This is a genomic window from Pseudomonas sp. URMO17WK12:I9, from assembly GCF_900230165.1.
Taxonomy (GTDB): domain Bacteria; phylum Pseudomonadota; class Gammaproteobacteria; order Pseudomonadales; family Pseudomonadaceae; genus Aquipseudomonas; species Aquipseudomonas fulva.
Window position 1 is genome coordinate 1 of record NZ_OCMQ01000016.1, and the last position, 57,671, is coordinate 57,671.

Annotated in this window: 52 protein-coding genes and 2 pseudogenes (1 of these 54 running past the window's edge); 19 read left to right on the forward strand and 35 right to left on the reverse strand. The window is 56.2% G+C overall.

What is annotated here, in order from left to right:
- On the forward strand, positions 1–282 hold a 282-nt coding region (locus tag CRP40_RS20760; protein ID WP_141400920.1), incomplete at its 5' end, for an integrase core domain-containing protein.
- A gap of 135 nt (positions 283–417) precedes the next feature.
- On the opposite strand, the gene CRP40_RS20765 is transcribed toward CRP40_RS20760, so the two are convergent.
- Positions 418–1,416, reverse strand: coding sequence for a DNA-binding protein (locus CRP40_RS20765; RefSeq protein ID WP_033695119.1), 999 nt, complete (start codon positions 1,414–1,416; stop codon positions 418–420).
- A 206-nt stretch (positions 1,417–1,622) separates the two neighbouring features.
- On the opposite strand from CRP40_RS20765, the gene CRP40_RS20770 reads away from it, so the two are divergent.
- Positions 1,623–2,564, forward strand: a complete 942-nt coding sequence (locus CRP40_RS20770) for a tyrosine-type recombinase/integrase (RefSeq protein ID WP_027915684.1) — start codon at positions 1,623–1,625, stop codon at positions 2,562–2,564.
- A gap of 235 nt (positions 2,565–2,799) precedes the next feature.
- Here the strand turns inward: CRP40_RS20770 and CRP40_RS20775 are convergent, their stop codons facing one another.
- The 4 genes from CRP40_RS20775 to CRP40_RS20785 all read right to left on the reverse strand — a co-directional run bounded on the left by CRP40_RS20775 (position 2,800) and on the right by CRP40_RS20785 (position 7,689).
- Positions 2,800–3,168 carry a histone-like nucleoid-structuring protein, MvaT/MvaU family gene (locus CRP40_RS20775; protein ID WP_027915683.1) on the reverse strand — a complete coding sequence of 123 codons (369 nt, stop codon included), beginning with the start codon at positions 3,166–3,168 and terminating at the stop codon, positions 2,800–2,802.
- Positions 3,169–4,613: 1,445 nt separating this feature from the next.
- Positions 4,614–5,540, reverse strand: coding sequence for a GntR family transcriptional regulator (locus CRP40_RS20780; RefSeq protein WP_027915682.1), 927 nt, complete (start codon positions 5,538–5,540; stop codon positions 4,614–4,616).
- 406 nt (positions 5,541–5,946) lie between these two features.
- On the reverse strand, positions 5,947–6,114 hold the full coding sequence (locus CRP40_RS22070; RefSeq protein ID WP_155738208.1) for a hypothetical protein: 168 nt from the start codon (positions 6,112–6,114) through the stop codon (positions 5,947–5,949).
- A 255-nt stretch (positions 6,115–6,369) separates the two neighbouring features.
- Positions 6,370–7,689: a CitMHS family transporter gene (locus tag CRP40_RS20785; RefSeq protein ID WP_027915681.1), complete on the reverse strand. Its 1,320-nt coding sequence runs from the start codon at positions 7,687–7,689 to the stop codon at positions 6,370–6,372.
- Positions 7,690–7,983: 294 nt separating this feature from the next.
- Here CRP40_RS20785 and acnA point away from each other — a divergent pair, with 294 nt between their 5' ends.
- The 6 genes from acnA to CRP40_RS20815 all read left to right on the forward strand — a co-directional run bounded on the left by acnA (position 7,984) and on the right by CRP40_RS20815 (position 16,228).
- Complete coding sequence (acnA, locus tag CRP40_RS20790; protein ID WP_027915680.1) at positions 7,984–10,611, forward strand: aconitate hydratase AcnA; 2,628 nt, start codon at positions 7,984–7,986, stop codon at positions 10,609–10,611.
- Positions 10,611–11,759, forward strand: a complete 1,149-nt coding sequence (prpF, locus tag CRP40_RS20795) for a 2-methylaconitate cis-trans isomerase PrpF (RefSeq protein WP_025755077.1) — start codon at positions 10,611–10,613, stop codon at positions 11,757–11,759. Before acnA ends, prpF begins: the two co-directional genes overlap by 1 nt.
- 71 nt (positions 11,760–11,830) lie before the next feature.
- Entirely contained in the window at positions 11,831–13,051 is a 1,221-nt protein-coding gene (locus CRP40_RS20800) for a lactonase family protein (protein WP_231100241.1), read from the forward strand.
- A gap of 136 nt (positions 13,052–13,187) precedes the next feature.
- Entirely contained in the window at positions 13,188–14,378 is a 1,191-nt protein-coding gene (locus CRP40_RS20805; protein ID WP_231100331.1) for an OprD family porin, read from the forward strand.
- Between the two features lie 13 nt (positions 14,379–14,391).
- Positions 14,392–15,117 carry an ABC transporter substrate-binding protein gene (locus tag CRP40_RS20810; protein ID WP_027915677.1) on the forward strand — a complete coding sequence of 242 codons (726 nt, stop codon included), beginning with the start codon at positions 14,392–14,394 and terminating at the stop codon, positions 15,115–15,117.
- 88 nt (positions 15,118–15,205) lie between these two features.
- Entirely contained in the window at positions 15,206–16,228 is a 1,023-nt protein-coding gene (locus tag CRP40_RS20815; protein ID WP_231100240.1) for an alpha/beta hydrolase, read from the forward strand.
- A gap of 220 nt (positions 16,229–16,448) precedes the next feature.
- Here CRP40_RS20815 and CRP40_RS20820 read toward each other — a convergent pair whose 3' ends face one another.
- Positions 16,449–17,657, reverse strand: coding sequence for an MFS transporter (locus tag CRP40_RS20820; RefSeq protein ID WP_027915675.1), 1,209 nt, complete (start codon positions 17,655–17,657; stop codon positions 16,449–16,451).
- An 88-nt stretch (positions 17,658–17,745) separates the two neighbouring features.
- Here CRP40_RS20820 and CRP40_RS20825 point away from each other — a divergent pair, with 88 nt between their 5' ends.
- The gene (locus tag CRP40_RS20825) at positions 17,746–18,540 is read left to right on the forward strand and encodes a helix-turn-helix transcriptional regulator (RefSeq protein WP_027915674.1); all 795 of its coding nucleotides are present in this window, start codon (positions 17,746–17,748) and stop codon (positions 18,538–18,540) included.
- A gap of 105 nt (positions 18,541–18,645) precedes the next feature.
- Here CRP40_RS20825 and CRP40_RS20830 read toward each other — a convergent pair whose 3' ends face one another.
- Positions 18,646–19,041 carry a helix-turn-helix domain-containing protein gene (locus tag CRP40_RS20830; protein ID WP_231100239.1) on the reverse strand — a complete coding sequence of 132 codons (396 nt, stop codon included), beginning with the start codon at positions 19,039–19,041 and terminating at the stop codon, positions 18,646–18,648.
- Between the two features lie 104 nt (positions 19,042–19,145).
- Between CRP40_RS20830 and CRP40_RS20835 the strand changes: the two genes are divergently transcribed.
- Positions 19,146–20,213 (forward strand): catalase family peroxidase, encoded by a 1,068-nt coding sequence (locus CRP40_RS20835; protein WP_231100238.1) that lies wholly within the window; start codon positions 19,146–19,148, stop codon positions 20,211–20,213.
- The gene (locus CRP40_RS20840; RefSeq protein ID WP_025754653.1) at positions 20,213–20,812 is read left to right on the forward strand and encodes a cytochrome b; all 600 of its coding nucleotides are present in this window, start codon (positions 20,213–20,215) and stop codon (positions 20,810–20,812) included. The genes CRP40_RS20835 and CRP40_RS20840 overlap by 1 nt, the downstream gene beginning before the upstream one ends.
- A 108-nt stretch (positions 20,813–20,920) precedes the next feature.
- Here the strand turns inward: CRP40_RS20840 and CRP40_RS20845 are convergent, their stop codons facing one another.
- From CRP40_RS20845 to CRP40_RS20920, 16 genes are all read right to left on the reverse strand, one after another.
- Positions 20,921–21,877 carry a LysR family transcriptional regulator gene (locus CRP40_RS20845; protein ID WP_027915672.1) on the reverse strand — a complete coding sequence of 319 codons (957 nt, stop codon included), beginning with the start codon at positions 21,875–21,877 and terminating at the stop codon, positions 20,921–20,923.
- Positions 21,878–21,938: 61 nt separating this feature from the next.
- Entirely contained in the window at positions 21,939–22,925 is a 987-nt protein-coding gene (locus CRP40_RS20850) for an amidohydrolase family protein (protein ID WP_027915671.1), read from the reverse strand.
- Positions 22,922–23,494 (reverse strand): 3-hydroxyanthranilate 3,4-dioxygenase, encoded by a 573-nt coding sequence (locus CRP40_RS20855; protein WP_027915670.1) that lies wholly within the window; start codon positions 23,492–23,494, stop codon positions 22,922–22,924. The genes CRP40_RS20850 and CRP40_RS20855 overlap by 4 nt, the downstream gene beginning before the upstream one ends.
- Before the next feature lie 20 nt (positions 23,495–23,514).
- The gene (locus CRP40_RS20860; protein ID WP_025754657.1) at positions 23,515–23,940 is read right to left on the reverse strand and encodes a RidA family protein; all 426 of its coding nucleotides are present in this window, start codon (positions 23,938–23,940) and stop codon (positions 23,515–23,517) included.
- On the reverse strand, positions 23,933–24,727 hold the full coding sequence (locus CRP40_RS20865; protein ID WP_027915669.1) for a fumarylacetoacetate hydrolase family protein: 795 nt from the start codon (positions 24,725–24,727) through the stop codon (positions 23,933–23,935). The genes CRP40_RS20860 and CRP40_RS20865 overlap by 8 nt, the downstream gene beginning before the upstream one ends.
- Positions 24,724–25,752, reverse strand: a complete 1,029-nt coding sequence (gene mhpE / locus CRP40_RS20870; protein ID WP_027915668.1) for a 4-hydroxy-2-oxovalerate aldolase — start codon at positions 25,750–25,752, stop codon at positions 24,724–24,726. The genes CRP40_RS20865 and mhpE overlap by 4 nt, the downstream gene beginning before the upstream one ends.
- Positions 25,749–26,681, reverse strand: a complete 933-nt coding sequence (locus CRP40_RS20875; protein WP_027915667.1) for an acetaldehyde dehydrogenase (acetylating) — start codon at positions 26,679–26,681, stop codon at positions 25,749–25,751. Before CRP40_RS20875 ends, mhpE begins: the two co-directional genes overlap by 4 nt.
- Before the next feature lie 11 nt (positions 26,682–26,692).
- Positions 26,693–27,502, reverse strand: a complete 810-nt coding sequence (locus tag CRP40_RS20880) for a fumarylacetoacetate hydrolase family protein (protein ID WP_027915666.1) — start codon at positions 27,500–27,502, stop codon at positions 26,693–26,695.
- 15 nt (positions 27,503–27,517) lie between these two features.
- Positions 27,518–28,978 (reverse strand): 2-hydroxymuconic semialdehyde dehydrogenase, encoded by a 1,461-nt coding sequence (locus CRP40_RS20885; protein ID WP_027915665.1) that lies wholly within the window; start codon positions 28,976–28,978, stop codon positions 27,518–27,520.
- Between the two features lie 348 nt (positions 28,979–29,326).
- Entirely contained in the window at positions 29,327–30,046 is a 720-nt protein-coding gene (locus CRP40_RS20890) for an SDR family NAD(P)-dependent oxidoreductase (protein WP_196759860.1), read from the reverse strand.
- Entirely contained in the window at positions 30,043–31,278 is a 1,236-nt protein-coding gene (locus CRP40_RS20895) for a dienelactone hydrolase family protein (RefSeq protein ID WP_025754664.1), read from the reverse strand. The genes CRP40_RS20890 and CRP40_RS20895 overlap by 4 nt, the downstream gene beginning before the upstream one ends.
- A gap of 91 nt (positions 31,279–31,369) precedes the next feature.
- A complete protein-coding gene (locus tag CRP40_RS20900; RefSeq protein ID WP_050587353.1) occupies positions 31,370–32,713 on the reverse strand; it encodes an OprD family outer membrane porin in 1,344 nt (447 codons plus the stop codon).
- A gap of 131 nt (positions 32,714–32,844) precedes the next feature.
- Positions 32,845–33,159 carry a zinc ribbon domain-containing protein gene (locus CRP40_RS20905; protein WP_027915662.1) on the reverse strand — a complete coding sequence of 105 codons (315 nt, stop codon included), beginning with the start codon at positions 33,157–33,159 and terminating at the stop codon, positions 32,845–32,847.
- Positions 33,147–34,328, reverse strand: a complete 1,182-nt coding sequence (locus CRP40_RS20910) for a thiolase family protein (RefSeq protein ID WP_027915661.1) — start codon at positions 34,326–34,328, stop codon at positions 33,147–33,149. Before CRP40_RS20910 ends, CRP40_RS20905 begins: the two co-directional genes overlap by 13 nt.
- A complete protein-coding gene (locus tag CRP40_RS20915; RefSeq protein WP_025754668.1) occupies positions 34,325–35,689 on the reverse strand; it encodes an MFS transporter in 1,365 nt (454 codons plus the stop codon). The genes CRP40_RS20910 and CRP40_RS20915 overlap by 4 nt, the downstream gene beginning before the upstream one ends.
- A gap of 90 nt (positions 35,690–35,779) precedes the next feature.
- The gene (locus tag CRP40_RS20920) at positions 35,780–37,393 is read right to left on the reverse strand and encodes an ATP-dependent acyl-CoA ligase (protein WP_033695118.1); all 1,614 of its coding nucleotides are present in this window, start codon (positions 37,391–37,393) and stop codon (positions 35,780–35,782) included.
- Between the two features lie 114 nt (positions 37,394–37,507).
- On the opposite strand from CRP40_RS20920, the gene CRP40_RS20925 reads away from it, so the two are divergent.
- Entirely contained in the window at positions 37,508–38,413 is a 906-nt protein-coding gene (locus CRP40_RS20925) for a LysR family transcriptional regulator (protein WP_027915659.1), read from the forward strand.
- Between the two features lie 469 nt (positions 38,414–38,882).
- On the opposite strand, the gene CRP40_RS20935 is transcribed toward CRP40_RS20925, so the two are convergent.
- Entirely contained in the window at positions 38,883–39,791 is a 909-nt protein-coding gene (locus CRP40_RS20935; RefSeq protein ID WP_027915658.1) for a LysR family transcriptional regulator, read from the reverse strand.
- A 140-nt stretch (positions 39,792–39,931) separates the two neighbouring features.
- Here CRP40_RS20935 and CRP40_RS20940 point away from each other — a divergent pair, with 140 nt between their 5' ends.
- Both CRP40_RS20940 and CRP40_RS20945 read left to right on the forward strand, forming a co-directional pair.
- Positions 39,932–41,332 (forward strand): amidohydrolase family protein, encoded by a 1,401-nt coding sequence (locus tag CRP40_RS20940; protein WP_027915657.1) that lies wholly within the window; start codon positions 39,932–39,934, stop codon positions 41,330–41,332.
- A gap of 11 nt (positions 41,333–41,343) precedes the next feature.
- The gene (locus CRP40_RS20945) at positions 41,344–41,817 is read left to right on the forward strand and encodes a DMT family transporter (RefSeq protein WP_027915656.1); all 474 of its coding nucleotides are present in this window, start codon (positions 41,344–41,346) and stop codon (positions 41,815–41,817) included.
- A gap of 366 nt (positions 41,818–42,183) precedes the next feature.
- Here CRP40_RS20945 and CRP40_RS22260 read toward each other — a convergent pair.
- Positions 42,184–42,499, reverse strand: a pseudogene (locus CRP40_RS22260) (IS5/IS1182 family transposase); the annotation flags it as partial.
- Between the two features lie 38 nt (positions 42,500–42,537).
- Between CRP40_RS22260 and CRP40_RS22075 the strand changes: the two are divergent.
- Entirely contained in the window at positions 42,538–42,687 is a 150-nt protein-coding gene (locus CRP40_RS22075; protein ID WP_155738207.1) for a hypothetical protein, read from the forward strand.
- Positions 42,688–42,839: 152 nt separating this feature from the next.
- On the opposite strand, the gene CRP40_RS22265 is transcribed toward CRP40_RS22075, so the two are convergent.
- The 6 genes from CRP40_RS22265 to CRP40_RS20985 form a co-directional block, all read right to left on the reverse strand.
- Positions 42,840–43,124, reverse strand: a complete 285-nt coding sequence (locus tag CRP40_RS22265) for a hypothetical protein (RefSeq protein ID WP_081255240.1) — start codon at positions 43,122–43,124, stop codon at positions 42,840–42,842.
- 285 nt (positions 43,125–43,409) lie between these two features.
- Positions 43,410–43,910 (reverse strand): ferritin-like domain-containing protein, encoded by a 501-nt coding sequence (locus CRP40_RS20960; RefSeq protein WP_027609205.1) that lies wholly within the window; start codon positions 43,908–43,910, stop codon positions 43,410–43,412.
- Between the two features lie 30 nt (positions 43,911–43,940).
- Positions 43,941–44,171, reverse strand: a complete 231-nt coding sequence (locus tag CRP40_RS20965; protein WP_033695117.1) for a hypothetical protein — start codon at positions 44,169–44,171, stop codon at positions 43,941–43,943.
- Positions 44,172–44,187: 16 nt separating this feature from the next.
- Complete coding sequence (locus CRP40_RS20970) at positions 44,188–45,138, reverse strand: manganese catalase family protein (protein ID WP_231100237.1); 951 nt, start codon at positions 45,136–45,138, stop codon at positions 44,188–44,190.
- 217 nt (positions 45,139–45,355) lie between these two features.
- Positions 45,356–45,811 (reverse strand): DNA methylase, encoded by a 456-nt coding sequence (locus CRP40_RS20980; RefSeq protein ID WP_027915655.1) that lies wholly within the window; start codon positions 45,809–45,811, stop codon positions 45,356–45,358.
- On the reverse strand, positions 45,808–46,032 hold the full coding sequence (locus CRP40_RS20985) for a DUF2188 domain-containing protein (protein ID WP_027915654.1): 225 nt from the start codon (positions 46,030–46,032) through the stop codon (positions 45,808–45,810). The genes CRP40_RS20980 and CRP40_RS20985 overlap by 4 nt, the downstream gene beginning before the upstream one ends.
- Positions 46,033–46,608: 576 nt before the next feature.
- Here CRP40_RS20985 and CRP40_RS20990 point away from each other — a divergent pair.
- The 4 genes and pseudogenes from CRP40_RS20990 (at position 46,609) to CRP40_RS21005 (ending at position 52,849) form a co-directional block, all read left to right on the forward strand.
- Positions 46,609–47,687 (forward strand): annotated as a pseudogene (locus CRP40_RS20990) (tyrosine-type recombinase/integrase).
- A 441-nt stretch (positions 47,688–48,128) separates the two neighbouring features.
- Positions 48,129–49,931 (forward strand): DDE-type integrase/transposase/recombinase, encoded by a 1,803-nt coding sequence (locus CRP40_RS20995; protein ID WP_081255239.1) that lies wholly within the window; start codon positions 48,129–48,131, stop codon positions 49,929–49,931.
- 5 nt (positions 49,932–49,936) lie between these two features.
- Positions 49,937–50,815, forward strand: a complete 879-nt coding sequence (locus CRP40_RS21000; protein WP_081255238.1) for a TniB family NTP-binding protein — start codon at positions 49,937–49,939, stop codon at positions 50,813–50,815.
- A gap of 1,092 nt (positions 50,816–51,907) precedes the next feature.
- Positions 51,908–52,849, forward strand: coding sequence for a site-specific integrase (locus CRP40_RS21005; protein WP_027915652.1), 942 nt, complete (start codon positions 51,908–51,910; stop codon positions 52,847–52,849).
- A gap of 741 nt (positions 52,850–53,590) precedes the next feature.
- Here CRP40_RS21005 and CRP40_RS21010 read toward each other — a convergent pair.
- The 4 genes from CRP40_RS21010 to CRP40_RS21025 all read right to left on the reverse strand — a co-directional run.
- Positions 53,591–54,208 carry a hypothetical protein gene (locus CRP40_RS21010; RefSeq protein WP_050587350.1) on the reverse strand — a complete coding sequence of 206 codons (618 nt, stop codon included), beginning with the start codon at positions 54,206–54,208 and terminating at the stop codon, positions 53,591–53,593.
- Between the two features lie 158 nt (positions 54,209–54,366).
- Positions 54,367–55,350 (reverse strand): HEPN domain-containing protein, encoded by a 984-nt coding sequence (locus CRP40_RS21015; RefSeq protein ID WP_027915651.1) that lies wholly within the window; start codon positions 55,348–55,350, stop codon positions 54,367–54,369.
- Positions 55,343–55,882, reverse strand: coding sequence for a hypothetical protein (locus CRP40_RS21020; RefSeq protein WP_027915650.1), 540 nt, complete (start codon positions 55,880–55,882; stop codon positions 55,343–55,345). The genes CRP40_RS21015 and CRP40_RS21020 overlap by 8 nt, the downstream gene beginning before the upstream one ends.
- 82 nt (positions 55,883–55,964) lie before the next feature.
- Positions 55,965–57,671 carry the 3' portion of a CHAT domain-containing protein gene (locus tag CRP40_RS21025; RefSeq protein WP_027915649.1) on the reverse strand. 1,176 nt of this gene lie beyond the right edge of the window, so only the last 1,707 of its 2,883 coding nucleotides appear in the window; its start codon lies off the right edge, out of view; its stop codon occupies positions 55,965–55,967.

Consider the following 57,671-nt stretch of genomic DNA (forward strand, 5'->3'; position numbering starts at 1 on the left):
GGCAGCCGTCAGTTCCGCCAGAGACTGTGGCGCTACCGCATACGCCAGAGCATGAGCCGCCGAGGCAACTGTTGGGATAATGCACCGATGGAGCGAGTCTTCCGCAGCTTGAAATCAGAGTGGATACCGACCACGGGCTACCTGACCGGGCAGCAAGCTCAACGAGACATTGGCCAATACCTAATGGGCCATTACAACTGGATCCGGCCTCATCAGTTCAACGATGGACTAGCTCCAGCGAAAGCAGAAGAAAAACTCAAAACCGTGTCCGGGATGAGTTGACCACTACACCCGGCCCAACGCATCTAGCCAAGTAAATCGCTATTGATCAGCCCTGGGTAAAGGCGCAAAGAAACTCGTATGCTTAAAGGTTGGGAGGAGTACATTAGTACTCCTTGCTAAGTCTCGGCTCGAGGCTTACCGACTTTCAGACCGATCCTTGGTTTCAATCGCAGCGCGAAGTGCTTCTAGCTCGTTTTCAGACTGCTCGAGTAGTGCCTTCAACTCTTCTGCCCTTTGCTGCGCTGCTGTTCCAGCCAGATGGGCATCGGTAGCATCTTTACTCTTGGTTTCGAGCTGGTGAGCCAGTAGCTCTTTGGCCCCTTCCGCGCGAGCAGTTGCAGCATTGGCGATGCCCAGGTCGCCTCTCAGATGCTCGATAGCGTCACGATGCTGGCTGGCCTCCTTGGCGTGCTGACGGTTTTCGGCTATCAATCGCTCGTTATCGCGAATCAGTCGAGTGGCTTCTTCCTGCTTAACCATGAGCGTCTGCTGGAGGAGTGTCACCTCTTGCTGCATCTGGTAGATCTGAGTTTCGTGACGGTTTAGATCCTGGTCGCGCTGCTCCTTTACCGCTACTCGGTAGTGCTCGAGTGCTTCTCTGGCATGCGTATGCTTCTCCTCCAGAGATTCGATCTGGGCGTCCTTCTCTTGCACGCGAATCTCAAGGTCGCTGCAGCTCTGGCTGAGCCGGGCGTTTCGAGTGATCTCGGTTTGTAGGCTGGATTGAACGATCTTGAGTTCTTCGTCCTGAGCCTGCAGGGCTGACTGCAGCTTGGCGATCTCCAATTGCGATTGCTCAAGCTTGCTTTGAAGTGTACCGCTCTCAGCTGCCATCGCTTTGCGTTCAAGCTCAAATGCGGCCCGCTCATGCGCCAAGGCTTCGTTTCCCTCCTCAAGCAGGCGTTCAAGCATCTTACCCACCAGCTCCGTAAGTTCATCACTTAGGCGCGAAGGCGAAGCCGAGGGTCGAGGGTCGTGTGATTCAATCTCCTTCAAAAACCGCTGAATCGTTGTCTTTGATCCGGTATTTCCAAGTTCGATGCGTATCGCGTCGATGCTAGGGTTCTGCCCTCTCGACAGCAGCGCCTCGCGAGCCTTGCGCACCAGTACCAGGTTAATGCCGCCTCTAGCCACGTCTGCCCCTACGATTTCGTACTGTTTTACGTTTCATGTAATTACGTGCCACTTTAACACTTTTATATAGCAATTATTCCTTAATTTTTGGCAAGACATAATCGAGGTTTATGGCTTGTCATGCCGTTGAGCGGCAGTAAAATGGTTAGAAATGCCGTACAAATGGTAAAAGCGAGCAACCGATGGCTCGAAGCGGGGAAAATTGCGTGGTTGAAGTGGTCAGCAAGGCAGAGAGGTACCTAGAGGCGAGCGTTCGAGAGAACACCTCGAAGAGCTATGCGGCTGCCCTCGCCCACTACGAGGTGACCTGGGGCGGCTATCTGCCCACTACCAGTGAGTCAGTGGTACGGTATATCGCTGAGTACGCTGACCAACTGGCGCTCAGTACCCTCAAGCAGCGCTTGGCTGCCCTAGCCAACTGGCATCAAAGCAACGGATTCCCTGACCCCACTAAAGCACCCAAGGTCAGGCAATTGTTAAAAGGTATTCGGGCATTACACCCTGTGCAGCAAAAGCAAGCGGCACCCCTAGCATTGCTGCATCTCGAAAAGGCAGTGGCGCATCTCCAGGAGGAGGTTGTTCAGGCAAGAGCTGCCGGCAACATGTCTAGCCTACTCAAAGCGACTCGCGATATCGCCCTGCTGACGATCGGCTTTTGGAGAGGGTTTCGCGGAGACGAACTCGCCAGGCTCACCATCGAGAACACACATGCCGAGCGCTACGTTGGGATAAGGTTTTACTTGGGAACTAGCAAGGGGGATCGACAAAATATCGGGAGGGAGTACAAAACCCCTTCATTGACCAAGCTATGTCCTGTGGAGGCATACCTCAATTGGCTGGAAGCTTCTGGCCTCACCCGCGGCGGCGTATTCCGGGGCATTGATCGTTGGGGCAACATCAGCGATCGACCTCTCGCTGCCCACAGTCTCATCCCCCTTCTTCGGGGCACCCTAGAGCGCTGCGGCCTACCCTCTCAAACGTTTACCGCTCACTCCATCCGGCGGGGCTTTGCCACATGGGCGGCGAGTTCAGGCTGGGACATCAAGACCTTGATGGAATACGTAGGCTGGAGTGACATGAAGTCGGCGCTGCGCTATGTGGAGCCCGCCCAGCAATTCGGCGGACTCGTGCGGAAGCTTGAGGGGTGATTTCTGGCGCGCTCTGATTGCCAACAGAGGTAGGATTGCGTTGACCGCTGCTGGCTGGAGTTTCTGGATAGGCATGATCGAGACAGATGGCCATCTCAGCTCACTTACATCTCATGACGTCCCGGTCCAATCGGGTGTAGCCATTGAAAACGTAGAAATTTGATTCAATGCCAGCGGTTGGGATGTATAAAAAAACCGCCCTTGAAGGCGGTTTGTCTGCGTTCGGAAGATGATTCTAGCGAGCCAGCCAGCTTTCCACTTCCTCGGATCCGTACTCGGCTTTCCATTCCTTAAGCAGCTTGTGATTGCCGCCCTTGGTTTCGATGATCTCGCCATTGTGCGGGTTCTTGTACTGCTTCACCTCACGGGCGCGGCGCGGGGACTTTTCTGCAGCTGAAGGAGCGACTGAACGACGGTTCGCCTGCGGATCCAGAATGTTGATAATGTCGCGAAGGCTGTAACCGTATTTGCTCAGCAAATCGCGCAGCTTGGTCTCAAATTCGATTTCTTTCTGCAGCTCAGAAGAGCTTTTCATTTCTTCCAGCTCGGCCAGCTGGGCGGCCAATTTTTGCTCAAGCTGACGGAATTCTGCCAGGCGGGACATATGAGATCCTCAAATTTAATGAAAATAGTCGGACATCCTAAAGCATTTCGTTAACGATGTCTTTTAGTTTGACGCTGATTCTAAATCATCGTTGACTTTAACTTACCATGGATTGTTTTCTCTAGAGTGCATAAATCTTGACACATCCATGATGTTGTACTGACCGCAGGCTACTCTGCTTGCAGAATTCACGTGCCTTTTCGACACGCTCAATCGTCCCGCGCATCACATTCAACCGACGGTTAACTTCCTATACCCAGACTGATAGGACGACAGCCCGGCCTAGCTTCGCACGCTCCTCAACCACACGAGCAGGCGTAACAGGTTAGACCGGTCAGGTCACACTCCTCGAGTAAATAGCGTTGTGAGCTTGAATTTGCAGCTGAATTGACTTTATTTGCACCCAGAAGTGAAATACAAATCGGTAAGCGCAGCGGTCTGACCAGTTCATAAAACGACCTTTCGATTGAGAATGGTCGATCCTGCGACGAGAGGTAGTGAGCTACTACCATTGCTGCCATTAATAGTAATGATTAATGAAGATAAGATTTTTATTAGTAAATACTATGAACCTGCGCATCTATGATGTGCTTCGTTGTGCATATTTCTGGTCAGACCGGACAAAGGAAGCGGAAATTCTTCAGCCACCCTAAACTGTTACTCATCAGATTCTGTCTGTCACAGATCTGCTGCGAATGGGGACGACCCAATCCGCTCAGCGAAGGCCGTCAGGCCGCACGAGTCAAAACTGGATGACGAAAATCATGTTGCTCCACGATCAAAACAATCGAGTCTGTATCGCATGTTTTTTCCACTTCTCGTGCACCTCATCCATCCGTTCAAACCTACATAGCACTCCGCCACCGCAGCGGGACCCTACTATCCAAACGCCGGAACTCACATTCACGTCCTCAGCGCATCAATAAACACCATAATCCATTCTCACAAGGCACTCGCAGACTTGGCGATACCCTTCGTTATCCATAAGAAGACTGCAGGGGGCGCCCCCCCAAGCCAAGGGCCGGTTCGATGAGCCAGTTAGCCGCCAATTGATGGTTACCCAAAACGAATGCCGCTAGACCGCGAACCTGATCCATTCGCACAGAAACAACGGAACTGACTACTCCAGCAACTCGGACCTGCTGATGAGCAAGGGCCTAGTAAATCTATCGCTAGCATACGGGCCTCCAATTGTTTGTTTTAGCTGGCTTATGGATAGGGGCCCCTTACAATAGCTACAAGATCGCTCGTGCGTTCGAGGCCTATCTGATGCAACATCCAGAAATTATCGCTGAGCGGGCGCCAACAAACGACTCCGCTATACCCACCTCTACCAGACATCACCAACATGGACCGGATGAACGTACGCTGGAACATGAAAACCAGCACTGCGCAATTTAAACCGGAAAGACAACTGAATAGAACAAGCGGTCCAGACTGCCAGCTCAATCCGACTCAAAAGCAACTTTGATTGGCAGCTCACCTGCCTCGAATAACTCAGCTGCAACTTTATGCCGGCGAGCTTGTTCCAGGTGCTTACGCATGTGATCAGCTGCTGCAAGCCGATCACCTTTTTCAAGACAAGCAAGGATAGCGAGATGCTCAACCGCCTGCTCTCGCCGAGGAGCGCGCTTGCTAGCCTGACGGTATTCCACAAGACGGCGAAGCTGGTCGAGACGACGAACCGTCTGGACGTGAAATCTGTTGCCGGAAAAGCTGGCAAGCGTCTCGTGAAACTGAGCATTTGATTCGAACAGTTCCTGCGGAGTCATGGTCAGGTAGCCGCCATCAGCAATGAATTGCTGCTGCTTTTTACAGCGAGCCAAAGCTTCGGTATCGATCATAAACGTTGGGGCAAGCAGTCCCGCCGGCTCGATGATCGCTCGGAAGGAATAGCTTTCTTCGTAGGCTTCGACCGAGTCGATCATCGGCAGGAATTGCCAGCCTTGGCCGGCACGCTGCTCAATCCAGCCTTCTTGTTGAATGCGGCTCAAAACCCCTCGCAGCATATAGCGTGAAATGTTGAATAAACGCATCAGGTCCGTTTCAGCAAACTGCTCAGGAATCTGGCCGTTCAGTCGCATCACCGCGATCTGCTGATAGACCGGGTCGTCGATGGAGACCGACAAATCTTGGGCAATTTCAGCCAGATCATCATAGGGCTTGGCCAGGAAAAAACCGCGATTGCGGTCCTGACTCAGCAATCCTCGCTCGGCAAGGTAGTTGAGAGCAATCTTGATAGGAGTTCGTGACGTCTTCAAAGCCTTAGCCAGTCCTAGCTCCGAGACATGATGCCCCGCAGCCAGTTGCTCTTGGCGAACATAGGCAACGATATCGCGAGCCACGCGGGCTTGAAGAGGCGTCAAATTCATATCTTTTCCGAGTTGGGGCGTTGGATTGTGGGGCTCCTCCCATCAGACGAACCCCACAGCTCCCACATTATGCCTTTTGCGGGTTCATTTCCAAATGGAGTTCGGCGTTAACAGATGTCGAGACCATTGGCTTACGGGTCATAGCAGTGCAATAAACGCACCAGCCACCAGGAGGATGCCTGCGATCATGAGGACCAGTTGTACGAACTCGTGGCTTGAACAGCGTCCCAGTGGCGCTCGGAGCGGCCACACCGAAAAGGTTTCCGCCAACGACAATGAACGCAACTGCCCGACAACGTCACCGGTACTTGGCAGCAGGTCCTTGAGCAAAGAGAAGTTCAGCGAAGTAGTCGACGCGATGCCAGCCAAAGTGAGCGACGTAATCAAAACAAGCGATGCAGTAGATTCAGCAAACGGCACAAGAAAAAATGCAGTTATCAATCAGCATCGAGATCGCAATCACGTTACGGCGCTTGCCTGAGTTAAACCCGCCACCGCGAGTCAGATACCAGCCGATGAGGTTGCCCAGCCCCATGTATAGCACGATTGCAGCAGCATACAGGATGGCAGTCACTAGACCGATTTCTCCAGCAATAGATGCCGCTCTTGCTGAAGGTAGCTCGGCAGCCAGGTCAGGAGGGGATACTGGGTGTAGACGTTGCAGCCTTGCGCAGAAGCTGCAGCACCCCCTTTTTGCCGCCACCGGAACGCGAATCCAGGATAGTTTTGCTCTCTTGGCTGCACAGCCACCGCATGTCTTCAGGCTTGCCGAAGAACAGATACCCAGCCAACAGCCAACCGCCAGCAGAGCCGACGGCCAGCCATCAACTTACGAAGCTGAGTGATAGACCGGGAATGCTCCGAACATCACGCCACCTACCAACATGGCCATGCTCACCAGGAGCGCCCATTTCAACGCAAAGCGCTGGTGGTCACCCAGGTCGACTTTTGCCAACGCCACCAGCAGATATAGCGAAGGCACCAATGGGCTGAGCAAGTGAACAGGCTGACCAACCACCGATGCCCGGGCGATCTCCAGATGCGAGATTCCGTAGGTAGCGGCGGTCTGGGCGATCACTGGCAAGATGCCGAAGTAGAAGGCATCGTTCGACATGAAGAAGGTGAACGGAATGCTGACCAAGGCAGTGAACACCGCCAGGTATGGGCCAAACGCATCAGGAATGACTGCCAACAGCCCCTTCGCCATCGCATCGACCATGCCGGTACCCGAAAGGATGCCGGTGAAGATGCCTGCGGCGAAAATGACCGAAGTCACCGCGAGAACGTTGCCCGCGTGAGCGGAGATACGCTCTTTCTGCTGCTCCAGATGTGGGTAGTTGATCATCACCGCGATGGCGAAGCAGACCATGAACAGCACTTGAATCGGTACGATACCTGCCATCAACACGCCAATCATCGTTGCAGTGAGTAACAGGTTGGGCCAGAACATGTGCGGACGGCGATTGCGATCGCACTCCTCATGCGAACCATTACCCAACGCGATAGAGCCGTTGTGGAAATCATCCACGGCAATCACGCCCAGGCGAGCACGCTCACGTCGACCCAGCAGAATTGCGATGAAGAGCAAGCAGGCGCAGCCCAGCAGCATCGACGGCACCATAGGCAGGAAGATGTCCATAGCGTCGACATGCAGCGCAGCCGCAGCGCGGGCAGTAGGGCCGCCCCACGGGGAGATGTTCATGATGCCGTTGGCGATGTTGACCACGCAGGTCAGGCCCAGAACGCTCATTCCCAGGCGCTGATAAAGCGGCAGGAATGCGGCGACCACGATCATGTAAGTAGTGGAACTGTCGCCATCCAGGGATACAAGCATGGTCAAGATCGTGGTTCCGACCAAGACCTTCAGCGGGTCACCCTTCACGATCTTCAGGATGCAGCGCACCAATGAATCGAACAGTCCCGCGTCGATCATGATGCCGAAGTAAAGAATCGAGAAGGTCAGCATGACACCAGTCGGCGCCAACGTTTTGATGCCGTCGAGCATCATTCCGCCCAGGCCGGCGTAGAAGCCACCAATCAGGGCAAACACGATCGGTACCACGATCAAGGCAACCAGGGCGGTAAGCCGCTTGGTCATGATCAGGTACATGAAACAGGTGACCATCGAAAAACCGAGCACGGTCAGCAGCATGGCTCTCTCCTTATTGTTTTAGTGCCGCGAAGCCAAGCTTTAGCGGAACGAAAGGGACTGAGCGGACTGGTGCCGGACGGATTTACGGTAGGTCTGATTGCATTTCATCTTGAATTTCCTCGTTTTTGTCTTTGTGCGGGAAAGGTTGGCAGGCAGATAAATGGCCGGTCTTCAGGCTTCAAGGTGACCATTCGGCGCTCGACCGAAGTTTTTCTGCTGGAGATAAATTGACTCAAGTTTAGACAAAGTGCAATATCGCCTCACAAAAAACACGCCTGTGAGGTCCCCGGCATGAGCAAGCACATTGGCCAAACCCTGGCCGTAAACGGTCGCGACTACCGCGTCTGCAACGTATCGGAAGCTGTAAAAGCGATAGGCGGCGACTTTGCCCGCCTGCCAATGAGCCTCCGGATCCTCGCTGAAAACGTCCTGCGCACCGAAGCAGAGCCGAACGAAGCGCTGAAGGTAATTTGCACTCGATCTAAAAACAGCGACATCCCCTTCCGCCCCGCTCGCGTGGTTCTTCAGGACCTGCTCGGCACCCCTGCCCTGGTCGACCTGGCCGGTCTGCGTGACGCAGTAGCAAAAGCAGGCGGCGATCCACGCCAGGTAAACCCGGTCACCCCTACTCACCTCGTCGTGGACCACTCGCTGAACGTAGAGCGTTGGGGTGATGCCAGCGCATTGGCCGATAACGAAGCCATCGAGCGCGAGCGCAATGCCGAACGCTTTGCATTCCTCGACTGGTGCAACAAGGCCTTCAACAACCTGTCGATCGTGCCTTCAGGTAACGGCATCCTTCACCAGATCAACCTGGAGCGCCTGACCACCGTCATCGGCACTCGTGAAGTTGAAGGTGATCTGTGGGCATTCCCAGATACGCTAGTCGGCACTGACAGCCACACCACCATGATCAACGGCATCGGCGTGCTGGGCTGGGGTGTTGGTGGCATCGAGGCAGAAGCCGCAATGCTGGGCAAAGCCCTGATGATGCGGGTTCCAGAAATCGTCGGCGTCCGACTGGAAGGCGTCCCGCCATCGGGCTACGTTGCTACCGACATCGCGCTTGCCTTGACCGAAAGCCTGCGCAAAGCCGGCGTAATCGGCAGCGTGTTGGAATTCCATGGCCCAGGCGTTGCCGCCCTGTCCTTGGCGGACCGTGGCACCCTGTCCAACATGGCTCCTGAGTTCGGCGCTACCGCAGCAATGTTCGCGATCGACGATCGCACCCTGCACTACCTGCGACTCAGCGGTCGCGGCGGTGAGATTGCCGAGCTGACCGAGGCTTATGCCAAACATCAAGGTCTGTGGCATGACAGCCTGGAATCGGTCGAATACGACCGTGTCGTCACCCTCGACCTGAGCACCGTTGGTCGTGCGATTGCCGGCCCGAAACAACCTCACCAGCGCATCCTGCTGGGTAAAGGCGAAGCAGCAAAAGACGTCCCTACCGACCTGGATAACGGCTCGGTCGTGATTGCCGCCATCACCAGCTGCACCAATACCTCCAACCCCCGTGGCGTGATCGCTGCGGCCCTGGTCGCCCGCAATGCACTCAAGCGCGGTCTGCGTCGTGCTCCATGGGTCAAGACTTCCTTCGCACCCGGCTCCAAGGTGGTCGCCGACTACCTGGACCGTGCAGGTCTGAACGTGGACCTCGACAACATGGGCTTCAACGTTGTTGGTTACGGCTGCACGACCTGCAACGGCATGTCCGGCCCTCTGCTCAGCAAAGAGATCGAGGACGAAATTCGCACTCGCAAGCTGGAAACCGTTGCAGCGACCTCCGGTAACCGCAACTTCGAAGGTCGCGTACACCCGCTGGCTCGTGAAGTGTTCATCATGTCCCCTCCCCTGATCGTGGCGTACGCGATTGCTGGCACCTACCGCATCGACCCGCAAGTGGATGCGCTCGGCACCGACGCCGAAGGCAAGCCGGTTTACCTCAGCGAGCTGTGGCCTTCGGATCAAGAGCTGGACGAGATCGAGAAGAAAGCACTGTCGGCCGACCTGTTCGACAAGGCTTACAGCTCGGTACCTCGCGAAGCGGGCGTCATCGCCTCTGACCTGCGCGCCGGCGTTACCGATCAGTACGCCTGGGACCAGAGCAGCACCTACATCCGCAAGCCGCCGTACTGGAGCGATGAGCTGACTGCTACCGACCCTCAACGCGACCTGAAAGACATGCGCGTTCTGGTGATGCTGGCGGACAACATTACGACCGACCACATCTCGCCGTCGGGCGCCATCCTGCCGGACAGCGACGCAGGTTCGTATTTGAAAGGCCACGGCATTGGTGTTGATGACTTCAACTCCTATGGCACTCGTCGCGGCAACCACGAAGCCGCACAGCGCGCCACCTTCGCAAGCCCTCGCCTGAAGAACGAGCTGATGACTGACGGCCGCGAAGGCCCTTGGACGCTGCTGCTGCCGGAAAACCGCGTGAGCACCGTGTTCGAAGCCGCCCAAGCTTATGCCGATCGCAAGCAGCCTCTGATAGTAGTGGCAGGCAAGGAGTACGGCAGTGGTTCGTCGCGTGACTGGGCAGCCAAAGGCCCTCGCCTGCTGGGCGTGCGCGTTGTCGTGGCCGAGAGCTTCGAGCGCATCCACCGCACCAACCTGGCTGGCCTGGGCATCCTCCCGCTGCAGTTCCCAGAAGGTGTAACTCGCAAGACGCTGGGCCTGACCGGTCACGAGAAGTTCTCGGTGGAAGGCATCAACGACACCTTCGCGCCTGGCGACAAGCTGCTACTCGTCATTGAGCGTGCAGATGGCTCCACTGAAAACGTAACCGTCACCAGCCGCCTGGATACACATGAAGACGTGCGCTACTTCCGCCGCGGCGGCCTGCTGCCGCAGCTGCTGGTGGAGAGCATGGACAAGGCTGCTAAAGCGAAGCAATTGGAAGGAGCAGTGTAATGACTCAAGTTCGAATCCCTGCCGTATTCATGCGCGGCGGCACCAGTAAGGGCGTCTTTTTCCTTGAGCAAGATGTTCCGGCTGCAGGCCCAGAGCGCGATGCACTGATGCTTCGCGTCATTGGCAGTCCGGATCCTTATGGCAAGCAGATCGACGGCATGGGTGCTGCCACCTCCAGCTCCAGCAAGGTCGTCATCATCGGTAAATCGGGTCGTACCGATTGCGATGTTGACTACCTGTTCGGCGCCCCGGCAATCGAAAACCCGGTTGTCGACTGGTCCGGTAACTGCGGCAACCTGAGCGCAGCCGTCGGTCCTTTCGCCATTCGCCAAGGGCTCGTCGATGCGCCTCGTGACGGCATCGCCACCATCCGCATCTGGCAGGCCAATATTCAGAAACGCATCATCGCCCATGTCCCGATGAAGGATGGCGAGGTCGTTGAAGAAGGTGATTTCGTGCTGGATGGCGTCGCCTTCCCTGCTGCCGAAATCGTCGTGGAATTCCTTCAGCCTGGCGGTTCGGGCGGCAGCATTCTGCCAACCGGCAATGTCGTGGATGAACTGGATATCCCTGGCTTCCCAGGCTTGCCGGCAACATTGCTCAACGCAGGCAACCCGACGATCTTCGTCGACGCCCAGCGCGTTGGCCTGACCGGGACCGAGACCCAAGACCAGGTCAACGGCAACGCCGAACTGCTGCAATCGCTGGAAACCATCCGCGCACACTGCACCGTGGCCATGGGTCTGGCGGCTACCGCTGAAGAAGCAACGCGCCTTCGCCCTCACACGCCGAAGCTCTGCCTGGTAGCTCCGCCGCAAACCTACGGCGCTGCCGGTGGCAAGACAGTCGAAGCCGGCGAGATCGATGTGATCGCCCGCATCCTTTCCATGGGCAAACTGCACCACGCAATCACCGGCACTGGCGCTGTAGCCGTTGCCGTGGCGGCCGCTCTGGAAGGCACGCTGGTCAACCGTATCGTCGGCGATATCGGTGAACGCCAAGTCAACATGGGCCACACCGCCGGCACCGTTGCCGTAGGCGCGCAGACCACCCAAGTCGATGGCAACTGGATTGTGGACAAGGCCGTCATGAGCCGAAGCGCCCGTCGCCTGATGGAAGGCTGGGTGCTCGTACCGTCGAAGTACTGATTGCTCAGCTACCGCCGACCTTCGAAGGTCGGCGGTACTCATCACAACAAAAACAACGATGAGATTTTGCTATGTGCCCATCACCGTTCTCACCCGCCATTTCTCGACGCACGCTGCTCTCTTCTACTTCCATCGTCGCTGCGGCAACCATTTTGGGCCTCGGCGCGGGAGCGGCAGATGCCAAATCAGGACCTGAGAAGAACGCTATGCAGCCTGCCAACTCGAACAAAACCCAAATTGTCTATGTGGGCTCCAGAACCACTCGCGAGCGTAACGCCCGCGGTGCAGGCATCACGGTTTATCGACATGACCCGCAGACAGGTCGCTCCGAACTGGTTCAAACCGTCGGCGATCTGACGAACCCATCCTTCCTGTGCCTCGACCAAACCCAGAACCTGCTGTTCTGCGTGCATGGCGACCAGTCCATTGTCAGCTCATTCCAAATTGAGCCAGCCAGCGGAACGCTCACGAAGGTGAGCTCGGTTAGTTGCGAAGGGAACAACCCCGTCCATCTTACCGTGGACAAGAGCAACAAATTCCTCGCTGTGGCCAACTATGCCACCGGCAGCATTGTCATTCTGCCGTTCGATAAGACCGGCCACCTGCAACCCGTCATCAGCAAATACGACCTTCCGGGCAACCCTGGCCCGCACAAGATCGAGCAGGCGAGCTCCCACCCGCACATGATCCCACGCGATCCATCGGGCCGCTTCCTGGTGGTCCCGGACAAAGGACTGGATAAAGTCTTTGTGTTCGATTTGAAGCAGAACGGGACCGCACTGAAGCCTGAACTAGCGCATGAAATCAAGGCACGCGAGGGGGCCGGACCTCGACATGTGGTGTTCTCTCCGACCGGGTCATTTGCTTACGTCGTGAACGAACTGGACAGCACGATCACCAGCTACCGCTACAACCAGAATGACGGCTCCCTGGTTCCATTCCAGATGGTTCCAGCCCTCCCTCAGGACTTTGTAGGGGACAGCCGTGCAGCAGCGCTGGTCATTGCACCGGATGGAGTACATTTGTTCTCTTCAAATCGCGGGCATGACAGCGTGACCATTTATTCGGTGGATCAGCCTACCGGGAAGATCAACCCGATCGGCAACGTACCTAGCCACGGCAAGAAGCCTCGGTTCATGACCGCGTCCCCTAACGGTCGCTTCTTGTTCGTCGCTAACGAAGACAGCGACAACATCAAGACATTCTCCATTAGCCCGAAAGGCGAACTGGCTTTGCTGGAGCATCAGATCCAGACCGGCAGCCCGGTCTGCATGATTTTCCGCACCGCTTGAACCTCTTTTTTTCCTGATCCTGGCGTGCCGGGAGGCACGCCTATACCCCACGTTCCAATCGATGGAGCAGCACATGCATAACAAAAACAAGATTGGTTGCAAGCTTCTCGCCGTTACTCCTTGCCTGGCCGCAGCTATGGCCTATGGGGATGGTTTTATCGACGACAGCAAGGTCACCTTGCAAACGACGAACTTCTACATCAACCGCGATTTCCGTGACGGTGCTGGCCAGTCAAAGCGCGAAGAATGGGCCCATGGTTTCATTCTCGATGCGAAGTCCGGATACACACCAGGGCCAGTCGGTTTTGGGGTCGATGCTCTGGGCATGCTCGGCCTGAAGCTGGACTCAAGTCCCGATCGAACCGGTACTGGCCTGTTACCGACTCATGATGATGGTCGCGCTGCTGACGAGTTCAGCCGCCTGGGCCTGACTGGCAAGATGCGCCTATCCGAGACAGAGCTTAAATACGGCACTCTGATCCCCAAGCTGCCCACTGTTCAGGCCAACACTGGCCGCCTCCTTCCCCAGACCTTTGAGGGCGGCCTGCTCACCAGCAAAGAATTCGATTCGCTGTCCTTCATCGGTGCCCGCTTCGAGCGCCAAACCGATCGCGACTCGACAGACCGCGTACCGATCACACTAAACAACAAAAACCGTCGTTTCACAGGCAATACCGAAGGTGACGCCTTCTGGCTGGGCGGCTTGGATTACCAGCTCACAAAAGACCTGCTACTGACCTATCAATATGCAGAGCTGGAACAGGTCTACCACCAACACTTCGTGGGGGCGAACTATTCGATTCCAGTGGGCCCCGGGAAGATCAAAGCTGATCTTCGCTACATGGATAGCGACGATGACGGTCGAGCTTTGGGCGGACGTATCGATAGCAGAGCAATTTCCGGCATGTTCACCTACAGCTTGGGCGGACATGCGCTTGGTCTGGGACTGCAAAAGATGAACGGTTCTACCTCCATGCCCTATCTCGATGGAACTGATCCTTACCTGGTCAACTTCGTCCAGCTCAACGACTTCGCCGAGCCCGGTGAACGGTCTTGGCAATTGCGCTACGACTACAACTTCGCGGCTCTCGGCATTCCTGGCTTGACCTTCATGACCCGCTACCTGCGAGGCGACCAGGCCGACGCAGCGACCATCACCGGTGAGGGCCATGAATGGGAGCGCAACACTGAACTGCAGTATGTGGTGCAATCCGGTGCCCTGAAGAACGTATCGGTCCGGTGGCGTAACGCGAGCTATCGATCGAGCTTTGCACGTGGCGCGGATGAAAACCGCCTGATCGTGTCCTACACATTCCCAATTTTCTAACCCAGGAGAAGGTATGAGCCCTATTGCCCAGCAGGTTCTCAAGGACCTGGCGCCCAACGGCATTCTGCGTGCGGCGATCAACTTCGGTAACCCAGTGCTGGCTCAGCCAGGCGCTGACGGAGAACCGCATGGTGTTTCTGTTGCACTTGCTAAATCGCTGGCCGAAGAGCTGGGCGTAGGTCTCGAATTGCGCACATACGACGCGGCCGGGAAGGTATTCGCTGCACTTGAAGACAACGCGTGGACGTTGGCCTTCCTGGCTATCGAGCCTGTCCGCGCCGCCCAGATCAGCTTCAGTGAACCCTACGTACTTATCGAAGGGACCTATCTGGTAAAGGCCGAGTCGCCCTATTCCAAAACCGAGGACCTGGATCAACCTGGACTTCGGCTTGCGGTAGGCAACGGCGCTGCTTACGACCTGTACCTGTCACGTACGTTGCAGCATGCAGAGCTACACCGAGCTGAAACGTCTGCAGGTGCAGTAGACCTATTCATTGACCAAGACCTGGATGCTGCCGCCGGGGTCAGACAACCGCTGGAACAAATCGCAGCCAAGAATCAGAATTATCGGGTGATGCAGGGAGCCTTCACCGCTATCCGCCAAGCAGTCGCAGTGCCACGAGGCCGTGATGCTGGAGCAGCCTATGTTAGAGACTTCGTCGAACGACGATTGGCCGAGGGCTTCATCCGGGGTGCATTACTTGCCAGCGGGCAAACCGACGTCAGCGCACCCCGTTGAGGTCGATACTGGAGACGAGGCCTCATATAATCTGATGGGCTTCACTGGTCCCGATCTGTGAAAACAAACAGTTACAGGGTAATCGTTAGTGCCATCAATCAATTTTTTGGCAAGTTCGGTTCTTCAGATCGTTCGCGAATCAGCAATAGAGCATCCCAATAGAATGGACAGTTGGATAGACGCAAAGACCAGCGCTTCGATGGTGTACAAAGACGCAATGCCGCCCTGGATTGTTGAGTTTGACAATGGCGTAACCCTTAATGGAGCAATGCCCTACGCACGGATCGAGGGATATCGTCCTGTGACACTGGACCTTTACCTACCGCCCAGCCCGCGTCGGTCCTCTCCTTCCCCGTTGCTGATTTATATACATGGCGGCGGATGGCGACGAGGCGACAGTCATCGGTCAGGAGTGTTCAGCGATTTCCCGCGGCTGCTGGCAGAGATAGCCGCCCGCGGATATGCCGTGGCGTCGATCAACTACCGACTGAGCGCGGAAGTGAGGTGGCCTGGACAGCTCGAGGATGCCAAAGCCGCCCTGAATTATCTGGCAGGAATCGCTGAAGATCTTCAAATTGACACTACCAATACCTACGTCTGGGGAGTATCCGCTGGCGCGCAGATCGCTGCAAGTTTGGGCAACCCGTGGACCGATGGTAACTCTCCCGCGGCCGAACCTGGAGGCCGTGCTGTCACAATTCAAGCCGTAGCGGTATGGTACGGCGTGTTCTGCTTCCAAACCCTACCTTATCAAGCCCAACTCCTCGGGTTGTCTCTTCCGCAGCACGAGCTCGCTCCAGAGTCGCAATTACTGCGTTACTTACCCGACTCCTCGGATGTTCCTAAAGGGGCCAGTCCGGCGTTAGAAGTTAGCAACGAAACAGCGCCCACCTTGATTTTGGTAGGGAGAAAAGATGAAAAAGTCCCTTACTTACAAAGTATTCAATTAGCGCATGCGTTAGCTGCAGCTAACGTTCCGCACCAACTTACTGTGTATCCCGATGTTGGTCACAGCTTCATCTGCGAGCAAGATAGTACGATCACTCATAAAACCAATCTAGAAGCCTTAAACACTACCATTCAGTTCTTCGACGCTCGGGCCTTCGATTGATTGATCAAGGTTGGTCTTGAGTCGCAGGCTGGGTGGCGAAACTCACCAGCAGACGCATGCCATATTCTCCCAAGCAGTGACTAATGTAGGCCCTGATCCTAGAGCCTGGGATGTGCGCATGTATTACCGTGCCTTAAGCTACCAATGCTGTCGATCGGATGGCAGCGGGCTTCGGGACGTTAACTCAGCCGCAAGCCGATCTGGCAAGCACTGCCTCCCCTTACTCAGAACCAGTAAATTCTGCGCAGCGAGAAGAGGGTTCGAGTTGGACGTTGCGTCCTGCCAAAATGCCGGTGAATGCACCTGCGATAGAGATGGCGGCGGTGGTCAGCAGCGGTGCCGTCCAACCACCGGTTGAGTCGTGCAGTTGCCCCAGCAATATCGGGCCTGCTGCTGCCATCAAATAGCCTACACATTGCGCCATTCCTGAAAGTGCAGCCGCGTCAACGGAGTTCTTTGTGCGCAAACCGATGAACGTCAGGCCGAGCATCATGCTGGCGCCAGAACCAAAGCCTAGGAATGCGGCCCACCACATAGCGTGGCCTGGCGCATAAATAAGTCCGATAAGTGATAAGGCTGTTAGCAGACTGACGGTAGCGGCCGCCAGTCTTTGGTCTGTGAGACGGCGAAGCGTGGCCGCCAGGATCAAGCCGGGAATCGCTGTAGTCAGTTGAAGCGTGCCGTGTATTGTTCCTGCTTGTTCGGGGGATATCCCATGGTTCATCAGAATAGTAGGAAGCCAGCTCACTGTGACATAAAAAGGCAACGCGTTGAGCCCCATGAACAGGGTGACTTGCCAGGCAAGCGGCGAACGCCATACCGCCACAGATGCCGCTTGGTTCGGGCTGGGCAGGCTCAGGTGTTCTTTAACTTTCAACTGCGGTAGCCACACCAACATCGCCAACAGCGGGGCTGCCACCACCAAACTCAGGGCTATCGACCATCCCCATGATTGGGTCAGAGGAACGATAGCGGCTGACGTAACAGCACCTGCTGCGCCCATCGTGATGGAGTAAGCGCCGATCATAGACGCCATTTTCGATGAGAAGTCGCGTTTAATCAGGCTGGGAAGCAACACATTGCCAAGGGCGATTCCGGTGCCTATCAGTATCGAACCAGCGTATAACGCCCACGCGCTACCTGCGGAGCGGAGTAGGATGCCCACTGAAATCACCAACAGAGCACCGAAAAGGGTGCGCTCAGTACCGGACCTTCGTGCGACCGCAGCGCTGAGCGGGGAGAACCCCGCAAAAGCAAGGAGTGGCAGTGAAGTGAGCAGGCCCAGTGCTGATGCACTCAAGCCAAAATCCTTCTGGATTAGCGGCAGAATGGGCGCGATGCCCGTGAAGGGAGCGCGCAGATTAATGGCAATAAGCAGGATGCCCGCGACGAGCATGGTGGCCTGCCACTTGTTTTTTGTATCTGACATATTCTCTAGCTGTCCTCTAAAAAAAAGGCAACTGTAGAGAGCTTGAGAGTTATAGAATATAGATATCAAGCCATATGATACCTAAATCATGCCATTCTCAAAAAATGTCGTTTCCTCACCAGAAGATTTCGATTCAGACCTTTTTTTCCAGGCGGCGATTGCACTCAAGGTTGTGCCGGAACCTAATCATTCCGGCACCGGCACACATGATCATCGTAAAGGCCAACTGATCTTGTCTTTGCGGGGGGCGGTGAGCTGTGAGGTGCAGAACGCAATCTGGCTGGTGCCACCCCAGCACGCGGTATGGATCCCCGGCGGCACGCCACACTGTTGTCGTGTAACCGCGAATGCCAGTACCTGCTTTCTGTTCGTCGAGCCCAGCGCAGCTGTCATGCCTGATGGGTGCTGTACACTTGCTATTACGCCGCTTGTCCGGGAGTTGATCCTGCACCTTGTTGAGCAGGACCGCTCTTGTCTTTCAGAGGGCAAGGCCGCGCGGTTGGTTGCAGTGCTACTCGAGCAGCTTTCCGATGCGTCGGTGAAAGAGCTGCACTTGCCAATATCAGACCATCCGAAGATCAAACACATCGCGGATACGCTCTTTGCTACTCCCGGCGACCGCACCACCCTGCGCGAATGGGCCACTCGGCTTGCGACTAGTGAACGAACGCTGGCTAGGCTAGTTGAAAGCAAGACCGGGCTCAGCTTCGGGCGGTGGCGCCAGCAGCTGCATTTGATGATCGCACTCAGCCATTTGGCAGAGGGGGTATCCGTGCAACGTGTGGCGGGCATTCTTGGATATGACTCCGTTAATGCCTTCATTACGATGTTCAAGAAAGCCGTAGGTAAGTCACCTACCCAGTACTTCTCTTCTTTGCGCTAACACTCCGCTCGCGAATCCGAGGGGCCGAAGCTATCAAAAACTAGTTTTTACACAGTGGCCGTTGTACAAATCCGGCAATGGAAGCTATGAGTCGTCATGACCCCGCTAGGCTTTAGGGACTTTATGGAGATTCATCTCCAACCAGTCGCCAAGTGCCGCAACATGCGCGGCGGCTTCCTGACCAAAAGGGGTCAGATCATATTCGACCCACGGAGGGACAATGGGATATGAGGTCCGGCGCACGAAACCATCGCCTTCCAGCCGCTGAAGGGTCTGCGACAACATCTTTTCGCTGACGCCGTTCACTTTGCGACGCAGCTCACTGTAACGCAGCGTGCCGTCAATTAGCGCAATCAGGCATAGCATTCCCCACAGACTCGTGACGTGAGACAGCACTTCCCTGGCCTTGCATTTGCCCGTGAATAGGTCGCCGCGCCTGAGCTTGGCGGTCAGCGTGTGCTCGTCAAGCGCGGATGAGTCTTGGGGGTTGACGGTGTCCAAGCGAGAGTCAGTCATTGTACTAACCAAAAGGTGCGTACTTCCTTAGGGTGGGGTAGCAAACTTATAGTGCGTGCCAATCATCGGTCAAGGTCAGGGTGAGCGCTTTGCAACGTCCCACATTCAATAAACGCTGGATGCCCGTGCTGGTCATCGCAGCCATCGTCGGCGCACTGGCACTGTCATTCGCCTGGGCCGCCGGGCTGGTCGGGGGCCGAACCACCACTCGAACGTTTCTCGGTGACTCGCTGCAGCACTTCGAACCGGGCTATCGTCGAGCGCATGGTAAGGGCATCTGTTTCGCAGGAGTTTTTCGCAGCAGCAATGCAGCGGCGTCGCTCTCGACCGCTCGAGTGTTCGCCCAGGATGAAGTCCCGGCAATCGGACGTTTCTCGATCGGATCCGCCGACCCCCATGCGCCGGACGCCTCTACCGCCACGGTGAGCATGGCCTTGTTGTTGAGTGCAGACGACAGATCTCAATGGCGGATGAAGCTGAACAATGCCCCCTACTTCCCTACGCGTGATGCCGAGGGGTTCCTGGCACAAAGGCACGCATTCGAGCCTGACCCGACCACCGGACAGCCTGACCCCGCGCGAGTCGGGGCGTTCTTCGAAAAGTACCCAGAGGCTCGCAAGGCGGTGGAGTACAAGGCGACTGCGCCTTGGCCGAGCAGCTTTGCGCAGGCCCAGTACAACGTCATCAACGCATTTATCCTGCTTGCGGCAGATGGCACACGCCAGCCCGTGCGCTGGTTCATGCGGCCCCACGCTCCCTTCCATGGCCTCTCCCCGGAAGAGCGGGCGCGATCCAGCCGTGATTTCCTGTTCGACGATATCAAGAAGCGGGTGGCACAAGCGCCCGTTCGCTGGGATCTGGTACTGCAATTGGCGCAGGCGGGAGATCCGGTCGATGATCCGTCACAACCCTGGCCCGACGAGCGACAGCAAGTGGTCGCCGGCACGCTGGAAGTGACCAGCGTTCGCGATCAGCGCGAAGGGGGCTGTCGCGATATCAACTTCGACCCCACCTTGGTGCCATCCGGTATCGCGCTTTCGAACGATCCTGTGCTAGCAGCGCGCGCGGGTATTTACTCGCACTCTTACAATGCACGTCTGCGCGAAATCGCGTTCGGCAGGGCAACCGACGCCATTGGCCAGCAGGAGCACAAGTGATGCAAGACGTACCAACTACCCGTACGCGCAGTCCCCGGCACTTCAACCTAACCGCCAGGCTACTGCACTGGGCAATGGCGATCGCCATCATGGCCATGCTGTTCATCGGGGTAGCCATGATGAGCTCATTAGCCCTCCGTCCCGTGTTGATCGACGTGCATCAGCCGTTGGGCATCGCCATCCTTTGCCTCGCACTGGTGCGCCTGGCCAATCGCTTCTGCCGGCCTGTGCCGGCACTGCCCGCAAGTATTCCCCGCTGGCAAGCCGTAGCCGCCCACCTGTTGCACGGCTTGCTCTACCTATTGATGGTGGGGTTGCCAGTGCTCGGCTGGGCGGTGCGTTCGGCAGGCAACTGGCCCGTCATCCTTCTGGGCGACTGGAGCTTGCCTGCGCTGGTTCCGGAAAACCCGGTGCTCTACGCATGGCTTCGGCTGGCACATGGCGCTCTGGCGTGGCTGCTGTTCGCGATCATCCTGGGACATCTGGGCGCCGCATTGATGCATGCCTGGGTACTAAGAGACGGTGTTTTCTCCAGCATGGCCCGAGGCGCCAGCGACGAACGAGCTAAAGCTGGATCCGGCTCGCGGCCCACGTCTTGATGCGTTTGAATATCCCGCGCTGGCGTTGAACCGATAGCGGTCAGCCCTGACTGGCCGCTCTCGCCTTTTGGCGGAATAACCATCACTGGTTCTACCGGGGGGCGACTGTCAGTCGCTGATGACATGCCGCTCGCAGGCAAGTCGGGTGCATTCCCTAAAAAGCTTGGCGGCAGGCCCGGGGTCACGGTTATGGGGATAAAAACAGCCGATCCCGCCGAAACGTAAGGGCGTGCCGAAGGTGAAGCTTCGAATCCCGCCCTGACCAGACAATTGCCTAGCCGTCTCCATCGGCAGCAAACCCACAGTCTTCTGGTCCTGCATCAACGCTACGTTGGTAAGCACCGACAGCGACTCGATTACATTGGCTGGCAGCGGTAAATCAGCCTCGGCAAAAAGCCCATTGACGGTACGACGTAGTGACGAGCCGGGTGGCGGCAAAATCCACGGATAGGCCTGCAAATCGGCCAAGCTCGACACGGCCTGATCGTGTAGCGGGTGTCGGCTTCCGGCAACGATCGACAAAGACTCCACGTAAAGCGAGTCAACGCCCAACGTCCGGCTCTCCTCCCGCCCCCGCCAGTCGTCAGGGATCCTCCCGATCACCAGGTCCACCTCACCCACTATCAAGGCGGGGAAGAGTTGATCGAATTGCCCGATCCGCACCGACACCAGCACCTGCGGGGCGCGCTCCTTGAGCAGCCGTAGCGCGAGCGGCAACAACGATGCCGAAGCTGAAATTAGCGTGCCTACAACCACATGGCCTGCCCCCCCCTCGTGATGAGCCTGCACTTCATCAGTTAGCGCCCTAAGCTCTGCCAGCATTGCACGGGCTCTGCGCAGCACTACCTCGCCCAGCTCCGTCAGGCGCACGCCGCGATTGCTACGTACCAGCAACGGCGCGGAGAAGTACGACTCTATCTCATGGATAACCTTGGTGACGGCAGGTTGAGTCATGTTCAATATCTGAGCTGCACGCACTAGTGAGCCGCTCTGCACGACCTGGTCGAATACCACCAGTTGGTAGAACTTCAGCTTGCGCGAAACCGTAAGTACGCTTGATTTCATGACGCTCCTCGGCAACCACGACTTTTTTCCGATCAGGTTGCCGCTCGTTCGCGATGGCCAATCAAATGCCGAAGAATCCCCGGGCGTTCTCGGCGCAGATACGCGACTTGTCCTGCTCGCTCAACTGCGGATGCTCCAGTACACCAGCACCAATGGCCTGTTCGCCTAGCGGGAAGGGAGAGTCGGAGCCCAGCATGACGCGGTCTGCCCCCATCACGTCCACCAGCAAACGCAGTGCACGAGGGTCGAAGACCGCCGAGTCGACGAAGAAACGTTTGACATAGCTTGACGGCAGTTCCGGGCAATCCTCTCGGACAATATCTCTATGGCGCCAGGCGTTATCTACCCGTCCCAGGAGGAAGGCGAAGCCGCCGCCGCCATGGGCGAAACAGATGCGCAGGGACGCCGGCAAGTGTTCGAAAGCGCCAGACAGGATCAGCGACAGGATACCCAGCTGTGTTTCCGCCGGCATCGCGACAAGCCAAGGCAACATCCATTTCTTCATGCGCTCGCCGCCCATCATGTCCCACGGGTGCACCAGCAACGGGATATTTTCCACCGCACAGTGGTGCAGGAAGGTGATCAGGCCCGCTTCGTCCAGATCGTGGTTGCCCACGTGATTGCCGATTTGCACCCCGACATGGCCACAGGCCTTGGCCCGGCTGGCCTCAAGGCAGGCCGCCTCGATATCTTGCAGGGGTACCTGGGCCAGTACCTTGAGGCGATCGGGTACCTGGGCCGTCATCTCCAGGGCTCGATCATTCATCATCTGTGCCCACGGCAGCGCCTGCGCGATAGGTTGGTCGTAGGCGAACATCACCGGCGTTGCGCACATCACTTGCACGTCCAAGCCCTGCTCATCCAGGTGTTCGATGCGGCGCTGCGGATCCCACAGCACATCATGTACCGGACGGAACGGCTTATCTCCCAGCATGATCTGCCCCTGACGCCCCTCGGTATGCAGCCAAGGGCCACGCTGAGGACTCAGGCGGGCGGCCTCGGCTTGAGTAATGCGGGGAAGAAAGTGCGAATGGATATCGATTTTCATAAGTCGTGGACCTCACGCAGCGTGTTGTGCCAGGTCTGCCAATCGCGGCCTGGGTGGATTTCGCCGCAACCAGGGCAACGACGCTCTTCATCGGTGGTGGTATAGAATTGGTCGTATACCGGTGGAAGATCGGCAACGATGCTCTTGAGCCTCAACTCATAGCGCCGGACCACGGTGCCGCAGTGCGCACAGGACCACTGCAAGGCGTCGGACTGCCCTTCCGGGCGGCGATGCTCCACCACCAGACACAGACTGCCGGGCTCAGGACGCTGCGGCGAATGGATAACGTGGGGGGCCATCAGGTAGATGTCGCCTTCCTTGAGGTCGACGCGCTCGTAGCGACCTCGGTCCCAGACGTTCAAGTAGGCATTGCCCTTGAACTGGTAGAAAAACTCCTCCACCGGATCGTCATGGAAGTCGGTGCGCTGATTAGGCCCACCCACCACGGTAACCATGTAATCGCTGTCCTGCCATATCTGCTGATTGTTAACCGGCGGCTTGAGCAGGTGCGCGTGCTCGTCTATCCAGCGGTTGAAGTTGAAAGGGGCGCTGAAGTGATGCTTGTCCATGGTTGTTTTCTCCCAACGGTTCAGCGACGACGCGGCGCGTACGCTATGGCCTTGATCTCGATACGTAGATGGGGGTGCGGCAATTGGTGTACGGCTACGGTGGTGCGGGTCGGGCCGCTTTCGTCAAAGTATTCGGCGTATACGTCGTTGTATCCGCCGAAGTCGTTCATATCGACGAGGAAGCTGCTGATCTCCACCACGTCTGCAAGGCTTGCACCTGCAGAGGCGAGGATGTCGCGCATGTTCTCAATCACTGCGCGAGTCTGCGCCCGAATGTCTAGCTGGGTGGTGCCCATGGCATCCACCTCGACGCCGACAAAACTGTTGTCCGGGCGCCGTGAGCTGGTACCGGAGACGAACAGGAAGTCACCCGCACGCTTGATATGCGGAAAGCGCCCACGCGGTGTGGCCTTGCCAGCAACGACAGTGGCGTTGAGGTCACTCATAGCTGACGCCTCCGTGGTCACCGCGGACGCTGAAGCTGCTCTGCCCAACGCCATGGACATCGACACTGACATGCACGCCTGGGTACAACGCCACCGCAGCGCAGGCGGCGCCTGCCATCACGAGGCTACCCGCGGGCAATTCGAGTTCGGCGCCGTGCAGCAGGCGTGAGGCCTGCACTAGACTGCGCAGCGGATTGCCGAGGATTGCAGCCGTGGAGCCGGCCTGAGCCACACGCCCATCCAGGCGCATCACTACGCCGGCGTTGTCCAGCCCAGAGAAGTTGCGCGACCAAGCTCCAATGGTGAGGCCGGCCGAGGAGCAGTTGTCCGCCACCACATCCTCCAGGCTGAACTTGAACGCCTGGTAGCGTGAATCGATGATCTCCAGCGCCGGCGCCACGGCCTCGACATAATTGCCTACTTCCAGCAGGGTCAGCGGGCGATCAATCGCACGGCGCGTTAGAAAGCAAACCTCCGGCTCGACTCGCGGATGAATGTAGCGCGCCAAGTCGATCAGGCCGCCGTCCTCTTCCACCATGGTGTTGCTGAGCCACCCCCAGATCAGGCTATCCACCCCCATTTGCACCATCTTCGCGCGGCTGGTGAAGCCCAGCTTGATGCCGATGCTGTGCTCACCATCGGCATAACGACGCTGCATGGAGGCGCGCTGGATCCGGTAGGCGTCATCCAGGGAAAAGGCGGTGCTGCCACTGAACTGTGCCAGTGGTTCGGCGCTTCGCGCCGCTCGGTCAAGGGCTTCGGCGATACGAGCAATATCGGTATTCATGCACGCTTCTCCAGCGATGGCTTCAATAGGTCGAGTGCGACGTCAACGATCATGTCTTCCTGGCCACCGACCATCCGCCGCTTGCCCAGCTCGACGAGGATGTCCACGGCCTTGATGCCATACCGTGCAGCGGCCACTTCGGCGTGGCGCAGGAAGCTCGAATAGACCCCGGCGTAACCCAGGGCCAGCGTTTCACGGTCCACCCGTACCGGGCGGTCCTGTAGCGGGCGCACCAGGTCGTCGGCGGCATCCATCAGCGCGTACACGTCGGTACCGTGCTGCCAGCCAAGCTTGTCGGCAGCGGCGATGAACACTTCCAGCGGGGCGTTGCCGGCGCCGGCGCCCATGCCGGCGAGGCTGGCGTCGATGCGGTCGCAGCCCTCCTCCACGGCGGCGATGGAGTTGGCCACGCCCAGACTGAGGTTGTGGTGGGCATGGATACCGGTCGACGTCGCTGGGTCGAGCACAGCCTTGACCGCACGGAAGCGCGCACGGATGTCGTCCATGTTCATCGCCCCGCCCGAATCCACCACATAGATGCAAGTGGCGCCGTAGCCCTCCATTAATTTGGCCTGCTGCGCGAGCCCTTCAGGCGTGTGCATATGGCTCATCATCAGGAAGCCAACGGTGTCCATGCCCAGTTCACGGGCATATTCGATGTGCTGGCGCGAAACATCTGCCTCGGTGCAGTGGGTGGCCACGCGAACAATGCGAGCACCGGCGTCATAGGCGCTCTTCAGGTCATGGAGGGTGCCAATCCCTGGCAGCAGCAGCGTGGCGATCTTGGCGTGGTTGACCGCGTCGGCCGCTGCTTCGATCCATTCGAGGTCGGTGTGGGCACCGAAACCGTAGTTGAAGCTGGAACCCTGTAGGCCATCGCCATGGGCGACTTCGATGGAGTCGACCTTGGCGCGATCCAGCGCCGTGGCGATGGCACGCACGTCATCCAGCGAATACTGGTGACGGATGGCGTGCATGCCGTCGCGCAGGGTTACGTCACTGATATAGAGCTTCTTGCCGTTCATGCCGACGCCCCCATTGCTTGTGCCATGCGCTCGGCGGTGGCCAGCGCGGCGGAGGTCATAATGTCGAGATTGCCGGCGTAAGCCGGCAGGTAATGGGCGGCGCCTTCCACTTCAAGGAACACCGACGTCTTGAGACCGGTGAAGGTGCCCTGCCCAGGCAACCTCAGGCCGCACACGGGTTCGAACTGCACCTGCTGTTTGAGGCGGTAGCCCGGCACGTAGACCTGCACTGCGCGAGCCATTTCCTCGATGCTCCCCGCGATGTACTGTTGGTCGGCGGTCTCGCTCAGCACGTACACCGTGTCGCGCATCATCAGCGGCGGTTCCGCGGGGTTCATGATGATGATCGCCTTGCCCTTGGTCGCGCCGCCTATCACTTCGATGGCCTTGCTGGTGGTCTCGGTGAATTCGTCGATATTGGCGCGGGTGCCGGGGCCGGCGGACTTGCTGGCAATCGAGGCAACGATCTCGGCGTAGTGCACCTTGGCCACCCGCGATACCGCCGCGACCATTGGGATGGTCGCCTGGCCACCGCAGGTGACCATGTTGACGTTGGTCGCCTGCAGGTGCTGCTCGAGGTTTACCACCGGCACGCAGTACGGGCCGATGGCCGCTGGGGTCAGGTCGATGATGCGCAGGTCGGCCTTGTGCTGGCGCAGGAAGGCGTCGTTCTTCACATGGGCACCAGCGCTGGTGGCGTCGAAGACGAAATCGATGTCCCTGAACACCGGCAGGCGGGTCAGGCCCTGCACGCCTTCGTGGGTGGTGGTCACGCCCAGGCGGGCGGCGCGGGCCAGGCCGTCGGAGGCCGGGTCGATGCCGACCATCGCTGCCATCTCTAGGTGCTTGGCGTTGCGCAGGATCTTGATCATCAGGTCGGTGCCGATGTTGCCGGAACCGATGATGGCTACTTTGCGTTTCTGGCTCATTTAGGGCCCCCTTACTCGGCTTGAGCAAAGGACGCAGTGACGCGGCCCAAGCCCTGGATCTCAGCGGTAAACACATCTCCCGGGCTCACCGGCACCATAGGTCCCAAGGCACCGGTCAACACCACGTCACCGGCACGCAATGGCTCGCCGAGACGGACCATGGTATTGGCCAGCCACACCGCCGCATTCAGTGGGTTTTCCAGGCAGGCTGCACCGGCTCCGACCGATACCGGTTCGCCGCGTAGACTCAGGCGCATGCCACAATTGACCAGGTCCAATTGCCCCAGGGATACCGGCTGACTGCCCAGGACAAACAGCCCGGACGAAGCATTGTCTGCGACTGTGTCGAGCAAACTGATGTCCCAGTTGGCGATTCGACTGCCGACGATTTCGATGGCCGGCAGGGCGAAAGCAGTGGCACGGATAATGTCGGCCAGGGTCTGGCGCTCATTGCACAGATCGCGCTCCAGAACCAGGGCGATCTCTGCTTCTACCTTGGGCTGCTGGCATTCACTCCAGCTGATAGACTGGCCGTCACCTCGGGCCATCTGGGCAAACAGCCGACCAAAGTCCGGTTGGTCAACCCCCAACTGGCGCTGGACAACACTTGAGGTCAAACCGATCTTGTGACCTACCGGGTTCCAGCCTGCGGCAATGTCGGCGGCGTTGTTGTACTGTTGCACGGCGTAAGCCTGCTTAAGCGCGGATTCATCTTGCTCGACAGCCGCACGCTCGATGAGTTCGCGTACTGGCGCACAGGGCCTGCCCTGTTCACGAGCCTGGCGCAAACACGCTGCTGCTTCAGCGATTGCTGGATGCATGGAGTTCTCCTGTCCTTACGGATTGACACAAATGGTGGTGAGCTCGGAATAGAAATCCAGCGAGTGGCGCCCTCCTTCGCGGCCAAGCCCAGACAAGCGTGCGCCACCAAAAGGCGTACGCAGATCGCGCAGGAACCAGGTATTGACCCACACCATGCCGACATGGATACGTCTAGAGAGACGGTGGGCCCGCTTCAGATCGCGAGTCCACAGAGAAGCAGCCAGGCCGTAGGCCGAATCATTAACGCGTTGCAGCACTTCCTCGTCGCTATCGAAGGGCGCGATATGACAGACCGGACCGAACACTTCTTCGCGAATGCAGCGAGCGTCATCGGTAAGGCCGGTCCAGATAGTCGGCTGGATAAAAGCGCCCTGGTCGCGCTCGTCGCCAAATGTCGGCACACCGCCGCCACTGACCACTGTCGCGCCCTCTGTCACAGCCAACTGGAAGTAGCCCAACACCTTGTCGCGGTGTTTATGGGAAATCAGCGACCCCATGTTCACGCCGTCTTCGTCGGGATAGCCGATCTTCAGCTTCTCGGCGCCTGCTTTGAGCGCCGCGACAAAGCGCTCGTAGATCGACCGCTCGACGTAGACCCGCTCCGTGCATAGGCAGACCTGGCCAGAATTGGTGAAACTGGAACGCAGCACACCGGCAACTGCCGCATCAAAATCGCAATCGGCAAAAACGACTGCGGCATTCTTGCCACCCAGTTCGAAAGACACCTCACGTACGCCCTCGGCAGCAGCGCGCATGATGGTCGAGCCGGTGCGCGACTCACCGGTAAAGGTGATGGCATTGACGCCAGGGTGGCGAGTGAGAAACTCACCGGCAGAATCAGGGCCAAAGCCATGCACAAGATTGAATACACCGGCGGGCACACCGGCCTCGTGCATGACCTCGGCCAACAGGGTGGCACTGGAAGGCGTATCTTCCGACGGTTTGACAACCACAGAATTACCACAGGCCAACGCTGGCGCGACTTTCCAGGTAAGCAGCAACAGCGGTAGGTTCCACGGCGAGATGATGGCCACCACGCCATGCGGCTTACGCACGGTATAACTGAACACATCCGTACCATCGCCGGTGCGCATTTCAAAAAGCTCGCTACCGCCGTGTCGCACTAAATCAGCGAAGGTACGGAAGTTCTGCACGCCCCGTGCAACATCCAGGCTGCGCGCCTGATGCACGGGCCGACCAGTATCAGCGACTTCGGCATCCACGAAGTCTTCAAATCGACGCTCGATGCCATCGGCGATCCGCTCTAGCAGATCAGCCCGCTGGGCAGTACTGAATCCAGCCCACGGCCCCAATTGAGCGCCTGCCGCCGCTTCGACTGCAGCATTCACTTCATCTTCACCAGCCTCACATACCTGGCCCAATAGGCTCCCATTGACAGGAGAGATGTTGTCGAACCTGCGGCTGCTCTCGACGAAAGTCCCAGCGATATAGTGACGTAGCAAATGTTTGGACACAGCGCCCTCCTGAGCAGGATGTTTTCAATGAGTTTAGGGACGTCATATATAAATTAATAATAGAAATATCGTCTTCGGGTATCAGAACTCGGAATACATGAATTTCAGGCAAAGCTATGGATGTGAGTGCGCTTTAGTAATTCACTGCAACTTTCATGTTAACGATGCCCGCAACTTAATTGCGCCACCCAAACAACTTCGGGTTTTGCTTGTAAGCCTGCAGGTAATGCTCAAGCCGCCGCGACTTTTCATCTCAGCCAGTAGGCCAGCGCGTTGCAGTCAGCCCGAGCGTGCAGCATCGCTTGCGGTGGTGCTGCACACTTGAGCAGCACTCCCGATGCGGCCCTTTTAAAGGTGCCGGGCGAAGTAGGCCTGCGTACTTGCCCGGTTGGCGGCGAGCTTGTGCGCAACGTCCAGTGCCATGGGGTCGGGATAGACCTCCGTGGCACCGCTGGCCAACCCCGCTACGATCGCATCGGCCACGTCCCGAGGACTGGCCTTGGCACCCGCAACGTCACGGCTCATCGCGGTATCGATCGCACCGGGGAGCACCGCCATCACCTGCACCTGGCCGGCCAGCTCGGCCCGAGCGGCCTCGGTCAGGCGCAACGCGGCCGCCTTGGACGCACACAACGACCCCATGGCTGGCAACGCCACCCGCGCCAGAATCGAGAGCACGTTGACGATAGCGCCAGTGCGCTCGACAAGCGTCGGCGCAAAGGCACGCATCATCGCGAGCGTGGCGAAGTAGTTGACGGCCATTTCCTGGGCAGCGGCTTCGGAGTCCTCGGTGCCCAGCAACCGCTGCTGCCTATTGAGGCCAGCATTGTTCACCAGGATATCGACCCGTACCCTGCTCGCCACCTGCGCGACTTGCTGCTGGTCGGTGACGTCCAGATCCACCGCCTCCACCAGCGGATGATCGAACAGCAGACGCTCAGGGTTACGGCAAGCGGCGTAGACACGACTTGCCCCCGCAGCCAAAAACGCTTCGATCAAGGCAAGGCCCAACCCTCCGTTGGCGCCGGTGATCAGGACCTCCTTGCCCACAGTCGTGATGGCGCTCACAGGTGCTCACTTTTGGCCCAGCGGGCCATCAGCGTGTTCGAAGGCAGCGATTCATCGAGCAATTTCTTGGCCGTTTCGATGCCCGCCACCGGTAGCCCTTCTGGATCGAGCAGGCCGATCTGTACCAGCACAGAGGCCTGGTCCCAGTAGATATGCTCGTGGTATAGCTTGTTGCCGCGGAAGTTGACCACCGCCACCATGGGTACTTCCACGTATTTGCCGGTAGGTGCTATCCCAGGCAGCATGTAGTCCATTTCGCAGGTGTGGGTGAAAGACATGATGAATTCATCGACGACCTGGTAGGCGCCGACCGTGCGAGAAACCGGAATCATCTTGGTGTCCTCGGGGTTGGCGTGGACAAAGTGATGCTGATAGAAGCGTCCGAGTTGCTTGCTGCCCACCCCGCCGGTCAGCGTCGGAATATGGTTCACGTAAGGCTCGGCGACCATGGTCTTCAGGGTGGCCGGCACGTCTCGGGTAACGAACTCATGGTGGATGTGCTCGTCCCACAGGTCTGAAAGGTTGTAGGCCGGCCCGATGTACTTCTTCAATGCGCCAATGGTGCGCCCATGAGCCATGAGGGCCGAGGGTTTGTGAAAGTGATCGCTGCCCAGGCGGGCAAAGGCATGGTCAGCACCCTCGTAGGTATACAGCTCTACGCCTGGGCGGCCACGCAGCACCTCGGCGATACGCGCACGGGTCGTGGCGTCACACAGCCCGTCCAGTTCGCCGTGATGCAGCACCAGCCCACCGCTCAGGCCATCGGCTTCATCCAGGTATTGCTCAATACCCATGCCGTAGTAGCCCACCGCAACCGCGACATCAGTACGGGTGGCGGTGAGGTAGGCCAGTTTGCCTCCCAGGCAATAGCCCACGAAGCCCAGGGCGGGCTCGGTGACCTCGGCCAGATCCCGCAGCGTGTCGAAGGCGGCGGCGATGTCGTCTACGGCCTTGTCCAGGTCCAGTGCGGTGTAGAGGCTCAAAGCCTTATCGAAATCTGCGGGGGTATAGCCCAGGTCGATACCCGGCTGTAGACGCCAGAACAAGTCGGGCACCAGAACCACATAACCTTCCTCGGCATACATCTGCGCCACCTCGCGCATGTTGGCGTTCACGCCAAATATTTCTTGGCCCAACACGATGCCTGGCCCCTTGCCTTCAGGCGGCAGCGCCAGATATCCCTTGAAACTTCCAGCCTGGTCTCGTGCCTGAATATCGATGTATTTGCTCATCTCATTACTCCTTCTACGGTAAGCGGACAGACATTGCTCTACATGAATTCTTGGCGAAGCAGCTTTGATGAAGCATTGCCAACGGCGCCATCTACAGCAGCTTGAAAGGGAATTCGGTGATCAGGCGAATCTCATCCATGTCACCGCGTGGCTCAGCCGAATTACCGCGGTGCACGCCGTACCGCGCTCTCAAGCTGAGGTTTTTCGCCGGCCCGTCTTGCACGACATATTGCATCTCGATATTGCGTTCCCAGTGGCGCCCCCCATCTCGAAAGCCGAGGGGATAGTAGGAACTGTACGGTTCGATATCGGAGCCTTTGCCACCCTGTCCCTGCATGTAGCGAATCATGAACCTCAGGCCAGGCACGCCACGCGCACTGAAGTCATAGTCGTAACGAACCTGCCAGGACCGATCGTTGGGCGCGTTGAAGTCACTGAGCTGCACATTGTTAGCCAGCTGTGCCACGGTGGTTTGCCCGTCTCGGAACGCCATATAATCGAAGGGCGTGTCGCCCTGCACCTTCTGGTATGCAAGCATGAGGGAATGGGCACCGAACTTGACGCCCGGAGCAAAGGACCAGGTTAAGTTGTCGATGGGCCCGCCATGGGCGGCACCGATGTCGACCGTTCGGTACATGCTGAAATTCAAGGTTGGGGTCAGCCCCTCGACGAGGGCAGGCAAGTAGCGAAACCCCAGGTAATCCTGGCGCCAAAGATCTTCGGCACGTTGAGTGCTGAGGTAGCCTTTGACTGCGCCCTGCTCATAATTCAGGCTGAGATAATCGACCGTATCCGTCTCCGTAGCGCCATACAGGGAACGTAGCGTGCTGTCGTTGCGGTTCTCCGAAGGCGCCTTGCCGGCGGTGATGTGGGCGGCATCGAAGGTTAGCGGCTGCAGATCGCGACTGATGAGCTGCCATGCTGTCACAGTTTGCGGCAACAGGCGCCCGGAGCCACCATCGGTGAGTAACACCGGAGAGGTGCGCAATTCCATGGAGCCGTATTTGAGCACCATTTCACGGTACTTGAGCTTGAGCGCACCGCCGCCCACGCTGTACTCATTCGCCACATCACCGTCGTTGTTGACGTGAAGCAGGTTGGTGCCGGTCTTGCCACGACCACTGTCAAGCTTCAATCCCGCATACAGATGCGCGTCGAATCCCAAGCCGACAACACCAGTCGTGAACGGGGAGATGTAGTCCAGAGTTAAGCCTTGGGCCCACTCCGCGCGATAACCGTTAACGGTGCCTGATCGGCGGTTGGCACCACCGTTGCGGAAGTCGCGGTTGAGATAAAAGTTCCGGGTTAAACCGGACAAGCTTCCCTGCTGAAAATATGTTGAAGCATCGGCCCATAGTTCATCTGCCAAGGCCTGTTGGCAAGCCAGCGCCAGCCCTAAGCCAGACACTAGTCGGTAATCGATCACTGCAGGCATAACCACACTCCTGGGTACTCACGTGCACCACGCGCAAGGCCTTGAGGCCATGCATGGTCAGGGAATGACTAGCTGGGGGTCGGCCGACGACGCACGCTTCGGCGATCGAGGTCGGCTCGAACAGTTGTTGATTACAAGTCGCGGTCGGCCGGGTGGGCTACGATTCGCCGATATTCATCTATGGCGAGCTCTACCAAGGTGCCTGGAGGCAAAGGCTCTGCAGTCTGGGCAATTACCACTGGCCCATCGCTCAGCTCGACACTAGCCAGGTGCAGGAGCTCTGCGGTAGCGATCCCGATCCGCGCGCGCACCACGGTAGCCTGAGCAATCCGGGCGGCCCCGGCAGAGACTTCCTGCCACTGCGCCTCACCGCAGCGCGGGCAGCTGTAACGCGGCGGGAAACTGGCCTGGCCGCAACCGACACATTGCTGGATCATGAACGCCATGCCACACCCCCTTGCCACCGTTCGAGCACCACCGCGTTGGCGCACATGCCGTAGCGATACTGGACCATGCCATAGCCGGTCACCACCGCCAGGCGCGCATTGCTGACCTGGCGTTGACCGGCGTCGCCAAGCAGCTGGGTAATAGCTTCGACCAACCCATGCATACCCCCCGCCGCGCCCGCCTGGCCGGCCGAGAGCTGCCCGCCCGAGGTATTCACCGGCAGTTCGAAACGGCCTATCCGCCGCAGCGCTCGCCGGTAATCGTCGTCGGGGACGAAGCCCAGGTCGGCGAGCTGGATCAGGGCCATGACCGGATAGTCGTCATACACGCACGCCAGGTCCATGGCATCAGGCCCGGTATTGGCGCGGTCCCACAGCGTGTCGGCAATCTTTGCCAGCGGCGTCTGCAGGCCATCGCCAGCCTGGTGGTCATCGTTGTGCAGCGCCTTTACTGCACGCACCGCCACGTTGACCGTGTTGCGGGCGAGGTCGGCGCGGGTCAGCAGGATGGCGTTGGCGCCATTGACTACCGGTACGCAGTCAAACCGGCACAGCGGGTCGGCCACCATGGGCGCCTCAAGGTACTGCTCGATGGTCAGCGGCTCGCGGTAGACCGCCAGCGGGTTGCGCTGCGCCCAGGCTCGCTGGGCAATGCACAGCTCTGCATAGTCTTCGCGGCCAAGGCCGGTGCGTTGCGCATGACGCTGGGTGAGCATCGCGAACACCCCATTGGGCCCGCCGTGCTGAAGCGGCTTGAGGTACTCCTCGGTGGTCCGGTTGTAATGGTCGACCAGAGTCTTGAAATCCTCCGGGGTGAACGTATCACCGGCCACCAGTACGATCACGTTGGCATCACCGTGCTGGATGGCACGCACGGCATGCTGCAGCATATTGATCGCGCTAGCCCCGCCATTGCGGTCATCCATGCACCAGGTCAGGGTCAGCCCGAGGCGCCACGCCAGATCGATGGCGTTGTCCGGCCGGTGGGTGAAGGATGCCACGCCCAGGCCGTCGACCTCATGCGCTGCCACGCCTGCCTGGCGCAGCAATTGCTGCACCGCCCTGCCGAGCAGTTGCGACGTCGACTCACCCGTGCCGCGCCGGTTGTAAGGTACTTCCAGGGCCCCGGCGATCAGCGCCACGGCGTCATTGCTTGCTGACCGGTTCATGACCGCCCTCCTTTGGCCCGCACGCGGGTCTCCTTGGTGAAACAAAGAGAGATGACTGTGATCAGCCCCAGCGCCATCATCATCAGAGAAACTGGCCAACTAGCCTGGTAATGCGCCAGCAAGGCGGTAGCGATCATCGGCGTCAGGCCACCGGAGAATACCGAGGCGACTTCGTGCCCGAGAGCCATTCCGGAATAGCGGACCTCAGTGCTGAACAGTTCGCCCATAAGACTAGGCTGCGTACCGATCATGGCCCCGTGGCAGATGGCATTGCCAATGAGGAAGGCGAGCCAGATCCAGGCAGGCTCTCGGGTCTCGAGTAACCAGAAGAATGGGAATGCCATTAGCACCATCCCTAAGGCACCCACCATATATACCGGCTTGCGACCTATGCGGTCCGACAAACGCCCCCAGAACAGCATGGCCACCAACTCCACGCACGTGGAGAACGTGACTCCCGCCAGCATCACACTATTGGGCACGCCAAGAAACTTGCCGTAGACAAGAGCGAACGCCAGCATGATGTAGGAGCCGCCGTTTTCAGCCACTCGCAACCCCATGGCCATCAGCACTTCCCGCGGATATCTGCGCAACACATCCAGCACGGGCATATGCGCCGTCTTGCCCGTTGCCTCAGCTCGCTGGAAATCCTGACTCTCTGGCAATGTCCGGCGAATGTAGACGCCCAGGACGAATATGACGATCGAGATAAGGAACGGAATGCGCCAACCCCAGCTATGGAAATCCCGCTCCGGCAACAACTGGACTAGATAGAACACCGCTGCGGACAAGACAAACCCACCGCCCACTCCGATCTGACTAATCGAAGCGTAGAAGCCGCGGCGCTCAGGTGGCGCCGACTCGCTGATCATCAGCACGCCACCGCCCCACTCGCCTCCTGCTGCGATGCCCTGCAAGATACGTAACAGCAGTAGCAACGCGGGCGCCCACATGCCCGCTTGAGCGTAGGTGGGCAACAATCCGATCAAGAAAGTTGCCCCGCCCATGATAGAGAGCGTCCATACCAAGGCTTTTTTGCGACCGTACTTGTCCCCGATATGGCCGAATATCACCCCACCGAAAGGCCGCGCGAGAAAACCCAATGCAAACCCGGCCAGTGCCGCGATCGTACCCACCAGTGGATCGGTGCCCTTGGGGAAAAACAATTCCCCGAATATGAGCGCCGCCGCTGTGCTGTAGAGAAAGAAGTCGTACCACTCCAACGCCGTGCCAGTGACAGAAGCCAAGACGATCTTGCGAAAGGTCTTACTGTCGATCGGTACTCGGTTATCAACTGCAGCGGAAACATGACTGTGCTCCGACTGGTTATCTGATAGTTCAAGCGAATGCGTGCCCGTCATGGCCGTCTCCGTCAATGACTGAATATTTATGAACGCTATTTTTATTGTTGTTGCATCTTTTGTTATTGCACGGCAGTCAAAGCTAAATGATTAGGCGCGTTTAAGCCTGTAGCCGGAGCACTCTAGGTCCCATGTACTGGCGGTAACGCCGAGTTCTCTCAATTTATATTTCTGAACTTTGCCGTTTTCGGTTTTCGGCAACTCGATAACAAAATCTAAGTAACGCGGCACGGCGAAATACGCCAACCGTGACTCACAATATTGCGTCAGCTCCAATGGATCGAGCGTAGTCCCCTCCTTGATGACGATAGATGCCATGACTTCATCTTCCGCCAGTTCGGATTTCACCGCATATACCGCCACGAGCTCCACCGCGGGGTGGCTCGACAGAACCTGCTCCACCTCAAAAGACGAGATGTTCTCTCCACGGCGACGGATTGTGTCCTTCAAGCGGTCAACAAAGCGGAAATAGCCGTCGCTATCGCGCACAACCCGGTCGCCGGTGTGATACCACAGGTTGCGCCAGGCTTCGACAGTCTTTTCCGGCATACCAAAGTAGCCGCAGGCGAAAGCGAAGGGCTGCTCAGCGCGCAATACAAGCTCTCCTGGTTCGCCATCCGCTACCGGCTGATCCTGGCTGTCTACCACCCGGGCACTGAAGCCTTTGGCCAATCGGCCCATAAAACCAGGCCGCTGATTCTCCAGAGTCCCTCCAATCACGGCATTGGTTTCGGTAGCCCCATAACCATCGATGAGGCCTATGCCTGTGCGTTGAATAAACGGGGCGTGGAACTGTTCAGGGACGCCTGGGGCTAGCGCGACACGCACGTTATGCGCGCGCTCGAGCTCATTGTGCGGACGGCTGAGAAGGATAGGCACCATGGCTCCCAGCAGATACGTCACTGTGGCCCCGGTTTCCGCAAGCGCCTGGTAGAAGCCGCTAGCGGAAAAACGTTTGTCTACCACCAGCTGTGCGTCGTGCAGCAAGGCCTGGAAAAAGGCGTTCAATGCATTGGTATGGAACAACGGCAGGCATGTATACAGCACATCCCCGGGGCGCACCTGTAGGTCGCCACCGGTATTCAGCCCCCACCAAAAGAATTGGGCGTGCGGGCAGATCACGCCCTTGGACAACCCGGAAGTCCCGGAGGTGTAAAGGATAACCAGCGGGTCGCCATCCTCGAGCACTGCAGGTGGGGCCATGGACGCACTGCGAGGGGGCATCGACCGCACCCTCAACCGCTCCTGCCAAACCGCGTTGACATCGCCTTGCGGCGAAAGGACCCACAGGGCTTCGACAGCAAGCGCAGAGTAATCAAGTGCCGCGAGCACATCCAGATTGACCTCTTCACTGACCAATAAGCGCGCCCCACTATTAGCCAGCACATGATTCAACTGCATGCCCCGACAGGCGGTATTAATAGGCACCGCAACCGCGCCCAGCCAACCACATGCCAACAGCACTTCAAGGAACTCGGCGCGGTTGGCGCACATCAATCCAACCCGATCTCCACGCTTTATCCCATATTCCGCGAGTGTTGTGGCACGCCGTCCTATCACGTCGACAAGTTGCGCAGCAGTCCAAGTGCAGCTTCGGTCGGAAAAAAGCGCCGTTTCAGGGCTGCGTTCAATACGTTTCAACAGCAGCACCGGAAGTGTTAATGCCCCGCCAACTGCTTGTTGTTTGCAAAAACCTGTGTCCATCACTCAAAGCCTCAGATTGTTGTATCGCCTCGCTGTTGTTCCGAAGTCTATGAACCTGTACCCTATAAGTCAAATTCATGGCAATTATACAATTGATAAACGGTATTTATACGAATGCGCAACTTGAATGATGTCGATCTAAATCTGCTTAGGGTTTTTCAGGCCATAATGGAGGAACGCAGCTTGACACTCGCGGCTGGACGCCTGGCGATTACACAACCTGCTGTAAGTTACGCCTTGGGTCGACTTCGCAAGCTTTTTGATGATGCGCTATTCGTACGCACGCCGGAAGGCATGATGCCGACCCAGACCGCCGAGCGGATCGCCCTACCGATCGGACGGGCACTCACGGCAATACGCGATGCTCTGAATGAAACCGAACCCTTCGATCCTGGTACTAGCGACCGGGAGTTCCGTTTGTGTATGTCAGACATCGGCGAACAGGTGTTCCTGCCGTCGCTTTGTGAACGGCTTCAAACGCTTGCGCCGGCCATTAGGCTCTCATCAGAGCTGGTACCCGTCGCCATGGTGGTCGAGCGGATGCGTATGGGGCAACTGGACTTCGCAATTGGTAACCTGCCCACACTGAAAACAACCACCCGGTACCAATCCCTGTTCCGAGAGCAATACGCCTGCATGACTCGCAAGCGTGACGGACTTCCGGCCGGGAAAATCAGCGTGGAGGATTTTCTTGCCCTCTCCCATGTCAGTGTCACCTCCACTGACAGCAGCCACTTAGCCATCGAGGACACTCTGGCCTCACGTGGCCTGAATCGACACATCGCTTTGAGGGTACCCCACTTTACAGTTGTGCCGCAGATACTCAGGCATACAGGGTGGATGGTCACCCTACCTGAAGGCGTCGCACATGCGCTGAATCATTCGAATGATTTCGTGATTTACCCGCTGCCAGTGGAGATGCCGGGGGTCGAGTCTACCGTTCATTGGCATGGTGCCTACGACGCTGATGCCGGCAATCAATGGTTCAGGGCATTTCTATTTGAAACCTTGCGCAGATAAGGCTATTGCAGATCAGGGGTAGTCACGGAGGCCAAGTCATAAAGGGGCTAGCAGCATACGTCGGCGGGTATTGCTGGCCGGGCTGCGCTACGCGCAGTGTGCGCAGCACGGCAAGGGTATACGCGCCCGCATGGCCCGGTCATAGACTGAGCCGCTTCCGAGCCGAAATGGACGGGCAAAATTACCTAACTCCTCATTAGGATCATTTACGCGCCAGGCTACGCCATGTTGAGGGCCTCCTCCCTGCGCTTCGGCTCGGGCGCCAGCATAATGCTCGGCCTGACGTTCATCGGTTTGCGTGCAAATGAAGCTGACGACACGGCTCATTTTCAGGAGCAGCGGAATGCGTCGTTTTTTTAATTGCAGCCATGGTCCACTACTGCTGGGCCAAGCCAGGCGCACCATTCAACCATCCCATAAACGCCAATAGTGATTGGCATTTTAGTCCGGAGAAGCTTTCATCTCCTTATCAGCCAGCATGCGAACCGCCGTCGTGAACTAGCCCAGCGATCCAGTCAGCGAACGCCTGCACAGCTGGTGATAGAAAGCGCTGATGTGGATATAACAAGTGTACAGGAACCCGGTCAGGCTGCCAGTCAGCAAGCACTTCGACCAGCCGCCCCCATCGTAGATGTTCGGAAACAACATTCTCGGCGAGTTGCACGAGCCCAAAGCCTTCAAGGCACATTTTGATGTAGAGCCCAGTCTCGTTGACGGCTGCTGTGCCCTTGACCGGTACTGAGATTTTCTCGTCGCCCCGGGCGAAGCGCATCTCACCTGCTTGCCTTGCACGGCCCGAGAAGTAATGGATGGCCCGGTGACGAGACAAATCTCGCGGAGTCTGCGGAGTACCGTTCTCTTCGAGATAGGCAGCAGATGCACAGGTCACCCAGCGAAAACGGCCTAGTGGTCGCGCAACGAGCGTTGAGTCATCAAGCTCGCCTGTACGAATGACGCAGTCGACTCCCTCCTGAAGCAGGTCAACCTGCCGATCGTTGACGCCTATCATCAGGTAAATATCCGGGTAGCGCCGGTAAAAGTCTTGCAGGTTTGGAATGACGATGAAGTGGGCAATGCCGCCCGGCATATCGACGCGCAAACGTCCCTGCGGCCGTTTCACGGAATCCGTCAGGCTGGTCTCCGTGCGTTCGATCAGTCCCAATATTTCCCTGCATTGCCCCAGATATTGGGCGCCTTCAGGCGTCAGGCTAACCCGCCGCGTTGTTCTGTTCAGCAGGCGCACCTGCAGGTACTTCTCAAGGTTTTTAACGCTGCTGGTCACCGTTGAGGCCGGTAGAGAGAGCGTCTGCGCCGCCTGGCTAAAGCTTCCTGCCTCAGCCACACGGACGAAAACCTGCATTGCTTGAATACGGTCCATGACGGGTAACAGCCTTGGAGCAATGAAAGGAGGCATTATTATTCGCATAAATTGAATAATAAAAACAGTTCTACCATCTTTTTCCCGCAGTATCGCATTGCGTACATTGCTTCCAACGAAATTCGAAGAGGGGTACTGAAATGGGTGAATACAACCGCAGCATAGTGCAGGCTCCAGCCGCTCCGGCCGGACGCACACTTATCCGCGGCGCAACTGTGCTGAGCATGGACGGCGACATCGGCAATCTGGCGCGTGGCGATATCCTCATAGAAGGCAGCACCATCTCGGCCATCGATGAAAATCTCGAAGCCGGCGACGCTGTTGTGATTGAGGCATCCGGCATGATCGCCATGCCGGGCATGGTCGATACCCACCGTCACTCCTGGGAGGGGCAACTACGGCGAATTAATCCGAACGCCGCAACCCTGGAGGATTACTGCAACGCCACCCACTTTTCGTTCGCCAAATATTACCGTCCGGCGGACATGTATATCGGCAATCTGCTGAGTGCATTGGGCTGTATCGATGCTGGTATCACGACCCTTGTCGACAACTCGCATAACAGCCGCACCGGTGCGCACTCCGATGCCGCAGTAGAGGCGCTGCTCGATGCAGGCATACGCGCCGTACATGCTTCGGGAGCGCCGGTGGCGGGTGAGTGGGACAAAGCCCACTGGCCGGGCAACCTCGAGCGTCTGCAGGACAAATACATCAAGAACGGTGACAACCCGCTGCTCTCACTGGCAGTGATGGCGCAGCTGGAACCTGAGCTGTGGGCTGAGGCCAGGCGCCTGGGATTACCGATCATCACCGAGTTTTTTGGTGGGGACATGGCAGCTGAATTGGAAGGCTTGCATCGCGAGGGGCTGCTGCGCTCTGACAACATCTTCAACCACTGCACCGCGCTGCCGGACGCCGGGTGGAAGATCCTTCGCGAGGCTGGCGTGCGGGTCAACGTATGCCCGCGTTCAGATGCCCACTACGGCATTGAAGATGGAATGTTCGCCATGCAGGCGGCTCAGCGTCATGGCATCAGCCCTGGGCTGAGCGTTGATAACGAAACGTCCTACAGCGGCGACATGTTCATGGAGATGCGGGTAGCGTTTTATCTGCAGCGCGTCCTGGGCATGCATCAGCAGCGCTGCTGCAGCGAAGACCATCATCCGGTGGTGACCCTGCCCGCCCATGTTCTGCTCAAAGCCGCGACTGTCGACGGCGCCACCTGCGCTGGCTTGCATGACAAAATCGGCAGCCTGGTTCCCGGCAAACAGGCTGACATGATCCTTATCAATGCGCAGGACATCAACCTTTATCCGTCAGGTAATGCCTTCGGCACCGTGGTACATGCGGCAGAGCGCAGCAATGTCGACACTGTCATGATCGGCGGGCGTATCGTCAAGCAGGGCGGCAAGGTTCTGGGTGTGAATAGCGAAAAGCTGCGCGCGGCGATCGACGAGTCCCGTGAACATCTGTTTGCTGCTGCTGGCTATCAGCCGGATATGTTTGCCGAGGCATTCTTGCCGCTTGAGTCAGCCAAGTAAGGAGGCGTTAAATGAATGCAGCCTACTACCTACTGGCTATCTGCGCGGGGCTTGGTATCACCCTGCAGACCACGCTGAATGGCCAACTCGCTAAAGGTGTGGGTGGAGATTCCGTAGCGGCGGCACTGTTTTCTTTTACTGCCGGTGCGCTATGCCTGGGCATCTTTTCGTTGATGCGTGGCGGGATAGTGGCTTCAATCGCGGCTATCCCTGCCCAGCCTTTGTGGAGCCTTCTAGGTGGTCTGCTAGGTGCCGGCGCGTTGCTCAGCTACGTCGTACTCGCGCCAAAAATAGGCCTTTCAGCGCTGCTTGGCCTCGCCATCGCCGGGCAGATCATTTCGTCCCTAGTTATCGATCACTTGGGACTGCTCGGGGCAGTCGAGAGGCCGGTATCTGGTTTCAAGTTGGCCGGGGTAATCGTGATGCTCGGAGGCTTGGCAATCGCCCTGTTTGGTGACCGGTGGTCAGGGCTTGTATCCAGCTGACTCCCGTGGTTAACCCCTCTCGCTTGAAAGCCACTGATACCGATGGAGTGCAGCTTGAAGCCGAAGCGGTTGCCGCAGGAGAACTGACAGAAGAGCGATTACGAGGGTTAACTGAGTACGGGAAGCTCGGTAGAGGACTCAGTGTGATCATTTCTGGCTGCTGGCAGCCCTTAACGACTGACCGCTATCGATCCAGGCTGTGGAAAAACGCAGGAATCGCATCGATAATTGAGAACCGAGCAGATTACCTGCGGAATCATCAGGCGAGAGCGTAAATACACTCACCCAGAAAAATAGACATTTTTAGTGCTACACGGGCCGCGTCAGCGGCCCATGTAGCTGTTTACGGGCCAGCAAACGGCGGGGTTACGCCCTGATCGCCTCAAGTAGCTCTGCGATGCCGAAAATGCTCACCATGCGTTTGTGGAGGCGAGCACGTGAAGGCTCATTTCGGTGCTTAACCTCGGCAGGGTTTTGGTCACGAACTGGTTGCTTCCCTTCCAGAATCTGTTCGTTCCAAAGGTGTGCTCCACCAGGCGAACCTTCATCATCTCCGGATCTTGCTCCAATCGGATTTGCCCCTCTCGCCTACTGCTTCATGCTCGCAGCGCTTGAGTCGCCGCTCTTTATCGGTCTTACACTGCTTCTGCATGGAGCAACTCCGGCATCCTGAAAACCAGTATGCAGTAACAGGCGGTCCTCCATCGAGGAACAGGCGCGATGAGTGCCTGTCGTAATGCCGCGTCGTGGCTACTCAGCACTAAAGTCGAAAAGCTGAAACAGCAAATGCAAAAACTCAAGGGCATCGAGGCGCAGCTTCGAGCCAGTCCCGATCAGCAAATCTCGCTTGCCGGCGGAACCACTCAATGACCTCTGGTTGAAGAATCGGAGTTACCCATTCCGGAGGGGAGTCCTGCGTCAATCCACCAATCGCCATGAGCCGTAGGACCTCAGGGTCTAGCCTCAGTTGCTCGGCTGCGGAAAACACTGGCAGCAGCGCTTGCTGAACTTGAATTTCTGACTCACTGGATACGGACATAGTCTTCCACTCTCTCCTTAGACCGATCCGACACGTCAGCCGTTTGAGAAAGTGAAGATGAAGCCTCGCGCGCCCTCTGGAGGGCCATATCTACGCCCCAGGAAAGAGCCGTTGTCATCGACTGGCCCGGTCGTGAATCGAAACATTGTTCATCAAGAACCAGGCCGCTTGGCGCGTACACGCCGATGAACAGTTGAGTTCCTCCAGCTCGAGAGAGCCTGCTTTGCACGTCAATGGTTGTACCATCGGCGAGGGATTCATCATGGATCTGGTGGTGGAGCGTGGGGTCAGCCCATGCCCAAAAAAGCCTTACCGCGAATGCGCATGTCGTTCTCTTACGACGCTAGGTCTATGCTGAAGGATTTATCCACCATGGGCGCATCACCTCCGAATAGCGACCGATTTCCACCGCGCCGATGAGATACCGGACCGGCGGGTCAAAATGCTCCACAAGAATTTTTTTTTGTATAAGAAGACGCGCGTTGCGAGAAAGAAATCGCGGAAATGACAAATTCCTAGAAGGCCCAGCACGTCCTTGGCTGGGCCCGACCCGTTACTTCTCGAGGGTGGCGGCCTGGTTGCCGCCTTCTTCGGCAATCGCTGACAGTTTCTCGTCTGCAGCTTTTTCTTCTGCAAGCGTGTCGGCCAACAGCGAGGCCGCCTCTTCCATACCGAGGTGCTTGGCCATCGCAATTAGGGTGCCGTAGCTGGCGATCTCATAATGCTCAACCTTCTGGCATGCCCCGATGAGCGCCGCATCGAGCACCGCCCCCTTCTCGATTTCATCTATCAGCTCTTTGCTCTCCTCAACCAAACCCTCCATGGCTACGCACTTCATCCGCTTGAGTTTCAATCCAGCGGACTCTACCAACTGGTCAATGCGCTCTATCTGCCCCTGGGTTTCCGCTAGGTGTGAAGTGAACGCATCCGCCAGCAGCGGATTGGTAGATGCCCTAGCCAGACGCGGCAATGCTTTGGTGATCTGCTTCTCAGCGCTGTACACATCCGAAAGCTCATGGATGAACAGGTCTTCAACTGTTTTGCGAGCAACCATCGTCATTCTCCTTGGGTTTGAAAATCGATTTCACTGCAGGGTGTGGCTGACCAAGCTCTCGTGTGAGGACTCAATGGGAAGCTTTGGGGGCAGATCGTTGGGCAGCAGGGAGCCAACGCCGAACATGCTTATGGCCATCTTTACTCGCATCGCTCGGCAAGCCAGGCGCGAGTCGGCCTCGAACTCTGCTACCGCCGCGCTCATCAAATGCTCAAAGCCGATGCCGACCTGAGCCTTATCCCTCCTTTTCAAAGTGCTCATTGCGGCCTCCCGAAATTCAGTCATCTTTACCGTTGACCAAGCCTGAACCAAGATCCGCGCCGGTGACCGGGTTGCTGGCTGGATCGGACCTCGTCCCCAGCTTCATGGCTTCCAATACCGCCAGATCAGGAGCGGCCAGTTCTACCGAAGCGGTGCCATCTCCGCCATCAACGGCAGCCGATGGATTCTCGACGTACTCCCACTCCTCGCCTTCATTCCAAGGGCCGCGCACATTCGGCTCACCCGACATGTTGAAATATTTGTTGGTGAACTCCGGCATGCCAGGGAGCTTGCCCTGAGGGAAGTTAGGCTGGATGGCGTGCAGTGCTTTTTCGAAAGAAAGCTGGTGTGCGATTTCTCGCGTCATCAAGAAACCCAGCGCCTCTTTCACGCCTGGGTCGTCCGTCACGTTCATCAGGCGCTCGTACACGATCTTCGCCCGCGCTTCGGCAGCGATGTTGGAGCGAAAATCAGCTGTCGGTTCACCGATGGTGTCCACATAGGCCGCACTCCAGGGCACCCCTGCCGAGTTGGTAAGCGGAGCGCCGGCGCCGTAGAGGATGCTGGTAATGTGGGAATCGTTACCGGCGCCATTGATTGCTCGGTACAGCTCTCCCTCCTCTTCGACCCCCTCAGCAAGTCGGCCCTTGGCGCCCTTGTTAAGCATCACGACTATCGAGCCTACAATCTCCAGGTGGCTCAGCTCTTCAGTGGCGATGTCCATCAGCAGGTCTTTGCGGGTCCGGTTGTCAAAAGTCCCACCGAGCTGAATTTGATCTGCCGGACGACAATCAAGGAACTGAGTTCTGGGGAGCCAAACGCGACGGTTATATTCAATGATACCGATCCGGTCGTGGGTGGTTTTGATCCAGAGCGAATGGCTCAGGTATTTACCAACCTGATTGGTAATGCAGTCAGGCATGGTGACCTGCAGCAGCCAATCCAGGTCGCCCTCAAAGGCAGCCACAACACAATGACCTTCGGAGTCAGAAACGCCGGAGAGCCCATCTCTCCAGCCGCTATGCCATCCTTGTTTGATCCTGATCGTCGATACTCTGGTTATACCGAGACGGGTAGCAAAGCTTCTCAAGGCCTGGGGTTAGGCCTTTTCATCGCAGCTGAAATCGTCGCCAGTCATGGAGGGAAAATCGACGTGTCATCCTCTAAAGAGAGCGGCACCTGCTTCAGCGTGACGATCCCGCTGTAGAGCGGTGCTCAAGGAGGGCTGCTGCTTCACGCATAAAAATCTCGAGAGTTTTAGGGCCAACCCCTTCGAAGCTCAAAAGCCAGGCCTGGAAGGCAGAGGTGTCCAACTCGTTCTTTTTCAGCGAGATCAACTGAACATCGAGTTCGCTAGCGGCCCGAACACTCAAAGCATGAAGCCGCTTCGCCGTGGACTCGTCGTATCGCGCGTAACCTGCCTGGCCTAGGAGTCCTACGAGATCCCGATGGGAACAGCGGGCCAACTTCTCCGGCGTATCCAGGCCATGCCGATCAACCAAGTTCCGGTACTCCTCCACGGCGAAGGAGGAACGAATCCTCTTCCCGATCAGGTAGCTCGCGAGCAGCCACTTGTACAGCCCATGCCCGGTCGAATCGCTGACATTGATACCCAGGCCTGCAGCGGTAACTGGTATCACCCCTTCGAACGCCTCGGGTCAGCCGAACGTGGGTAGGTACGCTCTTCTTCGATGGTGCCGTCAGCTTTATGAATTTTCACCGAAGCTGTTTTGCCATCAAAGAAGTCAGCCAGCGAACCAACCAACCCCTGCTTCGTAGCGGCGCGCTTGGCGGCTCGTTCCGCACCGGTTTTCTTCAGCTCCCAGCCATCAGCGGTTAGGCTCAGGTGGTAGTTGTCCATTGCCTTTCTCCTCATGCGTAAATGACTTGACCGTCGTCCTGAATGTCTTCGTCGGCGTCCGCTGCGTCCGTTGCATCGGCGCCTCTCACGCCCAACGCTCCCAAGGCAATGTCGGCGCTGTGAACGCGCGGCGATCATCCACAAATCGAATTTAGGGACGTCACGGGCAGAATGATCAGGAACTCCGAAAATGGGTTGATCTTCGGCTACGCGATAGGCGACCGGGTTAACGCGTTGTATCGCCCTGAAGCACCCGCTACGACCGCGATCATCAATGACCGAGGCGCGCTGTGGGGCGCGAGCCTTTGCCGGCCCTTGCCTCTGATAGCGGACTTTGTGGGAGCGAGTTAACCCGCCAACACCGGCAAAGCCGGTGACATCCACCGCGTCGTCTGCTTAGCGGGAAAACCCGCTCCCCACAGAGTGCGCGTCGCACTTGGTAAAGCCGTTAGCGCTCAGCGGTCGCAAAGGGGCGATTGCTGCTCTTCACGATCATGGATATCGTCATGCCTACCTCTTCGCTATATTAGGTCTGATAAGCACAGGTTATCCGAACCTATTGCCGCGTTGAGCAATATGAAATTGACAGAGCCGATACAGATGCCTTCGTCCCTGCCGCTGGTGCTGGCAGAGCTGGCTGGCAACAACCGGGCCGCTGCTGAAGCATCATCACCGCCGGCATCGCAGCCAATACCGTGCACAGCTATCAGGGCGCCCTAGCATACTCGGCGGCGTGGCTGCGTTTGCGCTATTGCCGGTCGCTTGGCGATGGCGCGCTGCCGCCCGAGATTGCGGTGCAGTTCATCGTCAACCACCTAACCAGGCCCGATACTATCGGCGGTTAAACACACCTGCTGCCGCCGGCCGTCGACGCCGCGTTGATGGCGGCCACAGTCACGGGAAAGCTGGGGCCACTGTCGTTCAGCACCGCTTGGCAGTTTGGGCTAAATGGGATAACCCAAGTGAGGCTCCAGCGGTGAAGGCTCTACTGCGTGAGACACGCAAGGCTCAGGCACGCCAAGGTTTATCCGTGCGAAAGAAAACCGCAGTGGTATCGGAGCCGCTGCAGGCGATGCTCGCCACCTGCAATAACGGCGTGCGTGGCACGCGCCCTGCTGTTGCGGGCCTAGAGCGGCGGTGGCCAGCGCCGCTCGGAAATCGTGGGTTTAGAGATCGGAGACCTGCGCCGCCTAGACGTCGAAACCTGGCTTTATACACTCGGGGCAACCAAAACCGATAGTAGCGGCGTACGGCGGGAAAAGCCGCTTGAGGGACTGGCGGCTCCGGCGCTGAATGTATGGCTTCCTGAAGTACCGGCCTGCGAGGGTCCGCTATTTCACCGCTTGTACAAAGATGGCGGGTTCGCGGCTGCTGGTCTGTCCGGTGACCAGGTCGCGCGCATCGTTAAATGTCGCGCAGCACTGGCCGGCGTTGACTGCGACTGGGTAGCGCACAGCCTAGGTTCAGGATTCTTCACTGAGGCTAGAAAACAGGGCGTGCCGCTTGATGAAGTCATGGCGATAACTGAACACCGTAGCATCAGCACGGTGATGGGAAACCTCCAGGTAGGCTCTCTGCTGGGCAGCCGTGCTAGCCAACTGTATCCAGCACCAACTCCAGAGGACGACGATAAACAAATGCCAGTAACCGAGTGAGCTTGCGCTTCGCACCCCGTCCCACTCCCGCGGCTCCAAGGGTTTTCGCGTTTAGGTCTGGCGCCAAGCTGATTAGTCGGGTTGGCGTCACAAACGCTTACAGCCTGAATAGGCTAACCCGACCGTCGAGCGGCCGCTCTCCGGCACCTTCTTCGTAATAATGTACGGCCCAACCCTCAGGAACGTGCGCCTCCCGACGAACGTAATCAGCGGAGCTGCTAAACTCTACCTACCAGCCCACAAGGCGCGTGCTAGAGCTCTCCCATAAAGGGTCTGCAAGTACCGCATGGATGCCAAATGGTTGGCTGATATTTAAGAACAACAACTTTTACAAGGTATAATGATGTTATACCTAGTGCCTGACCTTTTCCGACAATCTGCGCTTGCCAGTCATCGACCGCGATGCCACTTTTTACGTGAGCTGCGCGAGGTAGTTAATCGATGCACAGGCACATATTGACGGAAGGTACGAAAATAATTCATAACGGCGCTTTAGCTGAAGTAGTAGCTTGGGTAGAAGCTGACAAGCTGCAGATAATTGACAGTTATCACAAAATCAAAATAATCAACATTTGCGAGATTCAGTGCGTAATTGATCATGCCACTCTCCAGACATCATTGAAAAACGATAGCCTTGATATTTCGGCTTTCGATGCAGAACAACTGAGCGATGCCCAGAGAAAATATGATGTCATCACCAAGCACCTTGAAGAACCAGCCAGTCGCCCAGTTGCCGAAGCGGTGGCTCAGGACCTGGCCTGTAGTAGTTCATATGCCTACACATTGATCCGTCGCTATGTGCGCGGGAGTTTTAGCTCGCTGATAAAGGAGAAGCGTGGACGGAAAGTTGGTACCCGACGCCTTGCGAGCGAAGTAGAGAACATCATCGACAGTACCATCACCGCGAGCAAAGGTCCTGGAAGCTCTATCAACGCCATATCAGAAGCAGTCAAAACAATGTGCGAGAACGCTGGCTACCCAGCGCCGAGCACTAAGACCATTGCCTTGAGAGTACGCCAGCGCTCCCCCAGTGACAATACGAAACGGTTGCATGGTGGAAAGAAATCTCGACAGGACCATCTGGTGCGCGGAGGAAAACATCTAACTAAGCGTGCGCTTGAGCTAGTTCAAATAGACCACTGCATCATTGACGTTATCGTCGTCGATTCGACCAGCCGAAAACCGATTGGGCGCCCATGGTTAACGATTGCAATCGACGTCCACACCAGATCTGTCATCGGTTTTTATCTAAGCCTTCACCATCCTTCCGCGGTATCCAATGCTGCATGCTTAGTGCACTCGGTCACACCTAAACACGGCTGGTTATCAGAGCTCAATTTGCATGAAATTCAATACCCTATGTATGGGCTCCCCCAGCACATTTATGTCGATAACGGCAAAGATTTTCGCTCTGCCGCGTTCATTTCAGGATGTAAAGAATATGACATTAAATTAACGTGGCGCCCTCCTGGTTCGCCACATTATGGCGGTCACATCGAGCGATACATCGGAACCCTTATGAAATCTATGCGTGGCTTGCCGGGCGCTATCCTCGCGAGTGTCGCAGACAAGGCAAGATACTCCAATCTAAAGGCGCCAGGAATGACATTGAGTGAAGTGCGCGACTGGATCATTGAGCAGGTCGGTATTTATCACATGAAAGAGCACTCCGAACTGGGGTGCTCTCCCCTGCTTAAATGGGAGAGCGCTCACAAAAATAAAGATGGGAAAATAATTCCACCAGCGATAGTAGGAGATTTTAGGAAATTAGCCATAGACTTTCTTCCATTTAAGCGAGGCTCAATCCAGAGAAGCGGTGTCACTATCCACGGAGTGCAGTATTATGCGCCGGCGCTCAAGCGCTTCAGCATTAAAACACCTTGCATTATCAAGTTCAACCCACAGTCAATCTGTAAGATCTGGGTAAAACCAAACGGTGAAGGCAGTTATATTCAGTGTGACTACTCGGACATCAGATTACCAGATTGCTCGCTCGCTGAACTAAAGGCTGCACGCAAGGAACTGAGCGCCGAGAACAAATCTAGAGTGCCTGTTTCAATGATATTCGCGGCAGTTGAAAGAAACCGCGAGAGGGTTGCAGCAGCGACACAAAAGACTGCAAAAATGAGACGCGAGCAAGAAAAACAAAAAAATTTGTTCACCGCAGATTTAAAGAGGATAGTGCCAGAGCTCTCACCTCGCCTGGACTATAGCCGTCAACCAAAGACTTACGACGTGGAGTGAATGTGATGGCTAGCGACTATTCGCACCTCAACACACTGTGCCAGTCCGTAATGGCGCTGCCCACCAAGGAGAGGATAGGTTTCATTCATAAAGATAAGTGGGTGAATCACAGCGCAGGAGTGAATATCCGGAATAGAATCAAATCCTCACTTTTCCTGCCCAATAACGAACAAGCAATGTGCATGATGATCGTAGGTGCCGGAGGAGTTGGAAAATCTAGTCTGCTTGATCGCGTCGTGAAAGATTGTGAATCATGGGCTCATCGACAAGGCGTACCTGCACCATACCTGCAATTGAAGCTGCCGTCAGATCCGACGTTGAGAAATAATATATCCGCGCTGTGTAACCAGTGCGGGCTGTCTACCCACAGCGTAACGAAAGATGCACTGCCTAGGCCGTTGGAACTATTGTTTAAGGCCCGAAAAATCAGAATGTTGCTCGTGGATGAATTCAATCACCTGCTGGCTGTAAATCGAATCGAAGCGAGAAAGAATTTAAATTTCTTCAAGCTTATCTCTGGCCCTCCAATGTCACTCATACTGGTGGTGTTTGGCACGCATGATGCTATGCACGCAATAAGAATGGACATACAGCTCTCCAGTCGCTTTCAGGTTTTTGAACTGGAGCAGTGGAGGCCAGACGAGGAATTTCGATCATTTCTGGCCAGCTACGAAAAATGCATCCCCCTCATGCATCCATCTAATTTGGCGTCCAAAGAGATAGTTGATTATTTTGTTAATCAACTAGAACCAACAACACGCAATATCGTCAATCGACTCAAATGGGCTGCGATGACGGCCATTCTTGAAGGTTCCGAGCGCATTAGTATTGATGTGCTTAAAAGATCTGATTTCCTCCCTGACCTGAGCTCGGTGTATGAGTAGTAACCACTTATTTGTAGGCATGCACCGGCCTTACTCTGATGAGGTCTTCAGTTCGTGGCTTAATCGCGGTATAAAACGAGGCGTTCCAAAGTTTTTTGAGACGGCGGCAATATTGGCACATTTAGGGATTACTGATCCAGACAGCATCAAGCATGCCCAAGTGTGCATCTTGTCCTCTCAGATCCTGGGCTGCACACCTAGCGCGATCCAGAGCCTACTGCCAACCCCCGCTTTGTGGCTTCCGCCCGTCACTCAGAGACGAAAATACTGTATTTCCTGCATAGCTGAAGATCTGGCTCAAGGGCGCCATCCAGCTTACAGAAGATCTTGGCTCCATCGATGGTCCGTTGGCTGCCCTGTGCACTTACATCCGTTGTCGATGATCCATCACTTTACTGAGGACACTAATGAAACTATAAGTCATGCTGTTTTTGTTGCTCTATCAGGCGACTCGCCTTGGTATAAATTTAGCTATCAAGCCATCCTGGCTGCCTCTTTACGGCGCCCTGAACTTGGCTGCTTTCTGACTGCGCTACGCTTCCAGCTTTGGCTAGCAAACGCCCTTAAACATTCGACAGTGCATCTGCCTACCGGAAGGTCAATAAAAGCAAACCACCTCTTACAGATAATTGATGCCACCGCAATAACTCTGGTCAAGGGTTTTTGCGACACGGACCTTGCCCTCGTATCTTTTACGCCACACGACGCCGGCAGTGATGCCGATCGTCACAACGCTGCTAGATTAGCACCTAACGATATTGCGCGGTTTGACCCTTTGCATACCTCAAGATTACTCGCTACTCTTGGGGCATTCCTAGGCATCCCTTCTTGCGTATCAATGTGGCGCATACTTAGCAGGAATTATCGATATAGTCCACCACCCCTTATAAGCTTTTTTCCTGATATAGAAGCACAAATAACTGATGAGATAATCAAAAAATTATGTGCTTATAAAAACCCTTGCATTGATCTCGTGGAGGGTTGGCTTAGTAGCGTAGGGACACACCGACTCCATCCCGCGCCCTTTTGTTTTATTCGATAACGTTCCTAAAGCTTTGCGACTGCTAACCGCCGCGTTTGGAGAATCCTCGCATGGCAAACCCAATCGACCCCAATGACTTGGACCACTCAATTCTTCCTGAAAACATCTTCTTCGCTCAGCAGGCTTTAAAGCAATATTTTTTACACTTTATCGGCGACAGTCGCACGACGATGTTTAACTGTCTTAAGTACCTTGCACGCGACATTGGCTACGACGACTCACGACTTGAAAGCGTACCTTGGCAAAGGCTGGACGCCCCCAGCATTATTTCATTAGTCAGTGAGTGGAAACAAAAATACTCTACAGCCACAATAGAGCTGAGGCTGATTGCAGTACGAAAAATACTTCGGTGCTGTATGGCTCAAGGCCTCATCACTGACAGACAGTACCGAGAAGTAGATGCGCTTCGATTTGAGTTTGAAAAATTGAGAGATTATCGTGGCGTCTATGTCAACTCCGACACCATTGTAAATTTAATGCGCAGCTGCCTGAACGATGAACGTTACCTCCTCGCACTTAGGGATTGCGCCATGGTTGCTTTGCTTTTCGGAGCGGGTTTACGTCGAGCAGAGGCTAGCGCAGTTAGGCGTCATGATGTGGATTTGAAAAATACATCGCTGCAAATATTCAACAAAGGAAAACTAACCTCCCGTCGTCTACTCAACTGGGCACACGAACCATTGATCAACTGGCTGGAGGAGTCAGGCAACCATATCGACTGTGGCGATTGTATTCTCCAACGTGTCAGCAAGAGCGGGAGAATACTGGGAAATCTTACGGCGGATGGTTTGTATAGCGCACTAAGGTCAAGGTGCTTAGAAGCGGGCATCTGTCCCTTGGGGCCTCACGACGCAAGGCGAACATTCGCTATGGATTTTTCACACAAATATGGCTTAAGCGCCGCTCAAATTGCACTCGGGCATAAAAGTATTTCTTCGACGTTAAAGTACGACCAATCGGGAGATCAGGGATCTGAATGGGCTGAGTTTTAGCTAAAGCGATTCCTGGATAATCCCATCATCACTTCGGTCAAATCCCCCATACCTGCTGCAAAAAACCGCGGCTGCTCTAGTCTTTGTACGCCATATAGCCCGGTTCGATATGATTGAAAACGATCCAATAAAAGTAGGCACATCATGCCATTTCGCATACTCACTGGTCGACTCAAAACCCTCCATGACTAATTCTGACGACAGGCAGATTTGGGGGGCTTCGACAGGCCTTATCCTTGAGGACATAAAAAGTAATTTCGTGCATTTCTCGCATAAAAAGAAGAAAATCTGACCTATATCCCAGCTTGGTGTTTTGTGTTTTTCAAAAAAGCCATGTAAAGCAATGGCTTAAGATTTATTCTTTTTAAGGTAGGCTGACACCTTCAGTCTCTTCTCAGCTTCGCAGCCCAGAAATCCGTGAATGCTCGGTTTGAAAACCATAATTTTGCAACCAGAAACCTTGTCTCAAATCCCATCGTCTAGTCCAATCGTCTAATTAAGTTTAAACATCTCCGGTCATGCCTGTGCTCTGCTCGACGATCGGCACAATTGCGTATCCAGCGTCCAAGCCTGTTCACAATTGTCACGGCTCAGGCAGTCTAGAACTGAACGGCCTCCGCCAGCATCCTTTAGCGACTACAATTTCTTTTCATGATATGGCGCTCGATCGCCTAGGCCCCAGCGTCGGCTCACCCGGGCCAAGCTCGGACGCCGGCAAGCAGCTCAATGCCGGCGGTCTTATCAGCTGCGTCCTAGAGACCTCACGCTCCAAATGCCATCCCATGCCCGCTCCTCGTCCTGTGAGTACCCTGTCTGCTTGTCCGCTCGTTTGCACTCAACGTAAAACTCAACATCATGATCGCTGATTAGCATATCCGGAGACCTTCGCGTCTTCCCGTTTGGCCAGAGGATGCTGTTCTCAGGGATGAAGGCAACGTTATAGCCGTTTCTCAGGTAAAAAGCGGCTGTCAGAAGCTCAAAAATCTGTGTCTCTGGCTTCCCGTTATTGGCAAGCATCTTGTCCAGGACATCGTTAACGCCAGGCACTTCTCGAAGCTCATCAGCGTAAGCTCCGATTGCCATGACATACGGGTAAACACGTCGGCTACTATAGGCAGAGTCGCTGAGCGGCGTATCGAAAGACAACTCAGCGGCGAGGATGTACCAGTCGATGTCGTTCTCAGGTGGTTCGAAGAGCTGCGGCTCGATTGGCATTGCTAGGTCGATCACTGCCTCCTTTTCACGGATACGTGCCAAATACGCTGCTTTGCGCTTCGCCCAAGCCTCCTCACCAATCCTGTCCACCAGCAGTTTGTGAAACGCTTTCTTTTTCGCCCGATCAACAAACCCTTTTTCCATACTTCACGCCCTCAGTCTTCACTTGGCACTTACGGCAGGCTGTTCTCTGAGCCTTCAGCTGGCTGGTGGTGTAATAACAACATTACCTGCAAAGCCATTGCCAGCACTTAACGCCCCAACCTGATTTTCTTTGCGGTATTATTATGAGTCAAATATTTCTACTTTTCTAAGCGAGCATTCTCCAAGGAAAATATAATGTTACCATGCACGTCCTCTATAGAAACAACCGATTCAAAAAGTGGCGCAATATAATCCTTGAATTCACTAACGCTTGCGAGTCCGTTTCGCAGTCCTTCGACTACGGTTCGCTGGCCGCGACTTGTCGCATATGTCACGACCTGACTATAAAGAGCCAGCTCTTTGGCTGTGAAATCTAAGTTTCTAAAGCCAGAGTGAACGGAGTCATTTCTAAATTCTCGTATTTTGTCCACTACTAGCTTCAGCTCCCGCCCCCAGAAATCGTAAAGCTTGTGGTCGCGCAACTCCAAGCCAAGTGTCTTCGACAGTGCTTGTAGGTGTCGCCCATTAGGAAATCCTAAAAACCATCGCACCAAGCCTTCGATATTGTCCGACTCCCCTTCTTTTACTAGAGCCTCCAAGGAAAACCAAAGAAACAATATTTTTAATTGCGCATTCCTTTCGTGTCGCGCATTACGAGACCAGTGCAACGAACGCTTATAGCGCTGGCTAAGTTCGTTTTCCAGCGACAGGATATAGTGATGAATATCAAAAACCTGCAGGCTACTGGGGTCGCGAACAAAGGCCAGCGATGGCCTGAATCCATTGCGCAGTATTGGAGCGATTTCGCCATTATCCAGATTTTTTACGAATCCTGCGCTTGCCGCCTCATAGTTTGAAATGTGGTATTCGCTGGACTTTATATCAATGATTTCGGATATTTTTCCGGCAGATGCTTCAATGGCCTCCTCTGCATCAGCGCTTTTAACTATTGTGGCTACTCGTGCGGTAATCATGAAGTCATCTGGCTGCAAGCCAAAGCTGGCGCAAGACTCTTTGATTGCGCAAATCTCAGCCGCGCTATCTGACTTAGCAGAGCGAAATTCAACTTCGCCGTAAACCACGGTGCGGGGCAGTACTACGCTATCCTTTTCCATGGCTCTTACGACAAGGTAGTCAGGCATATGATTTCCCCGCGATAACCTCTAGAAGTCGCTCAATCAAGATGCTTTTCATTGCCTGGGCAGCAAGACCTTGAGACTTTAATTTTTTTGAAGCTAAAAACGTTTCAAACTCCATTGTCAATCGAACGCAGCGGTACTTGAGGATCACATCTACAACCAAATACATCGCCTGATCATCCATCTTGTACTTGAGCATTTCCCTGGCGCACTCAAGACATAACGAAGCATTTCCATTTGCGAAATAGAGCATCAAACGGTAATAAAGAAGCTCACCCCTTTGGGGTTTTGAATCGAATAGGGCCAGGTCATACCTTCTCATGGCTGCTTTGTCAAAAGACTTAACGGCGAGCTCATAGCCTAGACGAATCACTTGCGCATTTTTTGGCTTGACGGCTGCAAGGCGCTCCAAATAGTAACGCGCTTCAATCACTTTTCCTGCGGTGTTTAGCTCTTTAATGTAGCTGAGCGTTGCCGCAAAATACTTTGTACTACTCTTAGGCGTGCTTCGAAAAGCCATTTCTCGGTTTGTCATCTGCCCTCCCTGGTTGATTTATACGTGTCCCCGAAAGAGTTTTACCTTCCACGTACCTTTGTCAGCGCCAGCAGGCTATCCGTCAACCAATTCGGCCTGTAATAACAACGTACGGTGCCCAGTGCGCCGCTTGGCTCATTCCTGTATTGATCGCTTGGTCGCGATAGTATTCATTAAGACTAATCTGAGCTTCACGTAAGGCGATAGCGATGGAACGTGGAGATTCAAACGCTTGGCATGTTTCGTAAAATATCCTGAAGAAGGTTGGCGCGCTGACATCCAAAGTTTCCCAGAGACTGGACACCACGCTCCGAACACCTCCACGCAGCAGCGTAAGGGAGAATCCCTCTACGTCCAAATCCTGACGCGCTGTTCCGCAGGCTGACAGTACAAACAGCCCCAAATCCGACGGTTTACGCTCTGTAGCTTTACGCAGCCGGTTAATGCTCAAATTGCCGTCGGCAAGAGCTAGCATCGACAGCGAGTCACTGGTCGCATTGAACACAGCGTGCGTCGCAAGATGGATGGCGCAGTTACTCTGTCCATCGAGCGCGAGTTTACCTAGCATACGATCAATGGAACATTCGTTGTGGCTATAAGCTTCGCAGGCCGCAGGGGGTATTTTGGATTTCAGAGCACCCTGGATGAATTCGCGCTCCAGAGCCGCCCCAGGCAAACGGCCATCAGCTAACTCAGAGCAGGCAAAAACAGTCACAGATGAATAACTATGTGCTGTACTGGCAGGCATTAAGCTACCGGCTGCATTGAAATAAGCGATTGAGTAGCGCTCAAAAAGATATCTTTCACCATCGAACAACGCCGCGAATGGAACTCCATCCAGTGGGCTGTCTGTCTCGATCCATAAGTGAGTAACACCTTCCAACGCATCAGCCACGGGCTTAATTAATGCACGGTACAATGCAGAGGAAAGCTCTAAAAAGTCGCGCTGGCTCGCAGAGTGCGATTGACGCAACGCAAAGGAGATCAAAGAAATTCCTGCGAACGTATCGTCGGTTTGACAGGTTGAAATCGAGGCCCCTACTTCTACCGTGATCGTCATGTACGTAGGTGACACAAGGTATCGGATTCGGGCATCCCCAGAAGCTAGCATGTCTGGAGATAAATTGCCTTGAGCGTGGCGCTGCAACATCTTACGGCGATTGATTTGCGTTTCAATTGCGTGATCAAGGCCAGCCAGCAATTCACCCATACGTGCGATCGTCGCATCGCTTAAGCTTTCGTTCATTGGAATCGAGGTCAAAAACGACATTATGCCCGACTCGTACAACCCAGCAGCTTCAGCTTGGTTGACGGCTACGGCAGCTTCAATCTCGACTGGGACATTGTCGCGTCGCGTATATACGCCCCATGCGTCATCTTTGAGCAACGCGAATGCCTGCTCCGCTTCGTTGTATCTGCCGGTAATGGTAAGGCTTTGAGCGAGTTTGCGATGGGCGTCTGATCGTGATCTTAAGTACAAAGCTGCCCCGATCGATTCAAGCGTCTCGCTAGGATAAGCTTCCCTGTATACAGCGTGAACCGCTGCCTTGCCAAACAGCACAGCAGCATGGCGAGCGTTAAGTCGCTCAAAGCCCTCTACCATCTTCAATCGAATGAAGGAGTCAGGATTTAAAAAGCCTTCCAACGTCGCCAGATTGCTAGTGTGGCCCCAGTTTGAAAATCCGGCTAGTAACGCCCAAGCGAAATAAAACCAAGCTTGCTCAGTATGCCCTAAGTATGACTGTACAAGCCCAGCACATGCCCAGCCACGGCCTTCGAACCACGCTCT

Bases quoted from the DNA above. Each gene is read 5' to 3' on its own strand.
- acnA (WP_027915680.1), top strand. From the start codon at position 7,984: ATGAGCAAGCACATTGGCCAAACCCTGGCCGTAAACGGTCGCGACTAC.
- mhpE (WP_027915668.1), bottom strand. From the start codon at position 25,752: ATGAACGGCAAGAAGCTCTATATCAGTGACGTAACCCTGCGCGACGGC.
- CRP40_RS21005 (WP_027915652.1), top strand. From the start codon at position 51,908: ATGGCAAACCCAATCGACCCCAATGACTTGGACCACTCAATTCTTCCT.
- CRP40_RS20855 (WP_027915670.1), bottom strand. From the start codon at position 23,494: ATGGACAAGCATCACTTCAGCGCCCCTTTCAACTTCAACCGCTGGATA.
- CRP40_RS20995 (WP_081255239.1), top strand. From the start codon at position 48,129: ATGCACAGGCACATATTGACGGAAGGTACGAAAATAATTCATAACGGC.
- CRP40_RS20880 (WP_027915666.1), bottom strand. From the start codon at position 27,502: ATGCATCCAGCAATCGCTGAAGCAGCAGCGTGTTTGCGCCAGGCTCGT.
- CRP40_RS20920 (WP_033695118.1), bottom strand. From the start codon at position 37,393: ATGGACACAGGTTTTTGCAAACAACAAGCAGTTGGCGGGGCATTAACA.
- CRP40_RS21020 (WP_027915650.1), bottom strand. From the start codon at position 55,882: ATGACAAACCGAGAAATGGCTTTTCGAAGCACGCCTAAGAGTAGTACA.
- CRP40_RS20825 (WP_027915674.1), top strand. From the start codon at position 17,746: ATGCCATTCTCAAAAAATGTCGTTTCCTCACCAGAAGATTTCGATTCA.
- CRP40_RS20985 (WP_027915654.1), bottom strand. From the start codon at position 46,032: ATGGACAACTACCACCTGAGCCTAACCGCTGATGGCTGGGAGCTGAAG.
- CRP40_RS20845 (WP_027915672.1), bottom strand. From the start codon at position 21,877: ATGAAATCAAGCGTACTTACGGTTTCGCGCAAGCTGAAGTTCTACCAA.
- CRP40_RS20905 (WP_027915662.1), bottom strand. From the start codon at position 33,159: ATGGCGTTCATGATCCAGCAATGTGTCGGTTGCGGCCAGGCCAGTTTC.
- CRP40_RS20800 (WP_231100241.1), top strand. From the start codon at position 11,831: ATGTGCCCATCACCGTTCTCACCCGCCATTTCTCGACGCACGCTGCTC.
- CRP40_RS20915 (WP_025754668.1), bottom strand. From the start codon at position 35,689: ATGACGGGCACGCATTCGCTTGAACTATCAGATAACCAGTCGGAGCAC.
- CRP40_RS22075 (WP_155738207.1), top strand. From the start codon at position 42,538: ATGAGTGCCTGTCGTAATGCCGCGTCGTGGCTACTCAGCACTAAAGTC.
- CRP40_RS20965 (WP_033695117.1), bottom strand. From the start codon at position 44,171: ATGAGCACTTTGAAAAGGAGGGATAAGGCTCAGGTCGGCATCGGCTTT.
- CRP40_RS20780 (WP_027915682.1), bottom strand. From the start codon at position 5,540: ATGAATTTGACGCCTCTTCAAGCCCGCGTGGCTCGCGATATCGTTGCC.
- CRP40_RS21010 (WP_050587350.1), bottom strand. From the start codon at position 54,208: ATGGAAAAAGGGTTTGTTGATCGGGCGAAAAAGAAAGCGTTTCACAAA.
- CRP40_RS20935 (WP_027915658.1), bottom strand. From the start codon at position 39,791: ATGGACCGTATTCAAGCAATGCAGGTTTTCGTCCGTGTGGCTGAGGCA.
- CRP40_RS20775 (WP_027915683.1), bottom strand. From the start codon at position 3,168: ATGTCCCGCCTGGCAGAATTCCGTCAGCTTGAGCAAAAATTGGCCGCC.
- CRP40_RS20945 (WP_027915656.1), top strand. From the start codon at position 41,344: ATGAATGCAGCCTACTACCTACTGGCTATCTGCGCGGGGCTTGGTATC.
- CRP40_RS20940 (WP_027915657.1), top strand. From the start codon at position 39,932: ATGGGTGAATACAACCGCAGCATAGTGCAGGCTCCAGCCGCTCCGGCC.
- CRP40_RS20895 (WP_025754664.1), bottom strand. From the start codon at position 31,278: ATGAGCAAATACATCGATATTCAGGCACGAGACCAGGCTGGAAGTTTC.
- CRP40_RS20900 (WP_050587353.1), bottom strand. From the start codon at position 32,713: ATGCCTGCAGTGATCGATTACCGACTAGTGTCTGGCTTAGGGCTGGCG.
- CRP40_RS20860 (WP_025754657.1), bottom strand. From the start codon at position 23,940: ATGAGTGACCTCAACGCCACTGTCGTTGCTGGCAAGGCCACACCGCGT.
- CRP40_RS20840 (WP_025754653.1), top strand. From the start codon at position 20,213: ATGCAAGACGTACCAACTACCCGTACGCGCAGTCCCCGGCACTTCAAC.
- CRP40_RS20910 (WP_027915661.1), bottom strand. From the start codon at position 34,328: ATGAACCGGTCAGCAAGCAATGACGCCGTGGCGCTGATCGCCGGGGCC.
- CRP40_RS20810 (WP_027915677.1), top strand. From the start codon at position 14,392: ATGAGCCCTATTGCCCAGCAGGTTCTCAAGGACCTGGCGCCCAACGGC.
- CRP40_RS20875 (WP_027915667.1), bottom strand. From the start codon at position 26,681: ATGAGCCAGAAACGCAAAGTAGCCATCATCGGTTCCGGCAACATCGGC.
- CRP40_RS20820 (WP_027915675.1), bottom strand. From the start codon at position 17,657: ATGTCAGATACAAAAAACAAGTGGCAGGCCACCATGCTCGTCGCGGGC.
- CRP40_RS20850 (WP_027915671.1), bottom strand. From the start codon at position 22,925: ATGAAAATCGATATCCATTCGCACTTTCTTCCCCGCATTACTCAAGCC.
- CRP40_RS20805 (WP_231100331.1), top strand. From the start codon at position 13,188: ATGGCCTATGGGGATGGTTTTATCGACGACAGCAAGGTCACCTTGCAA.
- prpF (WP_025755077.1), top strand. From the start codon at position 10,611: ATGACTCAAGTTCGAATCCCTGCCGTATTCATGCGCGGCGGCACCAGT.
- CRP40_RS20925 (WP_027915659.1), top strand. From the start codon at position 37,508: ATGCGCAACTTGAATGATGTCGATCTAAATCTGCTTAGGGTTTTTCAG.
- CRP40_RS20865 (WP_027915669.1), bottom strand. From the start codon at position 24,727: ATGAATACCGATATTGCTCGTATCGCCGAAGCCCTTGACCGAGCGGCG.
- CRP40_RS21000 (WP_081255238.1), top strand. From the start codon at position 49,937: ATGGCTAGCGACTATTCGCACCTCAACACACTGTGCCAGTCCGTAATG.
- CRP40_RS20960 (WP_027609205.1), bottom strand. From the start codon at position 43,910: ATGGTTGCTCGCAAAACAGTTGAAGACCTGTTCATCCATGAGCTTTCG.
- CRP40_RS21015 (WP_027915651.1), bottom strand. From the start codon at position 55,350: ATGCCTGACTACCTTGTCGTAAGAGCCATGGAAAAGGATAGCGTAGTA.